Annotated in this window: 53 protein-coding genes (2 of these 53 running past the window's edge); 11 read left to right on the forward strand and 42 right to left on the reverse strand. The window is 69.7% G+C overall.

The annotated features are described in order from the left end of the window. The 5 genes from ACWGSM_RS02660 to truB form a co-directional block, all read right to left on the reverse strand. A protein-coding gene (locus tag ACWGSM_RS02660) for a hypothetical protein (RefSeq protein ID WP_452321422.1) crosses the window boundary here: on the reverse strand, positions 1–207 show its beginning. It extends 444 nt beyond the left edge of the window; only the first 207 of its 651 coding nucleotides appear in the window; the start codon lies at positions 205–207; its stop codon lies beyond the left edge, outside the window. 64 nt (positions 208–271) lie between these two features. Then, complete coding sequence (locus tag ACWGSM_RS02665; RefSeq protein WP_452321423.1) at positions 272–1,222, reverse strand: bifunctional riboflavin kinase/FAD synthetase; 951 nt, start codon at positions 1,220–1,222, stop codon at positions 272–274. Further along, positions 1,219–1,638, reverse strand: coding sequence for a hypothetical protein (locus ACWGSM_RS02670; RefSeq protein ID WP_452321424.1), 420 nt, complete (start codon positions 1,636–1,638; stop codon positions 1,219–1,221). The genes ACWGSM_RS02665 and ACWGSM_RS02670 overlap by 4 nt, the downstream gene beginning before the upstream one ends. A 44-nt stretch (positions 1,639–1,682) precedes the next feature. Further along, positions 1,683–2,051: a hypothetical protein gene (locus tag ACWGSM_RS02675; protein WP_452321425.1), complete on the reverse strand. Its 369-nt coding sequence runs from the start codon at positions 2,049–2,051 to the stop codon at positions 1,683–1,685. Then, the gene (gene truB / locus ACWGSM_RS02680; RefSeq protein ID WP_452321426.1) at positions 2,048–2,941 is read right to left on the reverse strand and encodes a tRNA pseudouridine(55) synthase TruB; all 894 of its coding nucleotides are present in this window, start codon (positions 2,939–2,941) and stop codon (positions 2,048–2,050) included. Before truB ends, ACWGSM_RS02675 begins: the two co-directional genes overlap by 4 nt. Positions 2,942–3,014: 73 nt before the next feature. Between truB and ACWGSM_RS02685 the strand changes: the two genes are divergently transcribed. Next, a complete protein-coding gene (locus tag ACWGSM_RS02685; RefSeq protein ID WP_452321427.1) occupies positions 3,015–3,917 on the forward strand; it encodes an A/G-specific adenine glycosylase in 903 nt (300 codons plus the stop codon). Positions 3,918–3,929: 12 nt separating this feature from the next. Here ACWGSM_RS02685 and rbfA read toward each other — a convergent pair whose 3' ends face one another. The 4 genes from rbfA to nusA all read right to left on the reverse strand — a co-directional run bounded on the left by rbfA (position 3,930) and on the right by nusA (position 8,610). Beyond that, a complete protein-coding gene (gene rbfA, locus ACWGSM_RS02690) occupies positions 3,930–4,358 on the reverse strand; it encodes a 30S ribosome-binding factor RbfA (protein ID WP_313358252.1) in 429 nt (142 codons plus the stop codon). A 66-nt stretch (positions 4,359–4,424) separates the two neighbouring features. Continuing rightward, on the reverse strand, positions 4,425–7,199 hold the full coding sequence (gene infB / locus ACWGSM_RS02695) for a translation initiation factor IF-2 (protein WP_452321428.1): 2,775 nt from the start codon (positions 7,197–7,199) through the stop codon (positions 4,425–4,427). A gap of 94 nt (positions 7,200–7,293) precedes the next feature. Then, positions 7,294–7,566, reverse strand: a complete 273-nt coding sequence (locus tag ACWGSM_RS02700) for a YlxR family protein (protein WP_452321429.1) — start codon at positions 7,564–7,566, stop codon at positions 7,294–7,296. Positions 7,567–7,626: 60 nt separating this feature from the next. Further along, on the reverse strand, positions 7,627–8,610 hold the full coding sequence (nusA, locus tag ACWGSM_RS02705) for a transcription termination factor NusA (RefSeq protein WP_313356635.1): 984 nt from the start codon (positions 8,608–8,610) through the stop codon (positions 7,627–7,629). 136 nt (positions 8,611–8,746) lie between these two features. On the opposite strand from nusA, the gene ACWGSM_RS02710 reads away from it, so the two are divergent. Further along, positions 8,747–10,102: a flavin monoamine oxidase family protein gene (locus tag ACWGSM_RS02710; RefSeq protein ID WP_452321430.1), complete on the forward strand. Its 1,356-nt coding sequence runs from the start codon at positions 8,747–8,749 to the stop codon at positions 10,100–10,102. Between the two features lie 67 nt (positions 10,103–10,169). Here ACWGSM_RS02710 and ACWGSM_RS02715 read toward each other — a convergent pair whose 3' ends face one another. The 3 genes from ACWGSM_RS02715 to ACWGSM_RS02725 form a co-directional block, all read right to left on the reverse strand. Further along, on the reverse strand, positions 10,170–11,204 hold the full coding sequence (locus ACWGSM_RS02715) for an LOG family protein (protein WP_452321431.1): 1,035 nt from the start codon (positions 11,202–11,204) through the stop codon (positions 10,170–10,172). Between the two features lie 64 nt (positions 11,205–11,268). Further along, entirely contained in the window at positions 11,269–13,023 is a 1,755-nt protein-coding gene (locus tag ACWGSM_RS02720; protein WP_452321432.1) for a proline--tRNA ligase, read from the reverse strand. A gap of 40 nt (positions 13,024–13,063) precedes the next feature. Next, positions 13,064–13,834, reverse strand: a complete 771-nt coding sequence (locus tag ACWGSM_RS02725) for an isocitrate lyase/PEP mutase family protein (protein WP_452321433.1) — start codon at positions 13,832–13,834, stop codon at positions 13,064–13,066. 78 nt (positions 13,835–13,912) lie between these two features. Here ACWGSM_RS02725 and ACWGSM_RS02730 point away from each other — a divergent pair, with 78 nt between their 5' ends. Beyond that, entirely contained in the window at positions 13,913–15,337 is a 1,425-nt protein-coding gene (locus ACWGSM_RS02730) for an RNB domain-containing ribonuclease (protein ID WP_452321434.1), read from the forward strand. A 143-nt stretch (positions 15,338–15,480) separates the two neighbouring features. Here the strand turns inward: ACWGSM_RS02730 and ACWGSM_RS02735 are convergent, their stop codons facing one another. Then, positions 15,481–16,335, reverse strand: a complete 855-nt coding sequence (locus ACWGSM_RS02735; RefSeq protein ID WP_452321435.1) for a hypothetical protein — start codon at positions 16,333–16,335, stop codon at positions 15,481–15,483. Positions 16,336–16,352: 17 nt separating this feature from the next. Next, the gene (gene ispG / locus ACWGSM_RS02740; protein WP_313356625.1) at positions 16,353–17,504 is read right to left on the reverse strand and encodes a flavodoxin-dependent (E)-4-hydroxy-3-methylbut-2-enyl-diphosphate synthase; all 1,152 of its coding nucleotides are present in this window, start codon (positions 17,502–17,504) and stop codon (positions 16,353–16,355) included. A 206-nt stretch (positions 17,505–17,710) separates the two neighbouring features. Here ispG and ACWGSM_RS02745 point away from each other — a divergent pair, with 206 nt between their 5' ends. Beyond that, positions 17,711–18,868, forward strand: coding sequence for a DUF222 domain-containing protein (locus ACWGSM_RS02745; protein WP_452321436.1), 1,158 nt, complete (start codon positions 17,711–17,713; stop codon positions 18,866–18,868). A 233-nt stretch (positions 18,869–19,101) separates the two neighbouring features. Next, a complete protein-coding gene (locus tag ACWGSM_RS02750) occupies positions 19,102–20,982 on the forward strand; it encodes a chorismate-binding protein (RefSeq protein WP_452321437.1) in 1,881 nt (626 codons plus the stop codon). A 63-nt stretch (positions 20,983–21,045) separates the two neighbouring features. Here ACWGSM_RS02750 and ACWGSM_RS02755 read toward each other — a convergent pair whose 3' ends face one another. Next, positions 21,046–22,359, reverse strand: a complete 1,314-nt coding sequence (locus ACWGSM_RS02755; RefSeq protein WP_452321438.1) for a M50 family metallopeptidase — start codon at positions 22,357–22,359, stop codon at positions 21,046–21,048. A gap of 86 nt (positions 22,360–22,445) precedes the next feature. Between ACWGSM_RS02755 and ACWGSM_RS02760 the strand changes: the two genes are divergently transcribed. After that, positions 22,446–24,056, forward strand: a complete 1,611-nt coding sequence (locus tag ACWGSM_RS02760; RefSeq protein WP_452321439.1) for a Mur ligase family protein — start codon at positions 22,446–22,448, stop codon at positions 24,054–24,056. Positions 24,057–24,086: 30 nt separating this feature from the next. On the opposite strand, the gene dxr is transcribed toward ACWGSM_RS02760, so the two are convergent. Beyond that, positions 24,087–25,169 (reverse strand): 1-deoxy-D-xylulose-5-phosphate reductoisomerase, encoded by a 1,083-nt coding sequence (gene dxr / locus ACWGSM_RS02765; protein WP_452321440.1) that lies wholly within the window; start codon positions 25,167–25,169, stop codon positions 24,087–24,089. A 61-nt stretch (positions 25,170–25,230) separates the two neighbouring features. Further along, positions 25,231–26,178 carry an FKBP-type peptidyl-prolyl cis-trans isomerase gene (locus ACWGSM_RS02770; RefSeq protein WP_452321441.1) on the reverse strand — a complete coding sequence of 316 codons (948 nt, stop codon included), beginning with the start codon at positions 26,176–26,178 and terminating at the stop codon, positions 25,231–25,233. A 128-nt stretch (positions 26,179–26,306) separates the two neighbouring features. Between ACWGSM_RS02770 and ACWGSM_RS02775 the strand changes: the two genes are divergently transcribed. Then, entirely contained in the window at positions 26,307–27,095 is a 789-nt protein-coding gene (locus tag ACWGSM_RS02775; RefSeq protein WP_452321442.1) for a lysophospholipid acyltransferase family protein, read from the forward strand. 2 nt (positions 27,096–27,097) lie between these two features. On the opposite strand, the gene ACWGSM_RS02780 is transcribed toward ACWGSM_RS02775, so the two are convergent. Further along, entirely contained in the window at positions 27,098–27,586 is a 489-nt protein-coding gene (locus tag ACWGSM_RS02780) for an OsmC family protein (RefSeq protein ID WP_452321443.1), read from the reverse strand. Between the two features lie 40 nt (positions 27,587–27,626). Between ACWGSM_RS02780 and ACWGSM_RS02785 the strand changes: the two genes are divergently transcribed. Continuing rightward, positions 27,627–28,622 (forward strand): asparaginase, encoded by a 996-nt coding sequence (locus ACWGSM_RS02785; protein ID WP_452321444.1) that lies wholly within the window; start codon positions 27,627–27,629, stop codon positions 28,620–28,622. Positions 28,623–28,628: 6 nt separating this feature from the next. Here ACWGSM_RS02785 and ACWGSM_RS02790 read toward each other — a convergent pair whose 3' ends face one another. The 17 genes from ACWGSM_RS02790 to prmC all read right to left on the reverse strand — a co-directional run bounded on the left by ACWGSM_RS02790 (position 28,629) and on the right by prmC (position 45,438). Continuing rightward, positions 28,629–31,394, reverse strand: a complete 2,766-nt coding sequence (locus ACWGSM_RS02790) for an FtsK/SpoIIIE domain-containing protein (protein ID WP_452321445.1) — start codon at positions 31,392–31,394, stop codon at positions 28,629–28,631. Between the two features lie 58 nt (positions 31,395–31,452). Beyond that, a complete protein-coding gene (locus tag ACWGSM_RS02795) occupies positions 31,453–32,277 on the reverse strand; it encodes a PP2C family protein-serine/threonine phosphatase (protein ID WP_452321446.1) in 825 nt (274 codons plus the stop codon). A 68-nt stretch (positions 32,278–32,345) separates the two neighbouring features. After that, positions 32,346–33,329 carry an aldo/keto reductase gene (locus ACWGSM_RS02800; RefSeq protein ID WP_452321447.1) on the reverse strand — a complete coding sequence of 328 codons (984 nt, stop codon included), beginning with the start codon at positions 33,327–33,329 and terminating at the stop codon, positions 32,346–32,348. Positions 33,330–33,442: 113 nt separating this feature from the next. After that, positions 33,443–34,237: a large exoprotein gene (locus ACWGSM_RS02805; protein ID WP_452321448.1), complete on the reverse strand. Its 795-nt coding sequence runs from the start codon at positions 34,235–34,237 to the stop codon at positions 33,443–33,445. 122 nt (positions 34,238–34,359) lie between these two features. Further along, complete coding sequence (locus ACWGSM_RS02810; RefSeq protein ID WP_452321449.1) at positions 34,360–35,100, reverse strand: YaaA family protein; 741 nt, start codon at positions 35,098–35,100, stop codon at positions 34,360–34,362. 76 nt (positions 35,101–35,176) lie between these two features. Next, positions 35,177–35,437, reverse strand: coding sequence for a F0F1 ATP synthase subunit epsilon (locus ACWGSM_RS02815; protein ID WP_452321450.1), 261 nt, complete (start codon positions 35,435–35,437; stop codon positions 35,177–35,179). Positions 35,438–35,439: 2 nt separating this feature from the next. Further along, on the reverse strand, positions 35,440–36,894 hold the full coding sequence (gene atpD, locus ACWGSM_RS02820) for a F0F1 ATP synthase subunit beta (RefSeq protein ID WP_452321451.1): 1,455 nt from the start codon (positions 36,892–36,894) through the stop codon (positions 35,440–35,442). A 25-nt stretch (positions 36,895–36,919) separates the two neighbouring features. After that, positions 36,920–37,813, reverse strand: a complete 894-nt coding sequence (locus tag ACWGSM_RS02825) for a F0F1 ATP synthase subunit gamma (RefSeq protein WP_452321452.1) — start codon at positions 37,811–37,813, stop codon at positions 36,920–36,922. 19 nt (positions 37,814–37,832) lie between these two features. Beyond that, positions 37,833–39,473: a F0F1 ATP synthase subunit alpha gene (gene atpA / locus ACWGSM_RS02830; protein WP_452321453.1), complete on the reverse strand. Its 1,641-nt coding sequence runs from the start codon at positions 39,471–39,473 to the stop codon at positions 37,833–37,835. 50 nt (positions 39,474–39,523) lie between these two features. Further along, complete coding sequence (locus ACWGSM_RS02835) at positions 39,524–40,312, reverse strand: F0F1 ATP synthase subunit delta (RefSeq protein ID WP_452321454.1); 789 nt, start codon at positions 40,310–40,312, stop codon at positions 39,524–39,526. Continuing rightward, entirely contained in the window at positions 40,312–40,854 is a 543-nt protein-coding gene (locus ACWGSM_RS02840; protein WP_452321455.1) for a F0F1 ATP synthase subunit B, read from the reverse strand. The genes ACWGSM_RS02835 and ACWGSM_RS02840 overlap by 1 nt, the downstream gene beginning before the upstream one ends. A 27-nt stretch (positions 40,855–40,881) precedes the next feature. After that, positions 40,882–41,118: an ATP synthase F0 subunit C gene (gene atpE / locus ACWGSM_RS02845; RefSeq protein ID WP_071642243.1), complete on the reverse strand. Its 237-nt coding sequence runs from the start codon at positions 41,116–41,118 to the stop codon at positions 40,882–40,884. Between the two features lie 43 nt (positions 41,119–41,161). After that, a complete protein-coding gene (gene atpB / locus ACWGSM_RS02850) occupies positions 41,162–41,902 on the reverse strand; it encodes a F0F1 ATP synthase subunit A (RefSeq protein WP_452321587.1) in 741 nt (246 codons plus the stop codon). 179 nt (positions 41,903–42,081) lie between these two features. After that, a complete protein-coding gene (locus tag ACWGSM_RS02855) occupies positions 42,082–42,591 on the reverse strand; it encodes a hypothetical protein (protein WP_452321456.1) in 510 nt (169 codons plus the stop codon). After that, positions 42,588–43,772, reverse strand: a complete 1,185-nt coding sequence (locus tag ACWGSM_RS02860) for an MraY family glycosyltransferase (RefSeq protein WP_452321457.1) — start codon at positions 43,770–43,772, stop codon at positions 42,588–42,590. The genes ACWGSM_RS02855 and ACWGSM_RS02860 overlap by 4 nt, the downstream gene beginning before the upstream one ends. After that, entirely contained in the window at positions 43,769–44,515 is a 747-nt protein-coding gene (locus ACWGSM_RS02865; protein ID WP_452321458.1) for an L-threonylcarbamoyladenylate synthase, read from the reverse strand. Before ACWGSM_RS02865 ends, ACWGSM_RS02860 begins: the two co-directional genes overlap by 4 nt. 65 nt (positions 44,516–44,580) lie before the next feature. After that, the gene (gene prmC / locus ACWGSM_RS02870; protein ID WP_452321459.1) at positions 44,581–45,438 is read right to left on the reverse strand and encodes a peptide chain release factor N(5)-glutamine methyltransferase; all 858 of its coding nucleotides are present in this window, start codon (positions 45,436–45,438) and stop codon (positions 44,581–44,583) included. A 116-nt stretch (positions 45,439–45,554) separates the two neighbouring features. Here prmC and cysK point away from each other — a divergent pair, with 116 nt between their 5' ends. Then, the gene (gene cysK, locus ACWGSM_RS02875) at positions 45,555–46,493 is read left to right on the forward strand and encodes a cysteine synthase A (RefSeq protein ID WP_452321460.1); all 939 of its coding nucleotides are present in this window, start codon (positions 45,555–45,557) and stop codon (positions 46,491–46,493) included. Positions 46,494–46,507: 14 nt separating this feature from the next. Beyond that, entirely contained in the window at positions 46,508–47,071 is a 564-nt protein-coding gene (epsC, locus tag ACWGSM_RS02880; RefSeq protein ID WP_452321461.1) for a serine O-acetyltransferase EpsC, read from the forward strand. Positions 47,072–47,080: 9 nt separating this feature from the next. Here epsC and prfA read toward each other — a convergent pair whose 3' ends face one another. The 5 genes from prfA to lysA form a co-directional block, all read right to left on the reverse strand. Then, positions 47,081–48,157, reverse strand: a complete 1,077-nt coding sequence (gene prfA / locus ACWGSM_RS02885) for a peptide chain release factor 1 (RefSeq protein ID WP_452321462.1) — start codon at positions 48,155–48,157, stop codon at positions 47,081–47,083. Positions 48,158–48,181: 24 nt separating this feature from the next. Further along, complete coding sequence (gene rho / locus ACWGSM_RS02890; protein ID WP_452321463.1) at positions 48,182–50,329, reverse strand: transcription termination factor Rho; 2,148 nt, start codon at positions 50,327–50,329, stop codon at positions 48,182–48,184. A 167-nt stretch (positions 50,330–50,496) separates the two neighbouring features. Beyond that, positions 50,497–51,405: a homoserine kinase gene (thrB, locus tag ACWGSM_RS02895; protein WP_452321588.1), complete on the reverse strand. Its 909-nt coding sequence runs from the start codon at positions 51,403–51,405 to the stop codon at positions 50,497–50,499. A gap of 77 nt (positions 51,406–51,482) precedes the next feature. Continuing rightward, the gene (locus ACWGSM_RS02900) at positions 51,483–52,799 is read right to left on the reverse strand and encodes a homoserine dehydrogenase (RefSeq protein WP_452321464.1); all 1,317 of its coding nucleotides are present in this window, start codon (positions 52,797–52,799) and stop codon (positions 51,483–51,485) included. Between the two features lie 58 nt (positions 52,800–52,857). After that, positions 52,858–54,249: a diaminopimelate decarboxylase gene (gene lysA / locus ACWGSM_RS02905; RefSeq protein WP_452321465.1), complete on the reverse strand. Its 1,392-nt coding sequence runs from the start codon at positions 54,247–54,249 to the stop codon at positions 52,858–52,860. A gap of 151 nt (positions 54,250–54,400) precedes the next feature. Between lysA and ACWGSM_RS02910 the strand changes: the two genes are divergently transcribed. Beyond that, positions 54,401–55,399: a YhjD/YihY/BrkB family envelope integrity protein gene (locus tag ACWGSM_RS02910; RefSeq protein WP_452321466.1), complete on the forward strand. Its 999-nt coding sequence runs from the start codon at positions 54,401–54,403 to the stop codon at positions 55,397–55,399. Between the two features lie 42 nt (positions 55,400–55,441). Here the strand turns inward: ACWGSM_RS02910 and ACWGSM_RS02915 are convergent, their stop codons facing one another. Together ACWGSM_RS02915 and argS are read right to left on the reverse strand one after the other, a co-directional pair. Next, a complete protein-coding gene (locus ACWGSM_RS02915) occupies positions 55,442–56,209 on the reverse strand; it encodes an LmeA family phospholipid-binding protein (protein ID WP_452321467.1) in 768 nt (255 codons plus the stop codon). 5 nt (positions 56,210–56,214) lie between these two features. Beyond that, on the reverse strand, positions 56,215–56,700 hold the 3' end of the coding sequence (argS, locus tag ACWGSM_RS02920; protein ID WP_452321468.1) for an arginine--tRNA ligase. Its footprint extends 1,179 nt past the window's final position; 486 of the gene's 1,665 nt are visible here — the last part of the coding sequence; its start codon lies off the right edge, out of view; the stop codon is at positions 56,215–56,217.

The raw sequence follows: 56,700 nt of genomic DNA on the forward strand, positions 1-56,700 counted from the left end.
GTCGCATGCCGCGGGAAGTGCTATCGATTCGTCGGCGGGTGCGCCCGTCGGCGAGGGCGGAGCCGCAGGTGTGCTCGTGCTCGCAGCACCGGGGCGGTCCGACGGCACGGCGGTCGGCGTGGGATCCGGCACGCCCGGGGCGCAGGCGGTGACCGCGACGGCGATGATCGCAGCGCCGACGATCGCGAGAGGCACACGGCGTGTCATGGCTCGATCGTACGCCGCGGGCTTCCCGCACCGCGAGAGCCGGCGGGCGCACCCTCGTAACGATTCAGCCCTGGTTCGAGAGGCGATTCCGGGCGACTGTCACGTCGTCAGCCATCTGCGCGATGAGGGCGTCCATCCCCTCGAAGGCCATCATGCCGCGCAGGTGGTCGGTGAACTCGACGGTCACGCGATGGCCGTACAGATCGAGTCCGGTCTCGTCGAGCACGTGCGCCTCCACCTGGCGACGCTCGACGTCGTCGAACGTCGGGTTGGTGCCCACCGAGATCGCAGCGGGATGCCGGATGCCCGTCACGTGGTCGTCCAGCCAGCCGGCGTACACCCCGTCGGCGGGCGCGAGGGCGTCGATCGTCTCCGACAGGTTGGCGGTGGGGAACCCCAGCTCACGGCCGCGCTTGAGCCCGTGCACGACCTCGCCGCTCACCGTGACGGGTCGACCGAGCACGGTGGCCGCCTGGGCTACGTCACCGGCGGCGAGCAGCTCGCGCACCCATGTCGACGACACCCTGCGGCCGCCGCCCTCGGGTGTGACGTCGTCGATGACGTCGACGGTGAAGCCGTGCTGCGGTCCCAGCCTGCGCAGCAGCTCGGCGTCTCCTGCACCTCCGCGGCCGAAGCGGAAGTCCCGCCCGACGAGGATCATGGCCGCGTGCAGCGAATCGACGAGGATGCCGCGCACGAAGTCCTCGGCGGACAGGGATGCCAGTGCGCGGTCGAACGTGAGCACCAGAGTGGCGTCCAGGTCGAGCTGGCCGAGGAGCTCGATCTTGCGCTCGGTGGCGACGACGTTCTCGGGGCACAGTTCGGGGCGCAGCACCTCGAGGGGGTTGCGGTCGAAGGTGACGGCGACGGTGCGCGCCCCGATCGCACGGGCATCCGCACGCATCCGCTCGATCACCGCTCGGTGTCCGACGTGCACGCCGTCGAACTTGCCGATCGCGACGACAGACCGGCCGAAGTCGGCCGGCACCTCAGCGGGATCGCGGAAGACGATCATGCCGCCTCTCCCATCGGGCGGTGGGTGCGCAGCCACCACAGGCCGAACACGGGCAGCACGAGCGGGATGAAGACGTACCCCATGCCGAAGTACGACCAGACGCTGTCGTGGCCGAAAAGCGCCGGAGCGAGCAGGCTGAGTGCGCCGACCACGATCACCCCGGTCAGCTCGAAGACGATCGCGACCCACGCGACCGTGTACCAGCCGCGACGGTGCGCGAGCACGAGCGCCAGCGTGGCGAGGATGTACACGGCGGCGGCGAGCACCGAGAGGCTGTACGCCAGCGGCGCCTCGTCGAAGCGGCGGACCACCTGGACGAAGCTGCGGCCGGCGGCCGCCAGTGCCATCACGGCGTAGACGATGACGAGAACTCGGCCGATGCCCGTCATCCGGGTGCGCGAAACGGTGTGGGACATTGCGTCGTCCATCTTACGCGCGTCGGTGACACGGCCCGACGGCGTCACGCGACCTGGAGCGTCCAGATCGCGTGCATCCGCCACAGCATGATCGCCAGCGACAGGCCGATGACACCCAGGATGACCGTGCTCCACCGCGTGCGGTCGATCAGCGCCCACGCCGCACCGCCGACGGGCAGCAGAACCGCCGAGACGAGGTAGACCCAGAACTCGAGCAGGTCCCCCGTGGGCGGGTTGCCTGCCAGTGGCGCGACGATCGCGATGACCACCTGGGCGATCAGCAGCACCTCGACGAGCAGCAGGCTCCCGACGGTCCAGTCGCTCGGTCGCCGTCCGGCGAGTCCGGCGATGATGCAGAACAGCCCGGCGATGCATGCGACGGCGATCTGCGTCAGGGTGAACCACAGGATCATCGCTGCACCTCCGGCATGTTCATGGCGCTCTTGATGTCCTTCCCTCGGGCCTCGACGACGCCCACGAGCAGTCCTTCGGGGTCGACCGCCGCGACCTCGGCTGCCGCCAGCCGCCCGGCGCCGCCCTGCAGGCGTTTGCCGTGGCGCAGATCCTTCGCCTCGCCTGCTGTCACCTGCAGCACCGGCATGGTGCGCTCGGCCGCCTGAGCGGGTGTCAGCAGCGTCGCGGCGGCGAGCTCGTCGATGACGACGGCGTCGGCGATGTCGAAGCCGCCCACACGGATGCGCCGGAGGGCGGTGAGATGACCGCCGACGCGGAGGGCCGCGCCCAGGTCCCGGGCGAGGGCTCGGATGTAGGTTCCGGACGAGCAGTCCACCACGACGTCCACGTCGATGACGCCGTCCGCGCGCCGAGTGCCCAGCACGTCGAACCGCGTGACGATGACCTGCCGGGCCGCGAGCTCGACCTCCTCGCCCGCTCGCACGCGGTCGTAGGCGCGCCGTCCGTCGACCTTGATCGCCGAGACCGAGCTCGGCACCTGGGATATCGCGCCGGTGAGAGCGGCGACGCCCGCGGCGATGCCGTCGTCGGTCACGGCGTCGACGGCACCGGACCCGGCCCTCTCGACGGTCTCCCCCTCGGCATCGTCCGTGGTGGTTCGCATCCCGAGCCGGATCGTCGCGGTGTAGGTCTTGTCGGCGCCGACGATGTAGGTGAGCAGCCGGGTCGCCCCCTCGACGCCGATCACCAGCAGCCCGGTCGCCATGGGGTCGAGGGTTCCGGCGTGCCCGACCTTGCGTGTTCCGAGAGCACGTCTGGTACGGGCGACGACGTCGTGGCTGGTCAGCCCGCCGGGTTTGTCGACGAGCAGGATGCCGGGTGAGACCATCCCTCAAGCCTAGAGCGTGCGCGTCGGGCCGCCGGTGCGGGCGACTGGGATTCCGCCCGCTTAGGCTGGTCGGATGTCCGCGCCCTCATCGACGCCCGCCGCTGCGTGGCGCGGTGATCTGCTCGACTGGTACGGCGCGACGGCGCGCGACCTGCCCTGGCGTCGCGCGGAGTTCGCGGCGGACTACGGCGCCTGGGGCACCCTCGTCAGCGAGTTCATGCTGCAGCAGACACCGGTCAATCGGGTCATTCCCCACCTGGACGCGTGGCTCCGCCGCTGGCCCACGCCGTCCGCGATGTCGAATGCCACTCCGGCCGAGGTGGTGCATCAGTGGGCGAACCTCGGCTATCCGCGACGCGCTCTGTGGCTGCACCGGGCGGCGATCGAGATCGTCGATCGGCACGACGGCATCGTGCCGCGCGACGTGCCCGCCCTGCTCGCCCTCTCCGGGATCGGCGAGTACACCGCACGCGCGGTCGCGGTCTTCCACTACGGCGACCGGCATCCCGTCGTCGACACGAACACGCGGCGCGTGATCGCCAGGGCCGTCGACGGCCGGTCGCAGCCCGACCCGCCGGCGAAGCGGGATCTCACGCGGATGGCCGAGCTGCTCCCCGACGATGTCGCGGAATCGGCGATCTTCAACGCCGCCATGATGGAGCTCGGCGCCCTCGTCTGCACGGCGCGCGCGCCGAGGTGCGAGGCGTGCCCTCTGGCATCCGGATGCGCATGGTTGAGGGCAGGCCGACCCGACACGGGCGACACGCGTCGCCGGCAGGCGCGCTACGAGGGCTCGGACCGTCAGGCACGCGGAGCCGTGCTCCGCGCGCTGCGCGTCGCCGCCGACCACCGGCTGGCGGCGAAGACGGTCGTCGCCGACTGGCCGGACGCCGCTCAGCGCGACCGCGCCATCGACTCGCTCATCGCCGACGGACTCGTCGAGGCGGCAGACGGAGCACTCCGGCTGCCCCGCTGAGCGGGATCGGCGTCAGTCCTCGTCGTCGTCGTCGCGGTGATACGGGTCGGCGTCGCCGGCGTGCGTCGCCGAAGCCGCCAGCTTCGCCACCTCGGCGTCGCGCTCGCGCGCCTCGCGCAGAAGATCGGCGATGTGACCGGCGCTCTCGGGCAGTGCATCCGGGATGAACTCGAGCGTGGGCACGAGGCGCACGTTGAGCTGACGACCGACCTCCTTGCGCAGGAGTCCGGTGGCCGAGGTGAGTGCGGCGCCGCTGGCGACGCGCTCCTCATCCGTGCCGAGCACGGTGTAGAACACCGAGGCGTGCTGCAGGTCGCCCGTGACACGCACCTCCGTGATGGTCACGAACCCGAGCCGCGGATCGCGCAGCCCCTTCTCGAGGCGCTCGGCGAGGATGACGCGGATGCGATCCGCGAGTCGTGCCTGTCGTTCTCCAGCCATGTTCCCATTCCCTCTGAGGACGAATGAGGGGCGCCTTGCGGCGCCCCTCACATCGTTTGGACTCGATCAGCCGCGAGGCTTCTCGACGAGCTCGGTCGTCTCGATCTCGTCGCCGATCTGGATGTCGTTGTACTTGCCCAGGCCGATACCCGCCTCGAAGTCCGTGCGGACCTCGGTGACGTCGTCCTTGAAGCGGCGCAACGACTCGATGGCCAGGCCATCGGCGATGACGACGCCGTCGCGGATGACGCGCGCCTTGGCGTTGCGCGTGATCGTTCCGGAGCGGACGATGACACCGGCGATGTTGCCGAACTTCGAGGAGCGGAACACCTCGCGGATCTCAGCCACACCCGACTTGACCTCTTCGTACTCCGGCTTGAGCATGCCCTTGAGCGAGCTCTCGATCTCGTCGATCGCGGAGTAGATGACCGAGTAGAACCGCACGTCGACGCCCTCGCGGGCGGCGGCCTCGCGGGCCTTCGGGTCGGGGCGGACGTTGAAGCCCACGATGATCGCGTTGTCGATCGTCGCCAGGTTCACATCCGACTCCGTGACCGCACCGACACCGCGGTGGATGATGCGCAGCTGCACCGAGTCGTCGACCTCGATCTTGAGCAGCGACTCCTCCAGCGCCTCGACGGCACCGGACACGTCGCCCTTGATGATGAGGTTGAGCGTCTCGACCTTGCCCTCTTCGAGTGCTCGGGTGAAGTCCTCGAGGGAGATGCGCTTGCGGGCCTTGGCGAGCAGGGCGTTGCGCTGCACGGCTTCACGCTTCTCAGCGATCTGGCGCGCCATCCGGTCTTCCTCGGTGACGATGAACACGTCGCCGGCGCGCGGCACCGAGTTCAGACCCTGCACCTGCACCGGACGCGACGGGGCGGCGTACTCCACCGCATCGCCGTTCTCGTCGAGCATGGCGCGCACGCGTCCGTAGGCGGTGCCGGCGACGATCGAGTCGCCGACGCGCAGGGTTCCGGACTGGATCAGCACGGTGGCGACCGAACCGCGGCCCTTGTCGAGCTTGGCCTCGATGGCGACACCACGGGCGTCCTTGTTCGGGTTGGCCGTGAGGTCCAGACCCGCGTCGGCCGTCAGCAGGACGGCGTCGATGAGCTCCTGGATGCCCGTGCCCTGGCGTGCCGAGACGTCGACGAACATGACTTCGCCGCCGTACTCCTCGGCGACCAGTCCGTACTCGGTGAGCTGCTGGCGCACCTTGCCCGGGTTGGCCTCGGGCTTGTCGACCTTGTTGACCGCGACCACGATCGGCACGCCAGCGGCCTGCGCGTGGTTCAGCGCCTCCACCGTCTGCGGCATGATGCCGTCGTCGGCGGCGACCACGAGGATCGCGATGTCGGTGACCTGCGCACCACGGGCACGCATGGCGGTGAACGCCTCGTGACCCGGGGTGTCGATGAAGGTCACCGCGCGGTCGATGCCGTCGTGCTCCGTCCAGATCTGGTACGCACCGATGTGCTGGGTGATGCCGCCGGCCTCGCCCTCGATGACGTTGGACTGGCGGATCGCGTCGAGCAGACGGGTCTTACCGTGATCGACGTGACCCATGACGGTGACCACCGGCGGCCGGATCTCGAGATCCTCGCCGCTTTCGGCGTCGAGCTCGCCCTCCAGGTCGAGACCGAAGCCCTCGAGGAGCTCCTTGTCCTCGTCCTCGGGCGACACCATCTGGATCTTGTAGCCCAGCTCCTCGCCGAGCACCTCGAAGGTGGCCTCATCGAGCGACTCGGTGGCCGTGGCCATCTCGCCCAGGTTGAAGAGGATGGTGACCAGCGTGCCGGGCTGGACGGTGTAGCCGTTCAGAGCCTCGAGCTTGTCTGCGAAGTCCGCGATGGATGCACCGCGACGCAGACGGATGGTCTCGCCGTTGCCCTTCGAGACGTTGATGCCGCCGACGACCGGCGCCGACCGCATCTCGAACTCTTGACGCTTCGCCCGACGCGACTTGCGCTGCTTGCTCTTGCCGCCGCCCTTGCCGAAGGCACCTGCGGTGCCGCCACCGGGACCACGACCGCGGCCGCCGCCACCACCGGGACGGCCGGCGAAGCCGCCGCCCGGACGCTGGAAGCCGCCGCCCGCACCGGCACCGGCACCGCCGGGACGGCCGGGAGCACCGGGACGCTGCTGGAACGGTGCGCCGGGACGACCGCCCGCACCGCCGCGCGCGCCGGGACCACCGGGACGACCCGGACGCGGAGCGCCGACACGGGGCGAACCCGGACGCGGCGCCTGCGGACGCGGGATGTTGCCCGGGGTGGGGCGCTGGCCCATTCCCTGCTGGGAGGCGAACGGGTTGTTGCCCGGGCGGGGACCGGCAGGACGCTGTCCCATGCCCTGAGCGGACGAGAACGGGTTGTTGCCGGGGCGTGGGGCACCGGGCTTGGGGGCGCCACCGGGCTTCGGCGCGCCGTCGCTCGCAGCGGGAGCGCTGCCGCCGGGCTTCGGAGCCTCAGCCTTGGCGGGGCCGGGCGTGGGCGCGCCGGCCGTCGCTGCGGGAGCGGTGGGCTCAGCGGAGGCGGGCGCCTCTTCGGCGGCCTCGACCGGTGCGGCCTTCTTGGCGGGCCCCGGCTTGGGACCGGGGGTCGGCGCCTTGGACGATGAGGTGGCGGACTTGGCCGCCGGCTTCGCCTCGGTCTTCTCGGCCGGCTTCGCGTTGGGGTCGGCCTCGATCGCCGCGCGCAGCTTGCGCGCCACGGGGGGCTCCACCGTCGAAGACGGGCTCTTCACGAACTCGCCGAGCTCCTTGAGCTTCGCGAGCGCGAACTTGCTGTCGACGCCGAGTTCAGCGGCGATCTCATGCACACGTGGTTTGGCAGCCACAATTCTCCTGTCTGGGTCGGTCCGCCCAGGCAGGGCAGACCACTAGTCGCGGACGGGTCTCATTTCGAGCCGTTCACTTTGTTTCCATAGCCGTTCAGCCTTTGTTCCGGTGGAAGTGCCGTTGGATGGTCTGCGCGTCCTCCGCCTCGGGGAATCCGATGGACGGCGGCACGCGGAGTGCTCGTGCGAAGGCCCGTCGCCGCAGAGCGGTGTCAAGGCACTCGGGCGAGGGATGCAGCCACGCGCCCCTCCCCGGCAGAGCAGCCCGCTCGTCGATGACGAGCCGGTCGTTCTGCACGACCACCCTGATCAGGGCGGATCGAGAGGCACGACCGCGGCAGCCTACGCACGTTCGTACAGGATCCATCTTACACCTCGGCGCCTCGACCGATGCCCGCCGCACCGCGAGCGGGCCGGTCGGCGCGGTTCACTCCATCACGCTGTCGGGCTGGATGTCGATCTTCGCGCCGGTGAGCTTGGCGGCCAGACGGGCGTTCTGCCCCTCCTTGCCGATGGCGAGCGACAGCTGGTAGTCGGGCACGAGCGCGCGGACGGCCTTGGTGGTGGCGTCGAGCACGAACGCCGACGTGACCTTCGCGGGCGACAGCGCATGCGCGACGAAGGTCGCGAGGTCGGGGTGGTGGTCGACGATGTCGATCTTCTCCCCGGCGAGCTCTTCGGTGACCGCGCGGACGCGACGGCCCATCTCGCCGATGCACGATCCCTTGGCGTTCACCGACGGGTCGTTCGCCTTCACGGCGATCTTGGTGCGGTGCCCGGCCTCCCGGGCCAGCGACACGATCTCGACGAGGCCGCCGGCGATCTCGGGCACCTCGAGGGCGAACAGCTTTCGGACGAGGCCCGGGTGGGTGCGCGAGACGGTGATCTGCGGGCCCTTGGCTCCCTTGGCGACGCTGGTGACGTAGACGCGCAGGCGACGCCCGTGCGTGTACTCCTCACCCGGCACCTGCTCCTCGGGCGGGAGGATCGCCTCGACGCTGCCGAGGTCGACGTGGATCATGCGCGGGTTGGGCCCCTGCTGGATGACGCCGGCGACGATGTCGCCCTCCTTGCCCCGGAACTCTCCGAGCACGGCATCGTCGGCGATGTCGCGAAGACGCTGGCTGATGACCTGCTTGGCGGCGTACGCGGCGATGCGTCCGAAGTCCTCGGGAGTGGTCTCCTCCTCACCGATGACTGCTCCCTCGTCGTCCTGCACGGGCTGCAGCACCGCGACGTGACCGGTCTTGCGGTCGAGCTCGACGCGCACGCCGGGCGGAACGGATCCGTCTTCCGAGACGTGCTTTCCGTAGGCGGTGAGGATGGCCTGCTCGATGATGGACACGAGTTCGTCGAAGGGAATCGCCTTCTCCTTCTCGATTCCGCGCAGCAGTGCGAGTTCGATATCCATCAGCGGTCTCCTCTATTCAGCTCTCACCGCGGACAGATGCTCCGCGGGCATCAGACAAGAATAGCCGATCCGCCATTGTCCGGCGAAGGGCCGGGAGCACGCCGGCGTGGCCGCGGCGCACGCGATACTGGGAGCCATGGAGCGATTCGACACGGTCGTCGTCGGCGCCGGCATGGCCGGTCTCACCTGCGCGCGGATGCTGGCGGATGCCGGCCGCGACGTCGTCGTGCTCGAGGCCCGTGACCGGGTCGGAGGCCGGATGCTCACAGACCGCACGGCCGGGTTCCCGGTCGACCTCGGCGCCTCCTGGATCCACGGCATCCGCGCGTCGCCGCTGTGGGACCTCGTGCAGGCGCTCGACCTTCCGACCAAGGAGTTCACGGTGGGCAGCTTCCAGGTCGGCGGGCGCCCCATGGAGCACTTCGACGGGGAGGGCCGACGGATGGACGCCGAGGCGTCGGCTCAGTGGACGAGCGATGTGCAGGCGGTCGACCGGGATCTGGTCGCAGTGATCGCCCGCTCCTCCCCTGGTGACAGCTACCTCGACGTCACCGAGCGCGCGTTGGATGCGTCTGGCCTGTCGCCGGAGCGGATCGACGAGATCCGCGAATTCTTCCGGCACCGTGTCGAGGAGCAGTGCGGTGCGTGGATCGGCGACCTGGACGCGCACGGACTGGACGAGGACGCCATCGACGGAGAAGAGGTCATCTTCCTCCGCGGGTACGACGAACTCCCCGCGCGGATCGCGGCCGGGCTCGACATCCGACTCGGCACGACCGTCACGCGCGTGCGCCGTTCGAGCCATGGCCTCGTCGTCAGCGCCGACGACGCCGAGTACACGGCGAACACCATCGTCGTGACGGTTCCGCTCGGCGTGCTCAAGTCCGGGGCGATCGAGTTCGATCCGCCTCTGCCCGACCAGGTCGCCGGTCCGATCGCAAGACTCGGAATGGGCGTCTTCAACAAGATCTTCCTGCAGTTCCCCGAGCGGTTCTGGCAGGACGACAGCTACGTGATCCGGGCGCTCGGCGAGGCGGGCGAGCGCTGGCACTCCTGGTACGACGTGTCCGCGATCAGCGGCATCCCGACGCTGTTGACGTTCGCTGCAGGTCCCCTGGGTCGGCACCTGCAGGACCTCGCCGACCACGAGATCGTCACGGGCGTGCTGACGGCGCTGCGCGCCCTGTACGGGGATGCCGTGGATGAGCCGATCGCGCAGTGGGTGACACGCTGGGGCCAGGACCCGCTCGCGGCAGGATCGTACTCGTACATCGCCACCGGCTCGTCCCACCACGACCATGACGCGCTCGCCGGCCCTGTCGACGACAATCTGCACTTCGCGGGCGAGGCGACCTGGGGTGACGAGCCGGCGACCGTCGGAGCCGCTTTCTACTCGGGGGGACGTGCGGCTGAGCGCATCCTCGGTCACCCGGTGGATCTCACCGCGTTCGCGGAGGGTGTCACCACTCGCGAGGATGCTGACCCGCGCTGACTCGGGCTGACAGGCCGTCGCGCCGCGACGACGACGCCTCATTCCCGATCGACCGAGCTGACGATGCTCAGTTCGCGGAGGGCAGCTCGTTGATCGCGCGGATCAGCGCGTAGAGCTGACCGACGCTGCGCTGCTCGAGGTGCAATGCCAGGCGGGGCAGCTCGACCACGTCACCGGCCGTGCGCTCGACGTCGAGCGGTTCGGTGCGCTCGATGCGCCCGTACTCGCACATGTGGCCGAAGCGCTCGTTGAGGCTCTCGATCTCGGCATCCGACGGGGTGTGCACCAGCCGCAGCACCAGCAGATCCCCGACCCAGCGCAGCGAGTCGTAGTTGTGCCAGAATCCGGTGACGTGAGCCGTGGCCTCGTGCACCGAGTCGGTGATCAGCACGCGGTCGAGATCGTGCGGCGAGATCACTCCCGCAGGTGCGAGGTGCTCGTCGACGAAGCGCTTCAAGCCGTTCCAGAAGGCGCCGTTCGGTGCGTCGAGAAGCACGATCGGCATCGGCTCGGCCTTGCCGGTCTGCTGCAGGGTGAGCAGCTCGAACATCTCGTCCATGGTGCCGAAACCGCCGGGCAGGCAGATGAACCCGCGCGATTCCTTGATGAGCATGAGCTTGCGCGTGAAGAAGTACTTCATCGACACGACCTGCGTGCTCTCGGCGATGATCGTGTTCGCGCGCTCCTCGAACGGCAGGCGGATCGAGACGCCGAGAGACATCTTCGATCCCGCGCCCTCGGCCGCCGCCTGCATGATGCCGGGTCCGGCGCCGGTGACCACCATCCAGCCGTCGTCGGCGAGGGCCGACGCCACGTCGCGGGCCTGCACGTACAGCGGGTCGTCCTCACCCGTGCGGGCGGAGCCGAACACCGTGACCTTGGGCACGTGGTGGAAAGGCTGGAACAGGCGGAATGCATCGTGCATCTCCTGCAGTGCGGCCGACGCGATCTTCAGATCGAGCCGGTCGGTGCTCTCCTGCCCCAGCGACAGCGAGGTCTGCAGCAGTCGGGCGATGAGACCCCGCTCGGTGCGGATGCCGGCCTCGTCGAGAAGCGCGGTGATCTGCTGGCGCAGGTCTTCGTCAAGCGTGGCGTCGGTCATGCGTCCACCCTTGCACACCGCACCGTGGCACCACGGAGAACCGCCTGGCGGATGAGCGCGTGACTCAGCGGGTGAGTCGGGCGACGGCTTCGTCGGCCGACAGCGACTCCCGCTCGCCGGTGGCGCGGTCCCACAGCTCGACCTGTCCGTCGGCGGCACCGCGACCGACGATCACGATCTTCGGCACGCCCACGAGCTCCGCGTCGCCGAACTTCACACCGGGCGACACCTTGACGCGGTCGTCATAGAGCACGTCAAGGCGAGCGGCCTCGAGCCGCGTCGCGATGCCCTCGGCCACGTCGAAGGCGACCTGATCGCGGCCGGCGGCGACCACCTGCACGTCGAACGGTGCGACGGAGGCCGGCCAGATCAGGCCCTTCTCGTCATTGTTCAGCTCGGCGATGATCGCAAGGATGCGGGTGACCCCGATGCCGTACGAGCCCATCGTGACGGTGACGAGCTTGCCGTTCTGGTCGAGCACCTTCAGGCCGAGCGACTCGGCGTACTTCCGACCGAGCTGGAAGACGTGGCCGATCTCCATACCGCGTGCAAGCGACACGGGGCCTGACCCGTCGGGCGCGGGGTCGCCGTCTCGCACGTTCGCGATCTCGACGGTGCCGTCGGCCGTGAAGTCGCGGCCGGCGACGACGGTGTGCGCGTGCTTCTCGTGGATGTTCGCACCGGTGATCCAGCGGGTGCCGTCGGCGACGCGGGGATCGACCAGGTACCGGATGCCTGTGGCCGACTCCTCACCGAGCACGGGCCCGGTCTCGGACCACGGACCGATGTACCCGCGCACGAGCAGCGGGTGCCGCTCGAAGTCGGCGTCCGACGCCGCTTCGACTTCGGCGGGTGCGAAGGCGACCTCGGCGCGCTTGAGATCAACGTCCCGGTCACCGGGGATTCCGACGATCACGAGCTCTCGGGAGCCGTCGAGATGCGTCAACGCGAGCACGACGTTCTTCAGGGTGTCCGCCGCGGTGTACTCGCCCTCGAGCACGGCGTTGCTGTGGGCGACGAGCGTGTCGATGGTGGGGGTGCCGGGCGAATCGAAGATCGCCGCCGCTTCCACGCCGTCCCAGCCGACGGCATCCGGAGCGGTGGTCGTGTAGGCCTCGACGTTGGCGGCGTAGCCGCCCTCGCTGCGCACGAAGGTGTCTTCGCCGACGGGCGTCGGGTGCAGGAACTCCTCGCTTCGCGAGCCGCCCATCGCGCCGGCATCCGCCTGCACGATCGCGTACTCGAGGCCGAGTCGCTGGAAGATGCGCTCGTAGGCGTCGCGCTGCGCCATGTAGCTGGCGTCGAGGCCCTCGTCGGAGGCGTCGAAGGAGTAGGCGTCCTTCATCGTGAACTCGCGGCCACGCAGCAGGCCCGCGCGGGGACGTGCCTCGTCTCGGTACTTGTCCTGGATCTGGTAGAGCGTCAGCGGCAGGTCCTTGTACGACGAGTACAAGTCCTTCACGAGCAGGGTGAACGCCTCTTCGTGGGTGGGCGCGAGCAGGTAGTCGCCGCCCTTGCGGTCGTGCAGCCGGAACAGCAGGTCGCCGTACTCGTCCCACCGTCCGGTGGCCTCGTACGCCTCGCGGGGCATCAGCGCCGGGAAGTGCACCTCCTGAGCGCCCGCCGCCGCCATCTCCTCACGGATCACCGTCTCGATCTTCGCCTTCACCCGCAGTCCCAGCGGCAGCCAGGCGAAGATACCCGCCGCCTGCGGGCGGATGTAACCGGCCCGGATCAGCAGCTTGTGGCTGGCGACCTCGGCGCCGGCAGGGTCTTCGCGGAGCGTGCGGAGGAAGAAGTTCGAGAGACGAGTGACCACGGGGCAAGTCTAGTGACCCGCGATCGCTCGTCTCGTCGGCTCAGTTGAGTGCTCGGGTGCCCTCCGGGATCACGCCGTTCGCGTACAGGTCGGTGGCGAGGTCCTGCAGCGCCGTGAGCGCGACGCGCTGCGTCGTCGGGCCGTAGGAGATGCGTGAGACTCCGAGCGCCTCGTACTCGGCCGCGGTGAGCGCCCCCGGCAGGCCGATGACACTGACCTTGTTGTGGCCGATGCCATCGACGAGGGTTCGAGTGGCATCCGCGTCGAGGACGCCGGGCACGAACACGGCGGTGGCCCCTGCGTCGATGAACGCGCGTCCACGCTCGACCGCATCAGCCAGCTTGTCGGCGAGCGGCTTGTCGCCGCCGCGCACGATCGCATCCGTGCGGGCGTTGAGCGCGAACGGCACGCCCTCCGCCTGTGCGGCCTTGACGATCGCCTCGACCTTTGCGACGGACTCGACGAACGGCGCCAGCCGATCTTCGATGTTCGCACCGACCACGCCGACGCCGATCGCCAGTCGCGTGGTCTCGCCGGCGTCGCCGTATCCGTCGTCGAGGTCGGCGGTCACCGGCAGATCGACGCCGGCGGTGATGCGTCCGACGAAGTCGATCATGAGGTCGCGCGGGATCTGACCGTCGGCGTAGCCGAAGGTCGCCGCGATCGAGTGACCGGCGGTGGCGAGGGCTTTCGTCCCGGGCAGCGCGGCGACGGCCCTGGCCGAGACGACGTCCCAGATGTTGACGACGCGCAGGATCTCCGGTGCGTCGTAGAGGTCGATGAGAGTGCGGGCCTTGTCAGCGTTCGTCATGTCCTCACGGTAGTGCGCGCGGCGTGGCGCGGGGCCGCCGTCACCCGAGACCTCCGGGGCTCTGCATAGGGTGGACGCATGCCTCAGCGTCGATCACATGTTTCGCCTTCCGCCGCGCAGAGCGAGCTCGCTGAGGCACTGACAGCGCTGCGCGAGGGGACCGAAGCGCCCGTCGAGTTCCCGCCGGAAGCGGTCGCCGAGGCTGAGGCGGCGAGCGCGCCGACCCCCGAGCTGGATCTGCGCGACGTGCCCTTCGCCACGCTCGACCCGCTGGGCTCGAAGGATCTCGACCAGGCGTTCCACCTGGAGCGCGCCGGCTCGGGTTACCAGGTGCGGTACGCGATCGCCGATGTGCCCGGCTTCGTCACGCCCGGTGGTGCCGTCGATGCGCAGGCCCGCCTGCGCGGGCAGACCCTCTATCTCGCCGACGGGAACATTCCGCTGCATCCGCGGGTGCTGTCCGAGGATCGCGCGTCGCTGCTTCCGGATGCCGAGCGGCCGGCGCTCGTGTGGACGTTCATCCTCGACGCCGAGGGGTCGAAGACGGACTTCCGGCTCGAGCGCGCCCGCATCCGCTCGCGGGCGCAGCTCGACTACGCCTCGGCGCAGGCATCCGTCGACCGGGGTGGAGACGACCACCTCGCTCTGCTGCAGGAGATCGGCGAGCTGCGCCGTGCGCAGGAGGCCGAGCGCGGTGGTGCGAGCCTGAACCTGCCCGATGAGGAGGTCGTGCAGCGCGACGACGGCCGCTACGACATCGAGCGCCGCCACCCACTGCCCATTGAGGACTGGAACGCACAGCTGTCGCTTCTGACGGGGATGGCAGCGGCCGAGTTGATGATCGACGCGAAGGTGGGTGTGCTGCGAACGATGCCGCAGCCGGAAGACGGCGCGTTCGAGCGCTTCCGGCGTCAGACCGAGGCTCTCGGTCGCCCGTGGACCACCGGTCGGTACGGCGAGTATCTGCGCCAGCTCGACAAGCGGGATCCGCTGACCCTTCCTGTACTGGAGGCCGCGGCGTCGCTTTTCCGCGGCGCGGGATACGTCGCCTTCGACGGGCGACTGCCCGAGGGCGATCTGAGCCAGGCCGCGATCGGTGCGCCCTACGCCCACGCTACCGCTCCGCTGCGCCGCCTGGTGGACCGGTGGTCGCTGGCGATCTGCGTCGCCGCGGCGGAGGGCCGCCCTGCACCGGAGTGGGCGCGGGATTCACTGGCGGAGCTGCCGGCGCTGATGCAGCAGTCAGCGCAGCGGGCATCCACGCTGAACGCCGAGACGATCAACCGTGTCGAGGCCGCACTGCTTCGACCGCTGGCCGGGCAGGTGATCGAGGCGACCGTCATCGAGATGCGCGGCGAGGGGCGTGCGACCGTGCAGATCGCCGAACCTGCCGTGACCGCCACCGCACCGGTGCCCGTCGGAACCTCACCCGGATCGCGCGTGCGTCTTCGCGTCAGCGGGGTGGACGTCTCGCTGGGGACCGTCGACCTCAGCGCGATCTGAGTCGCTTCGAGTGCCGCGGGACATCGATCCCGCGGGACGTGGTGCGTGACGCTCGCTCGTTCGCGGTGACGGCCAGGCGCGCGGGACTCGGTCACGAGGATGCCGAGCGGATCCTCGAGGCGGTGTGGATCAACGACGGGTGATCAGGCGGGCACTGCGGTCGTCGTCATCACGAGCAGCTGCGGATCGCCGAGGTCGAGTGACACCGTGATCGACGCGAACTCGGCGAGGGACTGCACGTGCGTGCCACCGCAGAGGAATCCGACCTCGCCCTCGGGCAGCGTGCAGCGCCAGGTGCGACGGTCGATGATGCTCGGCCCGTCGACATCGATGCGACTCCGACCCGCCGAGGCGATCCAGCCGGCGAGGGTCTCGTTGATCCGCGTCTCACGCTCGGCCAGCGAGGCCGCGAACCCCTCGGAGTCGAAGCCTGCCTTGCGCAGGCTCTTGCCCAGGCGATACTCGTCGACGCTGCCGTCGGCGTGGATGCGGCTGGACTGGTTCGCCTTCCCCTCGAAGTCGGGATTGCCGAGCGGGTCGGTGCCGATCTCCTTGCGCCACAGGTCGGCCACCGCCGCGTCGAGGGCGAGGGACGCCAGGTGGCACGCGGTGTGCCCTCGGCTCAGTGAGGCCCGGTGATCGGCATCCACCGTCAGCGTGACCCGCGCACCGATAGCGATGTCGGCGGGGATCGCCCCCTCGGTGCGGTGGCCGACCATCCACGTCCAGCCCTCGCCACCGCGCTTGACGGGGATGTCGGAGCCGACAGCCAGCGCTCCCTCGTCGCTGATCGCGGCCATCACGGCCTCGGTCACGCGCACCCGCACGTCGCCGATGGTGATCGCGCCGGAATCTCCGGGCTGGTCGGGCCAGGTGTGGTCGACGGGATGGAACGGGGTCGCGTCGACCACGACGATCGAGGCGGCCTGATCTACGAGAAGCACCTCGCCTTCGCCGGCCAGTGCGCCATCGGGGAACGAGACGAGCGTCGACTGCATGGATTCCTCCTGACGCGTCAGCCGGTGATGACCTGGGCGGTGCCGAGCGGGGCGTCGGAGCCCATCTCAGCGGCGATGCGGTTCGCCTCTTCGATGAGCGTGGCGACGATGTCGGCCTCGGGCACGGTCTTGATGACCTCTCCCTTGACGAAGATCTGCCCCTTGCCGTTGCCCGATGCGACGCCGAGGTCCGCCTCGCGCGCTTCGCCGGGGCCGTTCACGACGCAGCCCATCACGGCGACGCGCAGCGGGACCGTCATGTCCTTGAGCCCTTCGGTGACGTCATCGGCGAGCGAGTAGACGTCGACCTGCGCACGACCGCACGAGGGGCAAGACACGATCTCGAGCTTGCGCTCGCGAAGGTTCAGCGACTGCAGGATCTGGTGGCCGACCTTCACCTCTTCAGCCGGGGGCGCCGAGAGCGAGACACGGATGGTGTCGCCGATGCCCTCGCCCAGCAGGATGCCGAACGCGGTGGCGCTCTTGATCGTGCCCTGGAACGCCGGACCGGCCTCGGTCACGCCGAGGTGCAGCGGCCAGTCACCGCGCTCGGCCAGCTGGCGGTACGCCTTGACCATCACGACGGGGTCGTTGTGCTTGACCGAGATCTTGAAGTCGTGGAAGTCGTGCTCCTCGAAGAGCGACGCCTCCCACACCGCGCTCTCGACGAGCGCCTCGGGGGTCGCCTTGCCGTACTTCTCGAGCAGTCGCGGGTCGAGCGAGCCGGCGTTCACGCCGATGCGCAGCGACACGCCCGCATCCTGCGCGGCCTTGGCTATGGCGCCCACCTGATCGTCGAACTTGCGGATGTTGCCCGGGTTGACGCGCACCGCCGCACAGCCGGCGTCGATCGCCTGGAACACGTACTTCGGCTGGAAGTGGATGTCGGCGATCACCGGGATCTGGCTCTTCTTCGCGATGATGTGCAGCACATCGGCGTCGTCCTGCGACGGCACCGCGACGCGGACGATCTCGCAGCCGGATGCCGTGAGCTCGGCGATCTGCTGCAGTGTGCCGTTGATGTCGGTGGTCTTCGTCGTCGTCATCGACTGGACGCTGACGGGGGCGTCGCCGCCGACCAGGACCTTGCCGACCCGGATCTGACGGGACTTGCGACGTGGGGCGAGGACTTCGGGGATGCGCGGCATCCCAAGATTCACTGCAGGCACGCATCCAGGCTACCGCCGCCCGATCGGCGTCGGCTGGAAGTCGACCGCTTCGTGTCCGGGGCAAGATCTGCCGCGATACAGGTGTAGACATATTCGAATCTTTGTTCTATACTGGTGTGGTGATCATCGATGAGGAGTTCGGCTCGATCCCGCGGTCTGCGGGTGATGTGCTAGGTGTTCTTCTTGATGATGTGACGTGTTCTGAGGTGGATGCGAACCGTTATGCGGCTCGTCAGGCGCAGCGCGTGGTGGAAGCGGTCGAGTTCGCTCGTCAGCATCCGGAGATCTACACGATCGACGCCGACGCGCAGATGGCCGAGCGGGCTGTCGTGCTGGAGCTGTCGCTGCGGTTGCGGATCTCGCAGGAGCGGGTGCGGGAGCTGTGCTCTGTCGCTGAGACGGCGGCGCGGGATCTGCCGCTGCTGTGGCAGCGCGCCCGTGACGGGTTCGCGTCGATGCACAACGTCGGGGTGATCGTCACCGCCGCCGGCCCGCTCGCCTCCCCGCTCGGCGCGCCGCAGGAGGTTCGGGATGCCGAGGCCGCCGCGCTCGCCCGGCTGGATCAGGCCGCGCACGAGTGGGTGCTGACCTGCTCATCAGCGGTGCTGCGGCAGCGGGCGAAGAAGCTCGTCGACCGGATCACCGGCGACACCGCCGCCCGCCGGCACACCCGCGCGATGGCCGACCGGCATGTCGGCCGCTCCCCCGCCGGCGACGGAATGTCGTGGGTCACCGCCCTGGTCCCCACCCACGAGGCGGTCGCGATGATGCGCCGCCTGACGGCGACGGCGAAGCACACCCAGAAGTTTGAGCGCGACGGGCGCACGCGGGATCAGATCCGCGCCGACCTGTTCAGCGCATGGCTGCGCGGCATCGGCACCCCCACTGCGGTGAAGACGAAGGTCTTCGTCACCGTGCCCGTGCAGCTGCTCGCCGGCGAACCAGTCCCCGTCGAATCCGCGTCCATCGTGGGCGGCGACACGATCGACCCGCTCACCGCGAAGCAGCTCTTCCTCGACGCCCGCGGATTCCACCGGCTGATCACCGACCCCGTCAAAGGCGTGATCATCGACATGGACCGGCGCACCTACCGCCCCACCCGCGCTCAGCGCGACTGGCTGACCCTGCACCACGGGACCTGCTCCCGCGACGGATGCACCCACCTCGCCGTCGACGCCGACCTCGACCACGACCGGCCCTGGGCGAAGGGCGGAACCACCGACCTCACCCAGCTGCGACCACTCTGCCCCCGCGACCACACCATGCGACATCGCACCCGCATCCGATACCGCACCCGACCCGACCACACGGCGCAGGTCATCTCCCCCACCGGTTTCCGCAGCGCTGCTCCGCCGCCCTTCTGACGATCGAGTGCGGCATGGGGTTCGAAAGAGGCTGTCTCCGCGAGCGAAAGCGGCTGCGCGCGGCGTCACGCGCCCGATCGCCCGCACCGCGATGTGCTACTTTCACGGTATGTCCGCGACCCGCACCTGGTGGCCCGCCTTCTAGGCGGTGATTCGCGTACCCACGAGATCAGACCGCCTTCCGGGGCGGTCTTTTTCTTGCCCGCACCGGATCCCCGACCGAGGAGACCCCGATGACCGCAGTTCCGCTCGCCCGACTGGCAGAGCTCACGGCCGATCGTGACGCACCGTTCGTGCTGATCGCACGTGAGGGCGGCATCGACCTGCTCACCGGCGACATCGTCGACGTCGACCGTCTGGCCGACATTCCGCTCGACGGTCCCGACGGCGCCCGCGAGGTGTTCGCCATGGTCCCCTACCGCCAGGTGCGCGAGCGCGGATTCGAGGCGCACGACGACGGCACCCCGCTGCGCTGCCTGCTCGTCACCGAGCACCTCCGGCTCGACCGCGCCGAGCTGATGGGTGTGCTCCCCCAGGCCGCGATCGCGCTGAACGACGGCGGGTTCGACATCTCCGACGACGACTACGCCGAGATAGTCGAGCGCGTCATCGCCGACGAGATCGGCCACGGCGAGGGGGCGAACTTCGTGATCCGGCGCGACTATCGCGCGAGATTCGAGGCCGACGACCGCACGGCTGCCCTCACCTGGTTCCGCGCGCTGCTCGCGCACGAGCGCGGGGCGTACTGGACGTTCGCGGTCGTCACCCCCGATCAGATCGCCGTCGGCGCCAGCCCGGAGGCGCACGTCGTCGCACGCGAGGGCGTCGTGACCATGAATCCGATCTCGGGCACGTTCCGTCACCCGGCGGGCGGCGCGACCCGCGAGTCTCTGGCCGAGTTCCTCTCGTCCACCAAAGAGACCGAGGAGCTGTTCATGGTCGTCGACGAAGAGCTCAAGATGATGAGCCAGGTCTGCTCGGACGGCGGCCGGATCACCGGCCCGCATCTCAAGGAGATGTCGCGACTCACCCACACCGAGTACATGCTGCGCGGGCGCAGTCGCCTCGACCCGCGCGACATCCTGCGCGAGACGATGTTCGCCCCCACCGTCACCGGCTCGCCGATGCAGAACGCGTGCGCGGTGATCCGCAGGCACGAGCGGTCCCCCCGCGGGTACTACTCGGGCGTCGCCGCGCTCTTCACCCCGAACGGCGAGGGCGGACACGATCTGGATGCCCCGATCCTCATCCGCACGGTGTATCTCTCCGACGGACAGCTGCGCGTGCCGGTCGGCGCCACGCTCGTACGCCACTCCGACCCGCACGGCGAGGTCAGCGAGACGCACGGCAAGGCGGCGGGTGTGCTGGGCGCGATCGGCGCCATCGAGCGCGACCGCGCGGCCGAGGCGCGAGGCGACGATGCGCCGGGTGAGGTGCGGCTCGCCGACGATCCCGAGATCGCCGCTCTGCTGGCATCGCGCAACACCCGCCTCGCGGACTTCTGGATGCAGCCGCAGGATGCCCATCCCGGCGGCCGCTTCGCGGGCCGCCGCGCACTCGTCGTCGACGCCGAGGACCGTTTCACCACCATGCTCGCCCACCAGCTGCGTCACCTGGGGCTCGAGGTCGAGATCGCCTCGTGGGACACCGTGACCGACAACGCGATCGACACCGCAGATCTGGTCGTCGCCGGTCCCGGGCCCGGCGACCCCCGCGACACCGCCTCCCCGCGCATCGCGCGCATGCAGCAGGTCGTGGCCCGACGCTGCGACGCGGGAGCGCCACTGCTCGCCGTGTGCCTGAGCCATCAGATCCTCGCCGACCGGCTCGGCATCGACCTGGTTCCGCTCGACACACCGCACCAGGGCGTGCAGAAGACGGTTCCGGTCTTCGGGCAGGACGCGTCGGTCGGCTTCTACAACACCTACACCGCCCGGGTCGCGCCCGGCACGACGGCCGTGACGGATGCGGAGGTGTCGGCGGATGCCTCCACAGGCGACGTCTACGCGCTGCGCGGAGACCGCTTCGCGTCGGTGCAGGGACACCTCGAATCGATCCTGTCGCGCGACGGCCTGGAGACGCTGGAGCGGCTCGCCGCCCACGCCCTCATCTGACGTGGGAAGGCCAGCCGGGAAGGCCAGCCGGGAAGGCCGCCCGGGAAGGCCGGCCGAGCAGCGTCAGCCGAGCAGGCTCATCGGCTTGACGAGGTCGGCCACGATCAGCAGCGCACCCATGCCGATCAGCAGCACCGCGACGACGACGGTCACCGGAACCAGCCGGGTCGCGTCGACGGGCTTCGGGGCGGCACGCCCCGTGATCTTCGCCCACGTGCGCTTCAGACCCTCCCAGAGCGCGACGACGACGTGGCCGCCGTCGAGCGGCAGCAGCGGGATGAGGTTGAACACGAACAAGGCGATGTTCAGCGCCGCGAGCAGGTTCATCAGCACGACGAGGCGGTTCAGCACCGGGGCATCCGTGGCCGCCACCTCACCGGCCAGGCGACCCACCCCGACCACGCTGAGCGGGCCGTTCGGGTCGCGCTCGGCTCCCGTCACGAGCGAGACGCCGACGTTCCACAGCTTCTCGGGCAGGTTGATCACGAGGGAGGCGACAGCTCCGGTCTGCTGCATCGCGAGTTCGGGGCCCGTGCCGATCGGCTGCGGCGCGTACTCGCTCTGCGCGAAGATGCCCGCGTATCCCACTGTGTGGGTCACCGGCTCGCCCTGATCATCGAGCACCGGGCGGCCCTCGGCATCCACTTCTCCGCGCTGCGCCGCGACCGGGGTGAGCGACAGATCGACCCGCTGGCCGTCGCGCTCGACGACCACGTCCAGCCGCTCGTCCGGCGAGCGCTGGATGATCGCGGAGACCTCGGCGAAGGTCTGCACTTTCTCACCGCCGACGCTGACGAGCACGTCGCCGGGCTCGAAACCCGCCTCGGCCGCGGGAGCGGCGGGATCGTCACTCGCGCAGCTCTGCTGCGTCGTGCCGGCGGGCAGAACGCACTCGGTCACCGAGGCGACGGTCGTGCTCGCCTGCTGGATGCCGATCCCGGATGCCATGATCGTGAAGATCGCGATGGCGAGGATGAAGTTCATCGCCGGCCCGCCCAGCATGATGATCACGCGCTTCCAGACCGGCAGCCGGTAGAAGACCCGGCTCTCGTCGCCGTTCGCGATCGTCTCGTCGTTGGCGGTACGGGCATCCTGCACGAGAGAGGCGAACAGACCCCGGGCGGGGGTGCTCTTCGCCGACGGCGGGTACATGCCCGACATCGAGATGAAGCCGCCGAGCGGCAGCGCCTTGAACCCGTACTCGGTCTCGCCGATCCGCTTCGACCACAGCCGCGGCCCGAAGCCGATCATGTACTGTCCGACGCGCACGCCGAACAGCTTCGCGGGCAGCAGGTGCCCGACCTCGTGCAGCCCGATCGACAGGCCGAGGCCGATCAGCATGAACACGATGCCGCCCAGGTACAGCAGGATCTCCACCCGTCCACGCTAGTGCCAGCGCTGAGGAATCCCCTGGATCCCCGCACGCCGGCAGCCTCCGGGCCGCGTGAGATCATGGACGGGATATGACCACGACATCGTTGCCCCCTGTGCTCCGTCCGGCCGACCCACCACGTCGTGCGCTGACAGAGCTGGCCGAACGCTTCGCTCGAGACGTCCGCGGTGACATCGCCGGCGTGCAGCTGAGCGGCATCACCCTCGCCACCGCCGACCTCCGTGCGGGCGAGGCCTTCGTCGCCATCCAGGGCGTGAACCGGCATGGCGCGGAGTTCGCGCAGACGGCGGCCGAGAAGGGCGCGGTCGCGGTGATCACCGACGAGGCGGGCGCAGAGATCGCCACCTCTGCAGGACTGCCGGTCATCGTCGTGAATGACCCGCGCGCGGTGCTCGGCGCGCTGAGCGCCTGGGTGTACGGCACCGGCGCGGGCGACCCGCTGCCGCTGCTGTTCGGCACCACCGGCACCAACGGCAAGACGAGCGTGTCGCACCTGCTGCAGGGTCTGCTGGATCAGATCGGGGTCGTGTCGGGTCTGTCGTCGACCGCAGAACGCCACATCGCCGGTGAGGTGATCGTCTCGCGCCTGACCACCCCCGAGGCATCCGAGATGCACGCGCTGCTCGCCCTCATGCGCGAGCGCGAGGTCGAGGCCGTCGCCGTCGAGGTCAGCGCGCAGGCGCTGTCGCGGCACCGCGTCGACGGCATCATGTTCGACGTCGCCGGGTTCACCAACCTCTCGCACGACCACCTCGACGACTACGCCGACATGGAGGAGTACTTCGAGGCGAAGCTGCCGCTGTTCACCCCCGAGCGCTCGCGCCGCGCCGTGGTGAGTGTGGATTCGGCATCCGGATCGATCGTCGTCGAGCGCGCGACCGTGCCGGTCGTCACCGTCGGCACGCCCGCGATCGCCGCCGATCCGGATGCGGCCGCCCGTGCCGACTGGGTCGTCTCGGTCGACGAGGAGCGTCCCAGCGGCACCGGGTTCACCCTCACCGGCCCTGAGGGGCGCACCCTGTCGACCGTCGTGCCCGTCATCGGACCGCACATGGCGGCCAACGCGGGGCTCGCGATCGTCATGCTGCTGGAGGGCGGATACGACTGGGAGCGCATCGTCGACGCGCTCGACCGCGACGGACGCATCCTCGCGCATCTGCCCGGGCGCACCCAGTTCATCTCGGGCGAGACCGGTCCCGCGGTGTACGTCGACTTCGCGCACTCTCCTGACGCCTTCGAGAAGACCCTCGCCGCCGTGCGGCGCGTCACCCCGGGCAAGGTACTCATGCTGTTCGGCGCCGACGGCGACCGCGACGCCACGAAGCGCTTCGACATGGCCCGCACCGCCGTCGAGGGCAGCGACATCCTGGTGATCACAGACCACCATCCGCGGTTCGAGGACGCGGCATCGATCCGGGCGACCCTCGTCGAAGGCGCCCGTCACGCGCGACCGGATGCCGAGATCCACGAGGTATCACCTCCGGAGGACGCGATCGTGACCGCCGTGGGGCTGGTCGGCGAAGGGGATGCCATACTCTGGGCGGGACCGGGGCACCAGGACTACCGCGACATCCGCGGCGTGCGCACGCCCTACTCGGCCCGCGAGCTGGCCCGTCGTGCGCTCATCGCGGCGGGGTGGCCGGCACCCGACTCGCACTGGCCGGTCCCCTACGCCGACTGAGCCGTCGGGCGTGCTCGGCACGCAGAGAGATCAGGACGCGGCGATCAGGGCATCCGCCGTGGCGCGCGCCCAGGACTCGGCGTCGTCGAGCGCCTCGATCGTCAGCTTCTCCGGGGCATCGTGCGCGTCGACGACCCGCCGCACGGTGTCGACGATGCCGAGGAACGTCAGCCGACCCTCGTGGAACGCCTGCACCGCCTGCTCGTTCGCGGCGTTGTACACCGCGGGGAACGTGCTGCCGGCGCGGCCGACCGCCTTGGCGAGGGCGACGGCGGGGAACGCCTCGTCGTCGAGCGGCTCGAAGGTCCAGCTGGTCGCCGTGCTCCAGTCGAGCGGCCGTCCGACCCCGCCGACGCGATGCGGCCAGTCCAGCCCGAGTGAGATCGGCAGACGCATGTCCGGTGGAGAAGCCTGCGCGATCGTCGAACCGTCGACGAACTCGACCATCGAGTGCACGATCGACTGCGGATGCACGACCACCTCGATGTCGTCGTACGGCACGTCGAACAGCAGATGCGCCTCGATGACCTCGAGCCCCTTGTTGATGAGCGTTGCGGAGTTCGTGGTGACCATCCGTCCCATGTCCCAGGTGGGGTGTGCGAGGGCCTGAGCAGGGGTGACGTCGGCCAGCTCGGCGCGGGAGCGGCCGCGGAACGGCCCGCCGGATGCCGTGACGACGAGCCTTCTGACCTCGGCGCGCGTGCCGGAGCGCAGCGCTTGCGCCAGCGCCGAATGCTCCGAGTCGACCGGCACGATCTGGTCGGGAGCCGCTGCCGCGCGCACCAGCTCGCCGCCCACGATCAAGGACTCCTTGTTGGCCAGGGCCAGCGTGCGTCCCGCCTCGAGGGCAGCGAGCGTCGAGCCGAGCCCGATCGAGCCGGTGATGGCGTTGAGCACCACATCCGCCTCGACGTCGCGCACCATCTGCTCTGCCTCGGCCGCGCCGAGAGCGGTGTGCTCGACCTGGAACTGCGCAGCCTGCTCGGCGACCAGTTCGGCGTTGCTGCCCGCCGCGATGCCGACGAGTTCGAAGCGGCGGGGGTTTCCCCTGATCACATCCAGCGCCTGGGTGCCGATGGAGCCTGTGGAGCCGAGGACGATGACGCGACGCATGCCGTCAGCCTATGTGAGAGGGCGGCGACCCTGCCGGATCACCGCCCTCTCGTTCAGCGCATCACTGCGCGGCGGGCGCGTGCTGCGTCGCGAGGACGTCGATGACGAAGACGAGCGTCTTGCCTCCGAGCTCATGGCCCTCGGGGTCCTCGCCGTAGGCGAGCGCCGGCGGGATGACCACGAGCACCTGCGAGCCGACCTTCTGGCCGGCGAGCGCCTGCACGAAGCCGGGCACATAGGTGTTGCCCGGTGCGGCGTACGGCGCACCCCGCGACCACGATGAGTCGAAGCTCTCGCCGCTCTCCCAGTCGACGCCGTAGTACTGCAGCAGGGTGGTGTCGCCGTCGGCGACCTCGGGTCCGTCGCCCTGCTTCAGCACCGAGATCGTGAGTTCGTCGGGGGCGTCGCCGGTGGGCACGTCGACGTCGGGCTCGCCGTCCTTGGCGAGCGTGACGATGGGCATCCCGTCGACAGGGTCCTGCTTCTCGCCCCATGCCGCGGTGGGCACGGTGTCCAGCACGTCGATGATGTACAGCTGGGAATCCGCGCCCTCGGAGGCAGGCAGCGCGAAGGCGACGCGGGTGCCGACCGGAGCGCAGCCGACCGCCTCGGCGAGCGCCTGGTTCGCCAGCGCGTCCTGCGGAAGCAGCTCGCCCTCGGCATACCCGATGTCTCCGAGGTGGTCACCGCTCTTGGAGTCGAAGGCGCTCATCGCGTACGCGATGTAGTCGCCCGCCTTGACCTTCTCGCCCTTGCCCTCGGAGATGACGGTGCGCTGCACGTCGTCGACCTTCTGGTCCTTCTCCACCGTGATCTTGGCGGGCTGACCGAACTCGCCGCTGACGTCGACGCTGTCGGTGAGCGCGCCGGGAGAAGCGACCTGCGCGCACGCGTCGGCGTTGCCCTTCGAGTCGGGCGACGTCGACGGATCCTTCGCGCCGGAGCATCCGGTGAGCAGAAGTGCGGTGACGGCCACAGTGGACGCAAGGGTGAGGGGGCGCAGACGCAAGATGAGACCTCAAGTTCGCGGAACGGGAAGACCCCATCCTGTCGCACCCGTCTTTGCTGATGCTGAACGCGCGATCAGGACACAGCGTCATTCCGCGACCGGCATGCGCCGGAGGATAGGCTCTCCCGGTGAGTTCTGAGCAGTCGGTCACCCCCGCGGATTTCGAATCGGAGACGCCGGCGCACCCGTCGCCCCGCCGTGCGGGGTTCAAGTACAAGGTCGGGCGGATGATCGCCGGAACCGTGGCGCGAGTGGTCTACCGGCCCCGCATCGAGGGCCGCGAGAACGTCCCGCTGACCGGCGCGGTGATCCTCGCCAGCAACCACCTGTCGTTCATCGATTCGATGGCGATCCCGATCGCCGCTCCCCGACCGGTGCACTTCCTCGCCAAGTCGAGCTACTTCGAGGGCACCGGACTCAAGGGCGCGATCTCGCGCGACTTCTTCACCTCGGTCGGTGCGATCCCGGTGCGCCGCGGTGCGGGGCAGGCAGCTCTCGACGCGCTGGATCAGCAGCGCCAGCTTCTCGACGACGGCCTGGCCGTCGCGCTCTACCCGGAGGGCACGCGCTCGACGGACGGCCGGCTGTACAAGGGACGCACCGGCGTGGCCTTCCTCGCCCTGCAGACCGGCGCTCCGGTCGTCCCCGTGGGCCTCATCGGCACGGACAGGGTGATGCCCAGAGGGGCGAAGATGCCCGTGCTCAGCGAGCGCGTGACGGTGCGCTTCGGCACGCCGATCGATGTGTCCAGGCACGGCCCGGCGACGAGCGGACGAGCTCGCCGCCTGGCCACCGACGAGATCATGGCCGCCATCCACGCGCTGAGCGAGCAGGAGCTCGCCGGCGTGTACAACGAGCCGCCCGCGCAGACGCCGATCGAGAAGCTCAAGCAGGCGCTCCCTCACGAGCGCCGCTGAGCTCAGGCGGATTCGGACGCCACCACCACGGTCGCCTCGTGGCGCACCGGGAAGTTCACCGAGTTGGCGATGAAGCACCACTCGTGAGCGGTGTGGTGCGCATGCTGTGCTGCCTCGAGCATCGACTCCTCGGCGACGCTCACCCGCGGTCGCAGCGTCACCTCGGCGAAGGCGCCTCCGCCTCGACCGTCCTCGCACATGACTCCCGTGGCTTCGTCGTGGTACTCGGTCACAACGACCCCGGCCGTGACGCAGGCGTGCAGATACGACAGCAGGTGGCATTCCGACAGGGCCGCCAGAAGCAGATCCTCCGGATTCCATCGGGCCGGGTCACCGCGGAACGGCTTGTCGGCCGATGCCAGCAGGTCGGGTTTGCCCTGGACGCCGATCGTGACGTCGCGCGCGTAGTCGCGGTATCCGCTCGTGCCGGTGCCGCGGTTGCCCGTCCAGGTGGCCGTGAGCGCGTAGTGGTGTTCGCCGAGGGGTGCCATCGCGCCAGTCTGCCACCGTGCAGCGCATTAGGCTTGTCTGGTGCTCGAGACTCTCACCATCGCTGATGCCGTCGAACTCGCGATCGTGGAGCGCAACGGCTTCGTGGAATCCCGCCATGCGGGCGCCGCGGTCGTGCTCTCCCCCGAGGGAGACGTCGTCGCTCAGCACGGCAACGCCGATGCGCTGATCCTGCCGCGCTCCAGCCTGAAGCCGCTGCAGGCGATCGCCAGCGTGACCGCCGGCGCGGCGCTGGAGGGCGAGCAGCTCGCGCTCGGCACGGCCAGCCACAGCGGCACCGACCGGCACGTCGAGATCGTGCGCGAGATGCTCTCCGCGGGCGGGCTCAACGAGGACGACCTGGGGTGCCCCGCGGCGTGGCCCTCCGACGCGACGGCACGTCGCGACATGATCCGCGACCACGCCGACAAGGCCCGCGTGCGGATGAACTGCTCCGGCAAGCATGCGCTGATGCTCCGCGCCTGTGTGGCGACGGGATGGCCGACCGAGGGGTACCTAGACACCGCGCATCCGCTGCAGGTGCACATCCGGGACGTCGTCGAGCGCCTCGCCGGCGAGAAGATCGCGCACACGGCGATCGACGGCTGCGGCGCACCGGTGCACGCGATCACCCTGCTGGGCCTGGCCCGGGCGATCCACCGGATCGGCTCGGCGTCTGAGCGCTCCCCCTTCGCCCTGCACCGGGTGGCCGGCGCCCTCGTGCGCGCGGTGCGCGAGAATCCGTGGACGATCGCCGGCCCCGGCGAGCCGGACACCATCGCCATCGAGACGCTCGGCGTGTTCGCAAAGCACGGCGCCGAAGGTGTCATGGTCATGGTCGCGCCCGACAACACGACCGTGGCGCTGAAGACCCTCGACGGCAGCAGCCGCGCGTCGGCTATCGTCGCCGCGACTCTGCTCGCGCGCGCCGGTGCACTCACCGAAGCGGACGTCAGTGCGCTGGCGACGGCTCTCCCGCTCGACGTGCTCGGCGGCGGTCACCCGGTCGGCATGATCCGCCCGGGTTCCGGCATCTGACACCGCTCACATCAACCGCACCCGCCGCGGCCTGCCACCGGACGCCACGACCCACGCCCGACCCTCATGGAGACGTGCGAACGGCGGGGTGTCGCGCACTCCGGCGAGCTGGCGCAGCTCGGTCGCGCATTCGGCCGCGACGACGAGTTCGCCGCCGCTGCGAATGCCCTGAAGCAGAGACCACTGAGCACGCCACTGCTCGGGATCACCGACGATCACCTGCGGCGCACCATCGGCATCCGGATCGATCCCCGCCGAGCCGCTCTCGGCGAGTATCGTCACCCGGCGTCCCGGGTGTGCGAGCGCGAGTGCCCTCCGGGTCTCCTCGACCGCCGACGTCACCACACCGGCGGTGGCGCGCTGGGGCCGCCAGCCCTCCGAGCCACGCCGGCGTGCGCTCTCCCGTGGCCCGCTGCCGGTCCGTCCGCCGCCCGTCGATCCGAGACCCGCCGCTTCGCCGCCCGCCGCGACCGGATCGGTCCAGCAGAGCTGCACGTCGCGGCCGTCGAGTGAGCCGCGCCCGGGCGGCCGATGCGGATCGAACGCGGCGGACTCTCCTCCCGCGGCGATGTGCTCCACCCTGCTGCTCAGCCGCAGCAGCGCACGGCGTGGCAGCCCGTCGAGCAGCCGGCCCACCGGGCCTGACGCGCGCGAGGCGGTGATCACCGCGCCGGCCCGGGCGCGCACGATGCGCTCCCAGCGGCTCATGAAGAGCTGCGCGTGCTCGGCAGGGTACTGCGCGAGCAGAACGTCGAGACCGTCGCACAGCACCATGCCGTGGCGGCCGGTCGACAGCTCTGCCACGGCATCCCAGGCCTCCTCGGCGTCGCTGGGGATGACGACGGCATCCGGGTCCTGGGACTGCACCGTGCGGATCAGGGTGCTCTTACCAGAGGCCGGGCCGCCGATCACGCCGAGTCCGTCGCCCGGTGCGAGGTGCACCCACGGCTGCCTCTGCTTCTCGGGCTCGTCCGCGCGGCCGAGCACCAGGCCGGACGCGCAGGCGCCGCCGTCCGCGGGCACGTCGATCACGCGCGGCAGCGGCGGCAGCCACGGGCTGGCCGGCGAATCGACTCCCGCCCACCGGCTCGCCACCGCATCGAGGTCGTGCGGCGCGGTGAGAGCGACGCGCATGGCGCGCGGCTCGTCGTCCTCGGGCCGTCGCACATACACCAGGCCGCGCGACGCGGGTCCGCCGGGCAGGGCGGCGGCAGCATCCGATCCGATCACGAGACGGCTGTCGGCCGGCTCCGCCACGCGCAGGCTCAGCCGCAGGGGGCAGTTCGCCGCCAGGGCATCCCGGATCACGCCGCCGGCACGCTGCGTACCGAGGACGAGGTGCATCCCCAGCGCGCGGCCGCGCGCGGCGACGTCCGTGAAGATCTGCGCCAGGTCGGGATGCTCCTGCACGAGTGCGGCGAACTCGTCGACGACGATGACGAGTCGTGCGAGCGCGGGGAACTCGCCCACGTCGCGCGCACCCGCCGACGCCAGGGCCGCCTCCCGGCGCCGCAGCTCGGCGCTGAGGCTTCCCACGCCGCGCCGGGCACCGGCCGCGTCGAGGTCGGTCACGACGGCGACGACGTGCGGCAGTGCGCGCAGCGGGTCGAACGCCGTGCCCCCCTTGAAGTCGATCAGCACGAACGTCACCTCCCGGGGTGCGTGCGCTGCGGCGATCGCGGCGACCCAGCTGGTCAGCAGCTCGCTCTTGCCCGTGCCGGTCATGCCGGTGACGATGGCGTGCGGCCCGTCGTCGACGAGGTCGACGAGCACATCGCCCTGTTCCCCTCGCCCGAACCGTGCGACGAGTCTGCCGTCGCCGCCGGCGGCCGCCTGGAGCTCGCCCAGCGCCACGGCATCCGGAACCTGAGCGTCGGCCCCCGATCTGCTCGCCGCGCCGGCCGCGATCAGGCCGATCTGCTGCAGCGACACCGCCTCCAGGGCGAGATCCCGCAGCCCCTCCACCATGCGCGCCACCGCTCGTGACGGCGCGACGCACTCCAGCACGGTCGTGACCCCCTCCGGCGGCTCCTCCCCCGGCATCCGCACGCAGATCACCGCATCCGCCGGCTCGGCTCCGTCGCCGACCCTCAGCCGGAGTCGTGCGCCGCGGCGGCCGGCGTGCGGAAAGCCTTCGAGACCCCAGTCGGCGACGCCGCAACCGTGCAGACTCAGCTCCGACGGCCCGAACCGCAGACACAGCTGCGCCACGAGTGCTCTCACGACAGCACTCGCGATCGGGCCCGGGGCGCGGACGCACACCCCGCCGCCGAGTTCGACGACGATCGGAGCGTCGGCCAGCTGCTCGGCACGTTCCCGGAAGGCGCGCGATCTCTCGTCGTCGCCGCCCGATGCGCGCACCCGACTGCCGACGCGCCCCCGCCCGATCACCAGCTCGGTAGCCGAGCTCAGCGGCGTGCGGCCACGCAGCGGCGGGTCGAGCAGACAGCCCGCCGCATCGGGTGTGCGATGCCAGCGCATCAGGTGCTCCTGATCATGCAGGCGACCGAGCTCGTCTTCGGCACGCTGCCAGGCCGCGTCGGATTCCCCCTCCGCCCGCTGGCGAGCTCTGCGCCGCGACCGCATGCCGTCCGCGAACGAGGCGAGCAGCATGAGCGGGCCGAGGGCGGCGAAGCACAGCGCGAACAGCGATCCCGTGATCAGCCACAGCACGACTCCCGCGATGACGGGGACGATCGCGGCGAGCAGCGGGAGCGGTGGTCGCCCCGACTGCGCGGGAGCGGCGGGCAGGACGATGGTCGAGGCATCCATCCGCCCATCCCAGCTCATCGCCGTGGCGGGATCCGGCCTCTCCACAGGCCGGCGAGGCTCAATCCTCGATCGCGGGATCTGTGGAGGAGGACTCGTCGGCGACGGCCGGCCGTTGCGTGGCGCCACCGCTGAAGCGCACATTGAGGACGATGAGCGTCACGTTGTCGCGCCCGCCGTTCTCCAGCGCGGCATCGACCATCGCGTTCACCGCATCGGCGGGCTCGGCGTTCTCGCGCAGGAAGTGCAGGATGCCGTAGTCGGTGAGCTCCTTGGTGAGACCGTCGGAGCAGATGATGAAGCGGTCGCCGTCGACGACGTCGATCGCGACGTAGTCCGGCGAGACGAGCTCGTTCGCCCCGACCGCACGCGTGATCACGTTGCTGTAGGGGTGCGCATCGGCCTCCTCCGGGCTGATCTTGCCCGATGCGATGAGCTCCTGCACGACGGAGTGGTCGGTGGTGACCTGGATCAGACGGCCGTCGCGTTCCAGGTAGACGCGGGAATCGCCGATGTTCAGCGAGATCCAGCGCCAGCCGTCCTCACCGCGGTCGAGGTACACGCCGGTCAGGGTCGTGCCGGTTCCCTCGTCGGTCGTCTCGGGATGGCTGTGGATGTCGTCGACGGCCAGCTGCAGCGCCGCGACGATGCGCTCGTCGTCGATCTGCCCCGAGTCGACCATGTCGGAGAGGCGGTCGACGGTCGCCTGGCTGGCGATCTCGCCGCCGGCGTGCCCGCCCATGCCATCGGCGACGATGAACAGCGGGTACTTCGCGAGGAAGGAGTCCTGATTGTTCTCGCGGCGTCGGCCCCGGTCGGTCACGCCCGCCCAGCTGAGCTCGAGGTCGTCGCTGACGCGGAAAGTCTGCGTCGTGGTCTCAGGCACGTGGGCACTCCATCGGGCGGCTGGGCGGCTGAACAGCCGCGGGATTCATCATCATCGTAGTGGCGCCGTCACATCCGGTCGGCGGGATCGTCGATCAGCGGGAACAGCGCGTCGATCTCGTCCAGGTCGGCTGCCGACGGGGTCCAGGCGTCGGCGGCCGCCGCGTTCGCCTCGACCTGCTCGGGCGTGGTCGCGCCCGCGATCACGCTCGAGACACCCGGCTGCGCCAGCAGCCAGCCGAATGTGGCCTGCAGCATGGTGATGTCGCGCTGGTCGCAGAAGGCCTGGTAATGCTCGAGCGCGTCCCAAGGCGCATCCGCCCAGATGTGCTGACGCGTGCCCATGATCCGGCTGTCCGCCGGCCCGCCCTCGCGGGTGAACTTGCCGGTGAGCAGTCCGTTCTTCAGCGGGAAGAACGGGAAGAAGCCGAGGTCGTAACGGTTCACCGCCGGCAGCACCTCCCGTTCGGATGCCCGCGCCAGCAGCGAGTAGTGGTTCTGCGCCGAGATGAACCGACCCGTCGAGCGCGCCCGGGCCGTGAACTCCGCCTCGGCGATCTGCCATCCGGTGAGGTTCGAATGCCCGTAGTAGCGGATCTTCCCCTCGTCGACGAGTTCGTCGAGCGCGTCGATGGTCTCGGCGATCGGCGTCTGCGGGTCGGGCAGGTGCAGCTGGTACAGGTCGATCCAGTCGGTGCGCAGACGACGCAGGGAGTGCTCGACGGCGTGACGCACGTACCGGCGCGACCCGCGGCCGCCGGGGAAGTCGTAGCCCATGTCCCGTTCGTGACCGAACTTGGTCGCCAGCACCACACGATCGCGGCGACCCTCGAGCACCTCGCCGATGAGCTCTTCGCTGCGCCCGGCGTCGGCACCGTACATGTCGGCGGTGTCGAAGAAGAACACCCCGCTCGCGAGGGCCGCGTCGATCACGGCGCGCGTGCCGTCGATCGTCTCGGTCACCGTTCCCGCACGACCGAAGTTGTTGCACCCGAGACCCGCTGCGGAGACGACGAGTCCGGATGCGCCGACGCGACGCTGCGAGGTGACCATGCATCCACACTATCGGGGCGCCGGACGTGCTCGGACCGGCCGGGCGGGTCGACAGCGACGCGAGAAGACGCGAGAAGACCCCCGACGTCGTCGGGGGCCTCCTCGTGTTCAGGTCAGGGATGCGGCTGCGTCGGGTCCTCGGGCGCCGCGGGGGGTGCGGGAGGAACGGGCGGTGCGGCCGGAGGTGCTGCCGGCGGCGCCGGGGGTGCCGGCGGGGTGGCCGGAGGCGGCACGGGCGCGCCCGGTGCCGGCGGAACCGGCGCTGCGGGGTTGTACGGAGCGCCGTAGCCGGGTTGCGTCGGCTGGCCGTAGCCGGGCTGTGCGGGCGGGACATAGCCCTGCGGGGCGGGCGGAGCGTAGCCCTGCGGCGCGCCGTAGCCCGCGGCGGGGGCGACGTTCTGGCCGGGCTGCACGGGGATGCCGTCCCAGACGGTCCGGTCGCCGAAGAAGCCGTTGCCGGCCCACGGAGCGGGAGCGACGTTCGGGTTCCAGCGCGAGCGATCGAACGCGGCGATGCCCATCCACACGATGTTCAGCAGCACGAAGAGGATCACCCAGGCCGCTTCCTTCTGCAGCTTGAGACCGACGCGCCATCCGGCCATCGCGAACAGCGCGGTGAAGACCAGACCGAAGAGCCCGCCGATGCCGATCCACGACAGCAGAATGGTCGCGCCCAGGGTGTACAGCACGAGCCACGGGCTCATGTCGCCGAGCTTGAAGAAGATCATCTCCCGGTAGACGGGAACCCAGGCGCGCCACTTGCCGACGACGCCGGCCTTCTCGAAGATCTTCATCATGAAGATCGATGAGACGACGTACATGATCGGCCCGACGATGAACAGCAGCACCGTCACCAGCCCGATGATCGCAGCGAAGGCGGTGTAATCGCCGTAGTCGTCGTATCCCATGGATGAACCACTTCTCTCGTTGAGAGGAAGCGGTAGTGCTCCCCCGTGCGGATCTCGTGCACGGCACATGCTAGCGAAGCCGCGGGACGACGGGCAACGAGCCACCCCGTGATCCGGGGAGATCATCCGGTGACCACGAGCTCCAGAACACCGGCGTCCGCGGTCTTCCGCAGCCGAATGCCGTGCTCATCCGCCCACTGCACGAGCCCTCGCACGGAGCCGCCCCGCGGGCGTGTCGTGGCGAGGGCGCGCACGAGCTCGCCCTTGGCCTTCTTGTTGAAGTGGTTGAGTGCACGCCCCGTGTCGGTGACCACCCGCACGTACGCCGACGGCACGACCCCGGCGACCGGCCCGAGCGCGACGTACGATTCGCTGCGCAGGTCGAGCACGAAACCGGCATCCGCGAGTGCGGTGGTGGTCGCCTCCGCCCAGTGCCGGCGCAGCGGGCGGATGCCGGGCAGCGACGTGCCGGCGGCCAGCCGGTACACGGGGATCTCGTCGAGCGCGCCGATCGGCCCGAACGGCGCCGAGTGGATCAGCACATGCTCGCCGAGCCAGCGCCGCGCGGCCCTGTCGAGGGAGGCCGCGTCGAGTGCGTCGTAGAGCACGCCCGTGTACCGGTCGATGGCTGCCATCGTGGGTGCTGTGCGCAGCATCCGGTTGTGCTCGACGTCGCCGGACTGCCGCTCGCTGAGCTTCAGCACGCGTCGGGCGGCCGACTCGTCGGCGCAGAGCGCGATGAGAGCTTCGACGAGTTCGGCGCGCTGCGCGGTGAGGGACGGCAGCGCGAGCTCGTCGAGGCGCATCGGGGCGCCGGAGCCACCGGGACGCTTGGTCTCGGACGGGGGCAGAAGGATCTTCATGGTCTCCACACAGACGAAGCGTCCGCTCCGGATCGTGCGGGGCACGATCCGGAGCGGACGCCGGGTGGTTCTGCGTTCAGGCGATCAGTGCGGCGTTGCCGGCCACGATGGTGAGCGTGTCGCCCTCCATCGAGAGGAAGCCGTCCTGCGCGTTGGCGAGAACCTTGCTGCCGTCTTCCTGAGTGATGCGGACCTCGCCCTGGGCGAGGATGGCCAGCACCGGCTCGTGCCCGGACATGATGCCGATCTCGCCCTCGACGGTTCTGGCGACGACGAGCGTCGCCTCTCCCGTCCAGACCTCCGCGTCAGCGGAGACGAGACTCACGTGCAGCGCCATGATCAGGCGTTCTCCTTCTGGATCCTCGCCCATGCCTCTTCGACGTCGGAGATGCCGCCGACGTTGAAGAACGCCTGCTCGGCAACGTGGTCGAAGTCACCGCGGCAGATCGCGTCGAACGACTCGATGGTCTCCTTCAGCGGCACGGTCGAGCCCTCGACGCCGGTGAACTTCTTCGCCATGTAGGTGTTCTGCGAGAGGAACTGCTGGATGCGGCGTGCACGCGACACGACGATCTTGTCCTCTTCGGAGAGCTCGTCGACACCGAGGATGGCGATGATCTCCTGCAGCTCCTTGTTCTTCTGCAGGATCTGCTTCACCGTCGTGGCCACGCGGTAGTGGTCCTCGCCCAGGTAGCGCGGGTCCATGATGCGCGACGTCGAGGTCAGCGGGTCGATGGCCGGGTACAGACCCTTCGACGCGATCTCACGCGAGAGCTCGGTCGTGGCGTCGAGGTGCGCGAACGTGGTCGCGGGGGCCGGGTCGGTGTAGTCGTCGGCCGGCACGTAGATCGCCTGCAGCGAGGTGATCGAGTGGCCGCGCGTCGAGGTGATGCGCTCCTGCAGGAGGCCCATCTCGTCGGCGAGGTTCGGCTGGTAGCCCACGGCCGAGGGCATGCGGCCCAGCAGCGTGGAGACCTCGGAACCGGCCTGCGTGAAGCGGAAGATGTTGTCGATGAAGAGCAGCACGTCCTGCTTCTGCACATCGCGGAAGTACTCCGCCATGGTCAGCGCCGACAGGGCGACGCGCAGACGCGTCCCCGGCGGCTCGTCCATCTGGCCGAAGACGAGGGCGGTCTTGTCGAAGACGCCCGCCTCCTCCATCTCGTGGATGAGGTCGTTGCCCTCACGGGTGCGCTCACCGACACCGGCGAATACCGACACACCACCGTGGTCCTGCGCGACGCGCTGGATCATCTCCTGGATGAGGACGGTCTTGCCGACACCGGCACCACCGAACAGACCGATCTTTCCACCCTGCACGTAGGGGGTCAGGAGGTCGATCGACTTGATGCCGGTCTCGAACATGGTGGTCTTCGACTCGAGCTGGTCGAAGTTCGGCGCCTCGCGGTGGATCGGCCAGCGCTCGGTGACCTCGATGGTCTCGCCGGGCTCGGCGTTGAGGACTTCGCCGATCACGTTGAAGACCTTGCCCTTGGTCACGTCGCCGACGGGAACCGAGATGGCCTCACCGGTGTCGCGGACTTCCTGGCCACGGACGATGCCGTCCGTGGGCTTCAGGGCGATGGCGCGGACGAGGTCGTCGCCGAGGTGCTGTGCGACCTCGAGAGTGATCTCGGTGGAGTCCTCGCCGATCGTGATGGTGGTCTTGAGGGCGTTGTAGATGCCGGGGATCGAGTCGTGCGGGAACTCGATGTCGACAACCGGACCGTTGACGCGTGCGACGCGTCCGACGACCGCGGTCGCCGGCTGCTCAGCCATGGCGGTGGTGGTCATTTCTCGTCTCTTCTCCTGATGTGTGTCAGCTGGACGACAGGGCGTCGGCGCCGCCGACGATCTCTGCGATCTGCTGGGTGATCTCGGCCTGGCGAGCGTTGTTGCGCAGGCGGGTGTAGTCGGTGATCAGCTTGTCGGCGTTGTCGCTGGCCGACTTCATCGCCTTCTGCGTCGCGGCCTGCTTGGCAGCCGACGACTGGAGAAGGGCGTTGAACACGCGGCTCTGGATGTACACCGGCAGGATCGCGTCGAGCACGGTCTCGGCGTCGGGCTCGAACTCGTAGAGCGGGTACACGGCGGCGGTCGCCGTGTCCTCGGCCTCTTCGATCTCGAGCGGCAGCAGACGAAGAGCGGTGGGCTCCTGCGTCATCATGCTCACGAACCGGTTGTAGACCAGCACGATCTCGTCGACGCCCTCGGAGTCGCCGCCGCGCAGGAAGGACTCCTGCAACGTGTGCGCGATCTCCTCGGCGGTGTGGAACGACGGCGTGTCGGTGTCGCCGATCCACTCGGCCGCGGACTCGATCCGGCGGAACTGGAAGTACCCGACGGCCTTGCGACCCACCAGGTAGTACACCGGCTCACGACCGAGCTCGCGTAGACGCTCGCCCTGCTCGAGCCCCTCACGGATCACCTGCGAGTTGAACGCGCCGGCGAGGCCGCGGTCACTCGAGAAGATGACGACCGCCGTACGGCGGATCGTCTCTGCCTCGCGGGTGAGCGGATGGTCGACGCTGGAGTGCGTCGCGACGGCGGACACGGCCCTCGTCACGGCCCGCGCGAAGGGGCTGGACGCCTTGACGCGTGCCATCGCCTTCTGGATGCGCGAAGCCGCGATGAGTTCCATCGCCTTCGTGATCTTCTTGGTCGTCTGAGCAGAAGAGATCTTCTGCTTGTAGACCCTGAGTTGAGCGCCCATGAATCAGTACCTCACGCGGTTACCCGCGACGACCCTTGACGATCTTCTCCTGGCTGACGTCACCGGCGTCGTCGGCAGAGACCTGCTCGTTGCCCGGGGTGCCGATCGACTGGCCCTTACCGCCCTGGAACTCCAGGATGAAGGCGTCGGTCTGCTTGTCGAGCTCTGCGACCGTGGCGTCATCGAGGACGTTGGTCTCGCGCAGCGTGTCGAGGATCGACGTGTTGCGGCGCAGGTAGTCGAGAAGGTCGCGCTCGAAGCGGAGCACGTCCTCGACCTCGAGCGAGTCGAGCTTGCCGTTGGTTCCGGCCCAGATCGAGACGACCTGCTCCTCCACGGGATACGGCGAGTACTGCGGCTGCTTGAGCAGCTCGGTCAGTCGCGCACCGCGGGCGAGCTGACGACGCGATGCCGCGTCGAGGTCGGATGCGAACATCGCGAACGCCTCGAGGGAGCGGTACTGCGCGAGCTCCAGCTTCAGGGTTCCGGAGACCTTCTTGATCGACTTCACCTGAGCGTCACCGCCGACTCGCGAGACCGAGATTCCCACGTCGACCGCAGGACGCTGGTTGGCGTTGAACAGGTCGGACTGCAGGAAGATCTGGCCGTCGGTGATCGAGATCACGTTGGTCGGGATGTACGCCGAGACGTCGTTCGCCTTGGTCTCGATGATCGGCAGACCCGTCATCGAACCCGCGCCGAGCTCGTCGGACAGCTTCGCGCAGCGCTCGAGCAGACGCGAGTGCAGGTAGAAGACGTCACCGGGGTACGCCTCGCGCCCCGGCGGGCGGCGCAGCAGCAGCGACACGGCACGGTAGGCCTCGGCCTGCTTCGACAGGTCGTCGAAGATGATCAGGACGTGCTTGCCGCCGTACATCCAGTGCTGGCCGATGGCCGAACCGGTGTACGGGGCGAGGTACTTGAAGCCGGCCGGGTCGGAAGCAGGAGCCGCGACGATGGTGGTGTACTCCATCGCACCGGCCTCTTCGAGCGCACCGCGGACGCCCGCGATGGTCGAGCCCTTCTGACCGATCGCGACGTAGATGCAGCGCACCTGCTTGCTGACGTCGCCCGACTCCCAGTTGGCCCGCTGGTTGATGATCGTGTCGATGGCCAGCGCGGTCTTGCCGGTCTGGCGGTCGCCGATGATCAGCTGGCGCTGACCGCGGCCGACGGGGATCATGGCGTCGATCGCCTTGACGCCGGTCTGCATCGGCTCGTGCACCGACTTGCGCTGCATGACGCCGGGAGCCTGCAGCTCGAGGGCACGGGAGCCCTCGGTCGCGATGGAGCCGAGGCCGTCGATCGGGTTTCCGAGCGGGTCGACGACGCGACCCAGGTAGCCGTCGCCGACCGGAACCGAGAGCACCTCGCCGGTGCGGGTGACCTCCTGGCCAGCCTCGATGCCGGTGAAGTCGCCGAGGACGACCACGCCGATCTCATGCTCGTCGAGGTTCAGTGCCAGGCCCTTCGTGCCGTCACCGAAGGTGACGAGCTCGTTGGCCATGACGCCCGGCAGTCCTTCGACGTGCGCGATGCCATCGGCTGCGTCGATGACGGTGCCGACCTCGGTCGCCGCGGCGCCGGTGGGCTCGTAGGCGGCGGCGAAGTCCTTCAGCGCGTCACGGATGACGTCGGGGCTGATCGATAGTTCTGCCATTGTCTTCCCTTTGTGTGTCTGGGTGTGCGCGGTTCCCCGCGTCGAGTAGTTCAGCTCGCGAGCTTCTGGCGAAGGTCGGCGAGGCGGGCGGAGATGCTGCCGTCGATGACGTCATCGGCGATCTGCACACGCAGGCCTCCGACGACGGATTCGTCGATCACCTGGTTGATGGAGATCTCGCCGCCGTAGCGACGGGCGAGCGCGTCGCGCAGGCGCGCCTCCTGCGGGGCCGGGAGCGGAGCGGCGGTGTACACCGTCGCGACCGATCGGCCGGCCTGTGCTGCGACGATGCGAACCGCGCGGCTGAGCACCTGGCGGACGCGACGCTCACGCGGACGCGGAACCAGGGACGAGGCGATGAGCATGGTCGCGGGTGACACTGCGCCACCGAGCACCCGCTCGACGAGCGCGAGCTTCGCCGCGTCACCGCCGAGGCGGCCGCCGAGCGCGAGCTCGAGCTCGGGATTCGCCGCGACGACGCGCGAGAAGCCGAACAGCTCCGTCGCGACGTCGTCACCGGGAGCCGCCGCAGCCGCTGCGCGGATGGCGAGCTCCTCGACACCGTCGACGAGATCGGACACCGACGACCAGCGCTGAGCCGCGACCGTGGTCAGCAGCGAGCGCACGGGAGCCGAGACACCCGCGAACACCGCCGAGACGAGCGCGCTGCGCGCCTCGGCCGGGGCTGCGGGATCGGCGAGCGCGCCGCTCAGCTGAGCCGACTCCCCGATGGCGCGGGCTGCAGCGAAGAGCTCGGCCGCGCTTTCGAGGTTCAGGCCCGACGCTGCGGCAAGCGCGTCCGTGGATGCCGCGAGTGCCTGAGTGGTCGCGCTGCCCATTACTTGGCCTTCTCGAGGTCGGCGAGGAAGCGGTCCACGACGGCCGTCGCACGAGCGTCGTCGCTGAGGGTCTCCCCCACGACGTTGCCGGCGAGGTCGATCGCGAGCGTGCCGACCTCGCTGCGCAGCGAGACGAACGCCGCCTGGCGCTCGGCCTCGATCTGCGAGTGAGCGGCTGCGGTGATGCGGCCGGCCTCGGCGACAGCGGTCTCCTTGGCCTCGGTCACGATCTTCTTGCCGTCCTCACGGGCGGCTTCGCGGATCTCACCGGCCTCGGTGCGGGCCTCGGCGAGCTGGCGGGTGTACTCCTCCAGCGCGGCCTCTGCCTGCTTCTGGGCCTCATCGGCCTTGGCGATGTTGCCTTCGATGGCGGCTGAGCGCTCGTCGAGGATCGCGGTCAGGCGAGGAAGGGCGACCTTCCACACCACGATGAGGATGATGAGGAACCACAGGCCCGACCAGATGATGTCGTACCACGCGGGGATGAGCGGGTTCTGCGCCTCGGTCTCCGCCGCGAGGTTCGTGACAAGAGCGTTCAGCATCCTGTCTCCTTCAGAAGTCGGTGCGGATTACGGGAAGGGGATGAAGGCGACGGCGATGCCGACGAATGCGAGAGCCTCGGTGAAGGCGATACCGATCCACATGAGGACCTGGAGACGGCCGGCCAGCTCGGGCTGACGGGCGACACCCTCGATGGTCTTGCCGACGACGATGCCCACGCCGATGGCCGGTCCGATGGCTGCGAGGCCGTAGCCGACCGCACCGATGTGACCGTTGATTTCAGCGAGAACCGTAGTAGCGTCCACGGGTTTTTCCTTTCGTTGGGTGGGGCGGCAGTTGCCGACCCGCTCAGTGCTCTTCTGCGACCGCGAGCTGGATGTAGATCGCGGTGAGGACGGTGAAGACGTAGGACTGCAGGACGACGACGAGGATCTCGAAGAGAGTGAACGCGCCGCCGAAGGCGAGCGTTCCGACGCCGAGCGCCGCCCAGCCGCCACCTGCGGTGAAGAAGAAGAAGTGCGTGGCTGCGAAGCACAGCACGAGGATCATGTGGCCGACGACGAGGTTCATCATCAGACGCAGGGTGAGGGTCACCGGGCGGATGATGAAGGTGGAGATGAACTCCAGCGGGGTCACGATGATGTAGACCGGCCACGGCACGCCCGACGGGAAGAGGGAGTTCTTCCAGAACCCGAGCGGGCTCTTCTTCATGCCGGCATAGATGAAGGTCACGTAGCTGATCACGGCGAGCGTGAGGGGCACGGCGATGATCGCGGTTCCCGGCATGTTCAGGAACGGGACGATGCCGGTGATGTTCATGAACAGGATCATGAAGAACATCGTCACGAGCAGCGGGGCGAACCGCTCGCCGTCCTTGCGGCCGAGCAGGTCGTGTCCGATGCCGGTGCGGACGAAGCCGATTCCCATCTCGACGAGACTCTGGAAGCGACCGGGCACGACGGTCATGCGACGCGTTCCGAGCCACATGATCAGGACGACGGCGATGACCGAGAGCAGCTGGATCAGGTGGATGCGGTGCATCGGAACACCGAACACGGTGAACAGGATGTCCGGGAAGAACTCGCCCATCGATGGGCCGTGGAATTCACCGTCACCGGCGATCGGACGAAGGGTCAGGGTCGCAACGGGATTCAACAGCGCGGGCTCCAGCTTCGGGTCACCGGCGAGAACCGGGGCGACGAGGGACGTTGTGCGTCAGCGCAAGCGCTCGCGAGACGAGCGGCGGGCACGGATAAACACTACCAGATTCAGCGCTCGCCCTCGGTCGCGCCGTGCGCATTCCGGCCATCGGCTTCGGCTTCGTCCTCGGGGTTGACGGTCGGGAGATCGATGTCGCTCACGTGCGGCAGGCGCATGCGGACGAGCACGACGGCGTCGACCACGAGCGAGAGCACCACACCGGCGACGATGGAGAGGAAGAAGACGAGCGGCGAGATCCACGGCTGACCGCTGAGGATGATCATGATCACGAGGAACAGGCCGAGCTTGAGCAGCCAGCCGCCCAGCACGATCGCGAAGAACAGCTGCACGTAGATCGGATCGCCGAACCAGCGGTTGGCGAACAGGATGCTGCCGGCGGTGATGCCGAGGAAGAGGAACGCGAGCAGCACGCCGATCAGGCCGCTCCACAGCCCGCTCGTGCCGTCGACGGCGTACCCGATGCCGGCGGCGACGAGGGCGAGCACCAGCGCGGCTGCGGCCGACCACGTCAGCGTGCGCCGCAGGATGGGTGTGCTTGAGACGGGGCTCGGGGTCATCGGGGCTCCATGGGCTCGGTGTCGGGTGGGGTCGGACCGGAGGTGGCTGCCGCCCTGCGTCGCACGCTGTGCGGCGTGCGCGTGACGATCAGGCAGGCGACGATGCCCACGACGCCGAACGCGACCGCGGCGAGATACCCGCCCGGCCAGTCCTGCCGTCCGGCGATGTACATCAGCAGCACGGTCAACGAGATGATCGCCGTCCAGGCGTAGAAGATGAGCACGGCGTCGCGATGGCGGTGGCCGAGATCCAGCATCCGATGGTGCAGATGCTTGCGATCGGGCGAGAAGGGCGACTTGCCCGCGCGCATCCGGCGCGACACCGCGAGACCGAAGTCGAGCAGCGGAAGCATGACGATCACGAGCGGCAGCACGATGGGGAGGAACGCACCGAGCAGCTGCGAGCGGCCGAAGCGCTCGGGGTCGAACGCGTTGACGTCGCCCTGTGTCGTCAGCGCGATCGTCGAGGTCGCCATCAGCAGGCCGAGCACGAGGGCGCCCGAGTCACCCATGAACAGCTTCGCCGGGCTCCAGTTCAGCGGCAGGAAGCCGAGACACGCGCCGATGAGCACCGCCGCGAGGAAGGTGGCGAGGTTGAAGTAGCTGGTGGCGCCCGAGTCGCGGGTGAGGATGTACGCGTAGACGAAGAACACCCCGTTCGCGATGAGACAGACGCCCGCGACGAGCCCGTCGAGCCCGTCGATGAAGTTGACCGCGTTCATCACGACGACGATCGCGAACATCGTGACCGCGATGCTCACCCAGCTGGAGACGAGGATCATGTCGCCGACCGGCAGCGAGAGGATCTGCAGTCCGCCGCCGACCGTGATGATTCCCGCTGCGAGGAACTGCGCGGCGAGCTTGATCATCCAGTCCAGGTCGATCAGATCGTCGACGACGCCGATGACGGCGATCAGCAGCGCCGCAGCGAGGATCGCCCACAGCGTGTTCGGTGGCGACCACATCCGCTCGAAGAACGGATTGGCTGCGGAGATGAGGACCGCGCTTGCGATGCCGATGAACATGGCGACGCCGCCGAGACGCGGGGTCGGGGTCTTGTGCACATCTCGTTCACGGATGCCGGGATACAGCTTGAACCTCAGGCTCAGCCGCCACACCGCCCACGACAGCGCGAAGGTTATCGCCGCCGTGAGGATGATCGTGAACAGATACTGCTTCACTCTTCGTCGACCGGGCTTTCGTCGACCGGGCTCTCGTCGGCCGGGCCGGCCACGACGTCGCCGGGCTTCTCCTCGGGCTCGAGAAGGTCGCCGAGCACCTCCGACAGCTGCTCCCTGGTCACCGCCCCCTCGCGCAGGATGCGCACCGTCGCGGTCTCGCCCTCGGGGGCTGCGACGAGCGAGGTGGCGTCGACGATCGTCGAGGGCACGCCGGTCTCGCTGTACCCCTCCTCGAGGTACACCGCGACGCTGTCGCCGAGCATCGCCTCGGCGTCGGAGGCGATGATCGCGGCATCCCGACCCGAGAGGTTCGCGCTCGACACGGCGAGCGGTCCGGTCTCGGCCAGCAGCTCGAGCGCGATGCGGCGGTCGGGCATCCGCACGGCGACGGTGCCCTTGGTCTCGCCGAGGTCCCAGGTCAGCGACGGCTGGGCGGGAAGCACGATCGTGAGGCCGCCGGGCCAGAACGTGTCGACGAGGCTCTGCACGGGCGCGGGCACGGTCTCGACGAGGGCTTTGAGCATGTCCTGCCCGGCGACGAGCACGGGCGGCGGCATGTCGCGGCCGCGGCCCTTGGCGTCGAGCAGGCGCTGCACGGCGGCGGGCGAGAAGGCGTCGGCGGCGATGCCGTACACGGTGTCGGTGGGCAGCACAACGAGCTCGCCACGGGCGATCGCCTGGCGGGCGTGGCGCATGCCAGCGAGGATCTGGGAGTCGTCGCGGCAATCGAAGACAGTTGACATGGCCCCTTAGTCTACGACGGCGTTCTCCGTGCCCACGGGTCGGGAGCGCACCCGCGCGGCCCCGTTCAGGCCCGCAGAGCCGTCGTCGCCCGGTCGCGGCGGGTGAGATCCTGATGCGTCGCGGCTGCCCGCCATCCGTCCGTCGTGAGGATCTCCCGGATGGCGGCGCCCTGCAGCTCGCCGTGCTCGAGCACGAGCAGGCCGCCGCTGTGCAGCAGCTGCTGGGCCCGTGAGCTGATCACGCGCACCACGTCGAGGCCGTCCGCCCCGCCGTACAGCGCCTGTGCCGGGTCGTGCAGGCGCACCTCCGGGTCGCGCGGGATCGCGTCGTCGGGCACGTAGGGCGGGTTCGAGATGACCACGTCCACGGTGCCACGCAGCTCATCGAACGCGGTGGCGAGATCGCCGAGCACCAGGGTGAGATTGTCCACGCCGCGCGTGTTGCGCTCGGCCCACGCGTGTGCGTCGGCGGACCGTTCCACGGCGTGCACCCTGGCATGCGGCACCTCTGTGGCCATCGCCAGGGCGATGGCTCCGCTGCCCGTGCCGAGGTCGACGCCGATCGGCGGCGCGGACGCGCTCTCCAGGAGCGCGTCGATCGCGAACTGCACGACCGTCTCCGTCTCTGGGCGCGGCACGAAGACCCCGGGGCCCACAGCCAGCTCGAGGTGGCGGAACGCGGCCCGACCGGTCAGATGCTGCAACGGCTCGCGGGCGGCGCGGCGGCCGACGAGGAGGGCCAATCGCTCGGCATCCGGTTCGGTGATCTCGTCCCCGCGCACCACCGCGGCCTGCAGCTCGCCACGGCCGATCCCGAGGACGTGTCCGATAAGCAGCTCGGCGTCGACGAGCGGGTCGGGAACACCCGCATCGGCGAGCCGCTGCGCGACGGCGCGCAGCTGCGTCGAGATGAGAAGGGGCATCCTCTCAGCGTAGGCGGTGCGCGCAGCCGGTCACATTCCGTCATCACCCAGACCACGCCCCGTAGGCTGGTCTTGCTGAACTCCCTCACGAGAACTCCGCTCACGAAAGGTCTGCCATGACCGGCATCCACAACGACATCACCAGCACTTTCGGCAACACCCCTCTGGTGCGGCTGAACCACCTGACCGAGGGCCTCGACGCCACCGTTCTCGTCAAGCTCGAGTCGTTCAACCCTGCCTCGAGCGTGAAGGACCGCATCGGCATCGCGATCGTCGACGCCGCGGAGGCATCGGGCGAGCTGGGGCCCGGCGGCACCATCGTGGAGGCGACCAGCGGCAACACCGGCATCGCCCTGGCGATGGTCGGCGCGGCGCGCGGCTACAAGGTGATCCTCACCATGCCCGCTTCCATGTCGAAGGAGCGCCGCGTTCTGCTGAAGGCGTTCGGCGCAGAGCTCGTGCTGACCGACCCGACGCTCGGAATGAAGGGTGCGATCGAGAAGCTGCAGGAGATCATCGAGTCCACGCCCGGCGCCGTCTGGGCCCGCCAGTTCGAGAACTCCGCGAACCCGCAGATCCACCGCGAGACCACCGCTCAGGAGATCCTCCGCGACACCGACGGGCAGGTCGACATCTTCGTGGCAGGTGTCGGCACGGGCGGCACCATCACCGGCGTCGGCCAGGCGCTCAAGGCCGTCAAGCCCGAGGTCCACGTCGTCGCCGTCGAGCCGACCGACTCCCCCCTCCTCTCTGAGGGACGCACGGGACCCGCGAAGATCCAGGGCATCGGCCCCAACTTCGTGCCCGCGATCCTCGATCGCGACGTGATCGACGAGATCATCACGGCCGGCTTCGAGGAGTCGCTCGAGACCTCGCGGGCGCTCGCCGCGAAGGAGGGCATCCTCGTCGGCATCTCCGCGGGGGCGGCCGTCGCGCAGGCGCTGAAGATCGCCGCCCGCCCCGAGAGCAAGGGCAAGCAGATCGTGGTCATCGGCTGCGACACCGGAGAGCGCTACCTCTCCACCGCCCTGTTCGAAGACCTGCGCGAGGACTGACCGTCTCTGTGAGCATGCTCTCCCGTGTCCGCGAGGACATCGCAGCTGCCCGCCGGCGCGACCCCGCTGCCCGCAGCGGGGTCGAGGTGGCTCTGCTGTACCCCGGACTGCACGCCGTGTGGGGTCACCGCGTGTGGCATGCGCTGTGGCGGCGCAGGCTGCGCTTCGTCGCCAGGACGGGATCGCAGATCACCCGGTGGTTCACCGGCATCGAGATCCACCCGGGCGCGCGCATCGGACGACGCTTCTTCATCGACCACGGAACAGGCGTCGTGATCGGCGAGACCGCCGAGATCGGGGATGACGTGATGATCTATCACGGCGTCACGCTCGGCGGGCGGACCCGGGATCACGGCAAGCGGCACCCCACGCTCGAGGACGGCGTGTCGGTGGGGGCGGGTGCGAAGATCCTCGGCCCGGTACGCGTGGGAGCGCGGTCGGTCGTCGGCGCGAACGCCGTGGTCACGAAGGACGCGCCGGCCGACAGCATCCTGGTCGGTGTGCCGGCGAAACCGCGGCGGCGTACCGAATCCGACGACTCGCGGGCGCTGCTGACCGCGCCCGACTATGTGATCTGAGCTCGCCGCTCACTCGCCGCCGAGGGCGGCGAGCCTGGCCTCCTCGTCGGCGTGGATCGCCGACTCGATGATCGGCTCGAGCGCGCCGTCCATCACCTGGTCGAGGTTGTACGCCTTGTAGCCCGTGCGGTGGTCGGCGATGCGGTTCTCGGGGAAGTTGTAGGTGCGGATGCGCTCGGAGCGGTCCATGCCGCGGATCTGCGAACGGCGGGCGTCGGATGCCGCGGCGTCCAGCTCCTCCTGCTGCTTCGCGAGCAGCCGGGCGCGCAGCACGCGCATCCCCGCCTCGCGGTTCTGCAGCTGCGACTTCTCGTTCTGCATCGACACGACGATGCCGGTGGGAACGTGGGTGATGCGCACCGCGGAGTCGGTCGTGTTCACCGACTGGCCGCCGGGGCCGGATGAGCGGTAGACGTCGATCTTCAGATCGTTCGCGTCGATCTGGATCTCCTCCGGCTCGTCCACCTCGGGGAAGACGAGCACGCCGGTGGTGGAGGTGTGGATGCGTCCCTGCGACTCGGTGGCGGGCACCCGCTGCACGCGGTGCACGCCGCCCTCGTACTTCAGATGCGCCCAGACCCCCTGCGACGGGTCGGACGATGAGCCCTTGATCGCGACCTGCACGTCCTTGTAGCCGCCCAGGTCGGACTCGTTGCGCTCGAGCAGCTCGGTCTTCCAGCCGCGGTGCGCCGCGTACTGCACGTACATGCGCAGCAGGTCGGCGGCGAACAGCGCCGATTCGGCGCCGCCCTCCCCCGCTTTGATCTCCATGATCACGTCGCGCGCATCGTCGGGATCGCGCGGGATCAGCAGACGCCGCAGCTTCTCCTGCGCGACACGCAGCTGCTCCTCGAGCGCGGGCACCTCTTCGGCGAAGGCGTCATCCTCCCTGGCCAGCTCGCGAGCCGCTGCCAGATCGTCGGATGCCGTCGTCCATGCCTCGTGCGCGGCGACGATGCGGTTCAGCTCGGCGTAGCGCCGGTTGACCCGTTTCGCGCGCGCGGCGTCGGCGTGCACCGCCGGGTCGGAGAGCTCCTCCTGCACCCGGCGATGCTCCTCGATGAGGGCCTGGACCGATTCGAACACGCCTCTGCTCCGCTCAGCGGTGGATCAGCGGATGCTGTTCTCGTGCGCGTGTGACGATCCGGTCGACGTGGGCGCGGGGATCGACTTCTGCATCTGGAAGAGGAACTCGACGTTCGAGCCGGTCTCCTTCAGCTTGCCGAGCACGACCTCGAGCGCCTGCTGCGGGTCGAGGCCGGCTAGGGCACGGCGCAGCTTCCAGGTGATCTTGACCTCGTCGGCCGAGAGCAGCATCTCCTCGCGGCGCGTGCTCGACGCGCTGACGTCGACAGCCGGGAAGATGCGCTTGTCGGCCAGCTGGCGCGACAGGCGCAGCTCGCTGTTGCCGGTGCCCTTGAACTCCTCGAAGATGACCTCGTCCATCTTCGAACCGGTCTCGACGAGCGCGGTCGCGAGGATGGTGAGCGAGCCGCCGTTCTCGATGTTGCGCGCGGCACCGAAGAAGCGCTTCGGCGGGTACAGCGCCGCGGCGTCGACGCCGCCGGTCAGCACACGACCCGACGCGGGCGTCGAGATGTTGTACGCGCGGCCCAGGCGGGTGATCGAGTCGAGCAGCACGACGACGTCGCGACCCAGCTCGACGAGGCGCTTGGCGCGCTCGATGGCGAGCTCGGCGACCGTCGTGTGGTCTTCCGCGGGGCGGTCGAAGGTCGAGGCGATGACCTCGCCCTTGACGGTGCGCTGCATGTCGGTGACCTCTTCGGGGCGCTCGTCGACCAGCACGACCATGAGGTGCACCTCGGGGTTGTTCTGCGCGATCGCATTCGCGATCTGCTGCAGCACGATGGTCTTGCCCGCCTTGGGCGGCGCGACGATCAGGCCGCGCTGGCCCTTGCCGATCGGCGCCACCAGGTCGATGATCCGCTGGGTCAGCTTCTCGGGAGCCGTTTCCAGGCGCAGCCGCTCCTGCGGGTACAGCGGGGTGAGCTTGCCGAACTCGACCCGGTTCGCCGCGTCGTCGGGCGAGAGACCGTTGATCGAGTCGACCTTGACCAGCGCGTTGTACTTCTGGCGACCCTGCTGCTCGCCCTCGCGGGGCTGCTTGATCGCGCCGACGACGGCGTCGCCCTTGCGCAGGTTGTACTTCTTCACCTGGCCCAGCGAGACGTACACGTCGCTCGAGCCGGCGAGGTAGCCGGTGGTGCGCACGAAGGCGTAGTTGTCGAGCACGTCGAGGATGCCGGCGACGGGGATGAGCACGTCGTCCTCGCCGATCTCGGTCTCGAACTCGTCGGCGGTGGTGTTGCCGCTGCGGCGCTTGCTGCCCCGCTGCCGGCCACGGCCCGAGCCGCTCTCGTCGTCGGAGTCGTTCTGACCGCCGCCGGCCTGAGCGGTCCCGTTCTGGCCGCTGCCGTTCTGGCCGCTGCCGTTCTGGCCGCTGCCGTTCTTGTCACCGCGGCCACGGCTGCGGTTGCGGTTGCGGCTGCGGTTGCGGCCGGAGCCCTCGCCGTCGCCGTCGTTCTCGCCGCCGCCCTGCTCGTTGGCACCGGCAGGCTGCTCGCTCGGAGCGGTCTCGGCGGGCACCTCGGCAGGAGTCGCTTCGGTCTCGGCGGTCTTCGCACCACGACGGCCGCGCGCGGGCCGCTTGGCGGAGTCGTCCGCGGCGTTCGCCGCCTGCTCGTCGCCCGTGCCGGCAGTCTGGTCTGCGGGCTCCGACGTCTCGGAGGCGCCGTCGGAAGATGCCGCCTCGGCGGGAGCATCGCTCTTCTTCGCGCGCGACGGACGCTTGCGGGCCGGCTTCGCGGGCGCCTCGGCGCCATCCGTCTTCTCCGCATCGGGGGCGTTCGCCGTCGTGGCATCCGCGGGTGCGGATTCGGCGGGGGCCTCGGCGGCCGGCAGGTCGAGCGGCTCGGCGTCGGCCTTCTTGGCGCGGGTGCGTCGGGGGGCCTTCGCCTTCGGCTGCTCCGCCGGAGCGGCGTCCGCTGCGGGAGCGGAGCCAGCTGCGGGGGCGGAGTCCGCCGCGGGAGCGGACGCGGCCGCCGGGGCGGAGTCGCCTGCCGGGGCGGAGTCGCCTGCCGGGGCGGCCGCTGCGTCGGCGGTGCTCGCCTCGGCTGCCGCGGCCGCGGAGGCGGTCGTCGCGCGACGCGGCGCGCGCTTGCGTGCCGGCGCCGGCGTCTCGGTCGCCACCGACTCGGTGGTCGGGGTGTCGTTCTGGGTCTCGGAGAGGTTCTCCACGAGTACTCCCTCATATGTCGTGGGAAGACGAGCAATCCGAAGTTGCACGCAGCAGATGCTGCGGGCATCACACGCGCCGACGCAGAGCGCCTGCCAGCCAGTACCTGGATGTTCCTGGGGATCGCGTGCGGACTTCGCAGAAGTGCGAAAGGGCGAGAATCACGAAGTTACGTGGTGCCCTCCGCTCGTTCCCTCACTGTACCACCCTGAACGTCGACGGCGAGCATGTGCGCCTGCCACGGAGTGTCCGTCACGACGTCGGCCAGCCGCACGGCGCGCTGCCGCGCTCCGGGCCCGTCCGCCAGCACGAGAACGCTGGGTCCGGCGCCCGAGACGACCGCCGCGAAGCCCTCCGCGCGCAGCGCCTGCACCAATCGCAGCGTCTCCGGCATCGCAGGTCCGCGATAATCCTGATGCAGTCGGTCGTCTGTCGCGTCGAGCAGCAGTTCGGGGCTCTGTGTCAGGGCCGCGATCAGCAGGGCCGAGCGCGAGACGTTGAACACGGCGTCCTCGCGCGAGACCTGCGGCGGCTGCAGGGAACGGGCGAGCGACGTCGACATCGTGAAGCCGGGCACGAACACGAGCGGGGCGACGCCGCGGTGCACGAGCAGCTTCTTGTGCTGTGGGCCGCGCTCCCCCGTCCAGGCGATCGTCAGGCCGCCGAACAGGGCGGGTGCGACGTTGTCGGGATGCCCTTCGAGCTCGGTCGCCAGGCGCAGCAGCGCCTGGTCGTCGAGGTCGACGTCTCCCGCCAGCAGGCCCTTCGCGATCAGGATGCCCGCGGTCACTGCGGCACCGGAGGAACCGAGGCCACGACCGTGCGGCACGCCGTTCTCAGCATGCAGGTGCAGACCGGGCATCCGGCGCCCGGCATCGGCGTAGACGTGGGCGATCGAGCGGACGACGAGGTTGCTCGTGTCGGTGGGGATATCCTCCGCGCCCGACCCGGTCACCTCGATCACGAGACGGTCGTCGTCGAAGGACGACGCTGTGAGCGTGTCGTACACGCTGAGGGCGAGACCGAGCGTGTCGAATCCGGGGCCGAGGTTGGCACTGGTCGCCGGTACGGTGACCATGACGGTGCGGATCGCACCGTCGACCTGCGGCGCCTGGGAGGTGACCGGCTCGGCCGGCACCAGCGTGACTCCCACGCTCACTCCCCTTCGACGCGCAGCACCGACACGACCCGCTCGACGACGTCGCTCGCCGTGAGGCGGTCGACGGCGGCGCTGAGCGCGCTGTCGGTGGCGCGGTGTGTGCCGATGATCAGTCGCGCGGTCTCACCGTCGGTGCCGTCGGATGCCGGGATGACGGTCTGCACGAGCGTCGCGACCGAGACGCCGCCGTCGCTGAGCAGCCCGGCGATGGTGGCGAGGACGCCCGCTTCGTCAGACACCTCGAGGGTGATCTGGTAGCGGGTGAGCACATGGCCGATCGAGACGATCGGAAGGTTGGCACGGGTCGACTCGCCGACACCCGTGCCGCCTGCGATGTGACGGCGCGCGGCCGAGACGACATCGCCGAGCACGGCGGACGCCGTCTGCACGCCGCCGGCACCGGCGCCGTAGAACATCAGCGAGCCGGCGGCCTCGGCCTCGACGAAGACGGCGTTGTTCGCACCGTGCACGGCGCCGAGCGGGTGATCGCGCGGAACGAGAGCCGGGTACACCCGCACCGAGATCGACTCGGATCCGCCATCGTCGAGTCGCTCGCACACGGCGAGCAGCTTGATGACGAACCCGGCCTCACGAGCCTCCTCGATCATGTCGGCGGTGACGCCCGTGATGCCCTCGCGGTGCACGGCCTCGAGCGGCACGGCGGTGTGGAAGGCGAGGGATGCCAGGATCGCCGCCTTCTGCGCGGCGTCGTAGCCCTCCACATCGGCGGTGGGGTCAGCTTCGGCGTAGCCGAGCCGCTGCGCGTCGGCGAGCACATCGCCGAAGTCGGCGCCCTCGCTGTCCATGCGGTCGAGGATGTAGTTGGTCGTGCCGTTGACGATGCCCATGATGCGCACCACGCGGTCGCCGGCCAGCGAGTCGCGCAGCGGCCGGATGATCGGGATCGCACCGGCGGCGGCGGCCTCGTAGTACACCGAGGCGCCCACACGCTCGGCCGCTTCGTAGATCTCGGGTCCGTGGGTCGCGAGCAGCGCCTTGTTGGCCGTCACGACATCCGCGCCGGAGCCCAGGCCCAGCAGGATGTGCGAGCGCGCCGGCTCGATGCCACCCATGAGCTCGATGACGATGTCCGATCCGGTGATCAGCGTCTCGGCGTCGGTGGTGAACAGCTCACGAGGCAGGTCGACGTCGCGCGGGGCGTCGACGTCGCGCACGGCGATGCCGGCCAGCTCCAGGCGGGCTCCCGCGCGGTCGGCGAGCTCGTCGCCGTGGCGCAGCAGCAGAGACGCCACCTGAGAGCCCACGGCTCCGGCTCCCAGCAGCGCCACGCGAAGTCGTCGGTAGTCAGTCATCTGCGCTCCTCAGCACGGTCGGGTCGGGATGTTCGGTCTGGCCGCGGACGGCCATGGCTCACTGCGGGATGCCCGCGTCGCGTGCGAGCAGATCGGCGATCGACTCGCCGCGCACGATCACGCGCGATTCGCCGCCGGAGACCGCGACGATGGGCGGTCGGGGCATGTGGTTGTAGTTGCTCGACAGGGGCGCGCAGTACGCTCCGGTGGCGGGGACGGCGAGCAGGTCGCCTGCCGTCGCATCGCTCGGCAGATATTCGTGGTCGACGACGATGTCGCCCGATTCGCAGTGCTTGCCCACGACGCGCACGAGCACCGGCTCACCCGTCCCCGTCCGTGAGGCGAGGCGAGCGGAGTACTGTGCGCCGTAGAGCGCCGGACGCGCGTTGTCGCTCATGCCCCCGTCGACGCTGATGTAGCGCCGCGTGGTCGTCTCGAGAGCGACGTCCTTGATCGTGCCGATCTCGTACACCGTCACGCCCGCGTTGCCGACGATCGCCCTGCCCGGCTCGAACGAGAGCGCGGGCATCGGGATGCCGCGCGCCGCGCACCCCTCTGCGACAGCCGCGACGATGCCTTCGGCGAGGTCGTCGATGGGCGTCGGATCGTCGACCCGCGTGTAGGCGATGCCGAACCCTCCGCCGAGGTTGAGCTGCGGGATGTCTCCGCCCGCGAGCAGCTCCTGGTGCAGGTCGAGCAGGCGCGAGGCGGACTCGCGGAACCCGGCGACGCCGAAGATCTGCGAGCCGATGTGGCAGTGCAGGCCGGCGAAGACGAGTCCGTCGACCTCGCGGATCCGCGCGACGGCGGCGGGCGCCTGACCGAGCGGGAAGCCGAACTTCTGATCCTCGTGCGCGGTCGCGAGGAAGTCGTGGGTCTCGGCGTGCACGCCGCTGTTGACGCGCAGCATGACTCGCTGGGACGCATCGGTGCGCGAGACGATCGCGGCGAGACGCTCGATCTCGATGACGCTGTCGATGATGATGGTGCCGACACCGGCATCCACCGCCCGCTCGAGCTCCGCGACCGATTTGTTGTTGCCGTGGAAACCCAGCCGCCCGGCATCCGCTCCCCCGGCCAGAGCGACCTCGAGCTCGCCACCGGTGCAGACGTCGACGTTCAGGCCCTCCTCGAGCACCCAGCGCACGATCGACGTGTTCAGCAGTGCCTTGCCCGCGTAGTAGATGCGCGCCGTCGTGCCGTGCGTCGCCGCGGCACGCGCGAAGGCGGAACGCAGCGCCGCAGCCCGGCGCCGCACCTCGGCCTCGTCGATCACCTGCAGGGGCGTGCCGTAGGCGCGGACGAGCTCGCCGACCCCCACACCCGCGAGGCGCAGCGCGCCGTCGGCATCGCGTTCTGCGGAGAGCGGCCAGACCCCCTCGACCAGGTCGTTGGCGTCGTCGGGGACGACCAGCCATCCGGGGGCGGGAGAGGAATCAGGGGAATGCACGCAGCGCCAATCGGGTCACGGGGTTCGACCCCTGATTCTAGGACACCGCCGAGTCAACCCCCGTTCACATTCCGATGCACTCAATAGTCTGGTGCAGATGGAGAGGCCGACGAGTTCCGACCCCGGTTCACCCCCCGAGCAGAAGGGGTGGGTGGCGCGGACGTCCGCGAACGCGATCCGCCGGCTGCTGCGGCTTCGCATCGTGCGCGCCGCGCTGCTCTACACCGGAAGGCGCGGGCCCATGCTCGCCGACGCCGTGACCTACCGGGCACTGTTCAGCGTGTTCGCCGCTGTGCTGCTCGGCTTCTCGACCGCGGCGCTGTGGCTCTCGCAGGATGCCGCTGCCTGGACCGCCGTCGTCTCCGCGGTGGACTCGGCGGTGCCCGGGCTCATCACGACCGGTGACAGCAAGGGCATCGTCGATCTCGACGACATCAGCGCCCCGGGCGGCCTGTCGGTCGCGGGCGTGATCTCGCTGATCGGTCTCGTCGCATCCGCGCTCGGGGCGATCGGCTCGATGCGCAACGCCGTGCGCACGATCGCCGGAACGGATACCGCGGATGTCGTCTGGTATCTGGTGCTGCTGCGCAGCCTGCTGCTCGCGCTGATCATCGGCGGCACGTTCGTGGCCGCTGCGGGGCTCACCTTCGCCGGTGAGCTGATCGTCGGCTGGTTCGCCGGGATGATGGGAGTCGCGAAAGACGCGCCCGCCGTGTTCTGGACGGTGCGTGTGCTGTCACTGGTGATCGTGTTCGCTCTGGACGCGGTGCTGATCGCCGCGGTGTACCGGATGCTCTCCGGCGTGCGCGCATCGCGCGGGGCGCTCTGGGGCGGCGCTGCACTGGGCGGGGTGGGCCTGCTGATCCTTCAGGAGCTGTCGGGGCTGTTCGTCGGCGGCGCGAAGGCGAACCCGCTGCTGGCCACGTTCGCCTCGCTGCTGGCGCTGCTGCTGTGGCTGAACCTGTCGTCGCAGGTCATCCTGCTGTCGAGCGCTCTGATCACGATCTCGCACCGCGAGAAGGGCGATCGGGTGGCGCAGCGCTTCGGCGCCGAGACCCTGCCGGAGTTCGCGCTGCGTCGGGCCGAGGACGACGTGCGAGCAGCCACCGAGAACCTGCGCGCGGCGCAGAAGGCCGCTGCGCCCGAATGAGCCGCGCTCACGGACTCTGAGCCTGCAGGGATCCGGGTGAGTTCAGGGGCGGGGGCAGGTGCCGGGATCGAGGAGCGTCGGGTCGACCGTGATCCGGCCGTCGGCGGAGATGTCGGCCACTGCCCTGCTGCCCTCGATGCGCAGGCCGGTGAGGGTGATGCCTGCGGGGAGACGTTCGGCGATGCAGATGCGCTGGGGCTGGGTGATCGCCGCGCCCGCGGCACCGGCCAGACCGGAGACGGCGTGCAGATCCACCGCCGTCCCGTTGAGCATGATCGCGACGGGAGTCAGCAGCAGATCGCCGTCGTCGGCTTCCGGAGTGACGGTGAGGCCGACGGGAATGCGGCTGCCGAAGAGCTCGACGTCGGCCTCGACCGTCGCGTTGGGCGCCGCCAGCTCGATGCCCGAGATGGGCAGCTGCGATGCGTCGAGCAGCGACGCGAACTCGCCCTGATCGACCCAGACGGTGCCATGCGCTGCTCCCAGCGCGCCTCCTGAGACGGGGACCTCGCTCGCGGTGACGCGGGCGGAGCCGGTGATGCCGCCGATCGTCACCTCATCCGATGCGAGCTTCACCTCGTCGAGGGTGCCTGAGATCAGCTGCGGCAGCAGCATTCCCGGCACCTGCACGTCGAGCTGCTGATCGGCGGGCAGATCGAGGTTCGAGATCACGAGCGAGCGGATCGTCTTCGGCACGACCGCCCGCGCGACGAGCTCACCCGCGACGACGAGCGCTGCCAGCACCACCACGATGACGAGCACGACCCATGGCCAGCGCGGTCGACGTCTGACGGCGGTCGTGTTCGTCATGCCGTTCACATCCTCTCGGGGGCCGAGACTCCGAGCAGGTCGAGGCCGTTGCGCAGCACTTGGCCGGTGGCGTCGTTCAGCCACAGGCGAGTACGGTGCACCGTGTCGATCGGGTCGTCGCCCTTGGGGATGACCCGGCAGCTGTCGTACCAGCGGTGGTAGAGACCGGCGAGCTCCTCGAGGTGGCGCGCGATGCGGTGCGGCTCGCGCACCTCGGCGGCGAACGCGACCAGACGTGGGAACTCCTGCAGCGCGCCGAGCAGTGCGCTCTCGGTCTCGTGGGTCAGCAGCTCGGGAGCGAACTCCGAGCGGTCCACGCCCGAGTCCGCGGCATTGCGAGCCACGTTGTGCGTACGGGCGTGCGCGTACTGCACGTAGAACACCGGGTTGTCGTTGGTGCGCTTCTGCAGCAGATCGGGGTCGAGATCGAGCGGCGAATCGGCCGGCGAGCGCTCGAGTGCGTAGCGCAGCGCGTCGGTTCCGATCCACGC

The sequence above is a fragment of the Microbacterium sp. NPDC055521 genome (assembly GCF_053619695.1).

Excerpts from the sequence above, each read along its gene's own strand:
- ACWGSM_RS02730 (WP_452321434.1), top strand. The coding sequence starts at position 13,913 with ATGCCTCAGCGTCGATCACATGTTTCGCCTTCCGCCGCGCAGAGCGAG.
- dxr (WP_452321440.1), bottom strand. The coding sequence starts at position 25,169 with ATGCGTCGCGTCATCGTCCTCGGCTCCACAGGCTCCATCGGCACCCAG.
- thrB (WP_452321588.1), bottom strand. The coding sequence starts at position 51,405 with ATGGTCACCGTACCGGCGACCAGTGCCAACCTCGGCCCCGGATTCGAC.
- ACWGSM_RS02760 (WP_452321439.1), top strand. The coding sequence starts at position 22,446 with ATGACCACGACATCGTTGCCCCCTGTGCTCCGTCCGGCCGACCCACCA.
- ACWGSM_RS02810 (WP_452321449.1), bottom strand. The coding sequence starts at position 35,100 with ATGAAGATCCTTCTGCCCCCGTCCGAGACCAAGCGTCCCGGTGGCTCC.
- ACWGSM_RS02865 (WP_452321458.1), bottom strand. The coding sequence starts at position 44,515 with ATGTCAACTGTCTTCGATTGCCGCGACGACTCCCAGATCCTCGCTGGC.
- ACWGSM_RS02800 (WP_452321447.1), bottom strand. The coding sequence starts at position 33,329 with ATGGTCACCTCGCAGCGTCGCGTCGGCGCATCCGGACTCGTCGTCTCC.
- ACWGSM_RS02715 (WP_452321431.1), bottom strand. The coding sequence starts at position 11,204 with ATGACCGACGCCACGCTTGACGAAGACCTGCGCCAGCAGATCACCGCG.
- ACWGSM_RS02675 (WP_452321425.1), bottom strand. The coding sequence starts at position 2,051 with ATGATCCTGTGGTTCACCCTGACGCAGATCGCCGTCGCATGCATCGCC.
- ACWGSM_RS02725 (WP_452321433.1), bottom strand. The coding sequence starts at position 13,834 with ATGACGAACGCTGACAAGGCCCGCACTCTCATCGACCTCTACGACGCA.
- ACWGSM_RS02805 (WP_452321448.1), bottom strand. The coding sequence starts at position 34,237 with ATGGGATACGACGACTACGGCGATTACACCGCCTTCGCTGCGATCATC.
- rbfA (WP_313358252.1), bottom strand. The coding sequence starts at position 4,358 with ATGGCTGGAGAACGACAGGCACGACTCGCGGATCGCATCCGCGTCATC.
- ACWGSM_RS02685 (WP_452321427.1), top strand. The coding sequence starts at position 3,015 with ATGTCCGCGCCCTCATCGACGCCCGCCGCTGCGTGGCGCGGTGATCTG.
- ACWGSM_RS02840 (WP_452321455.1), bottom strand. The coding sequence starts at position 40,854 with ATGCTGAACGCTCTTGTCACGAACCTCGCGGCGGAGACCGAGGCGCAG.
- ACWGSM_RS02750 (WP_452321437.1), top strand. The coding sequence starts at position 19,102 with ATGACCGCAGTTCCGCTCGCCCGACTGGCAGAGCTCACGGCCGATCGT.
- epsC (WP_452321461.1), top strand. The coding sequence starts at position 46,508 with ATGCTCTCCCGTGTCCGCGAGGACATCGCAGCTGCCCGCCGGCGCGAC.
- ACWGSM_RS02900 (WP_452321464.1), bottom strand. The coding sequence starts at position 52,799 with ATGACTGACTACCGACGACTTCGCGTGGCGCTGCTGGGAGCCGGAGCC.
- atpD (WP_452321451.1), bottom strand. The coding sequence starts at position 36,894 with ATGACCACCACCGCCATGGCTGAGCAGCCGGCGACCGCGGTCGTCGGA.
- ACWGSM_RS02915 (WP_452321467.1), bottom strand. The coding sequence starts at position 56,209 with ATGACGAACACGACCGCCGTCAGACGTCGACCGCGCTGGCCATGGGTC.
- atpA (WP_452321453.1), bottom strand. The coding sequence starts at position 39,473 with ATGGCAGAACTATCGATCAGCCCCGACGTCATCCGTGACGCGCTGAAG.
- ACWGSM_RS02825 (WP_452321452.1), bottom strand. The coding sequence starts at position 37,813 with ATGGGCGCTCAACTCAGGGTCTACAAGCAGAAGATCTCTTCTGCTCAG.
- ACWGSM_RS02700 (WP_452321429.1), bottom strand. The coding sequence starts at position 7,566 with ATGGATCCTGTACGAACGTGCGTAGGCTGCCGCGGTCGTGCCTCTCGA.
- ACWGSM_RS02735 (WP_452321435.1), bottom strand. The coding sequence starts at position 16,335 with ATGCAGTCGACGCTCGTCTCGTTCCCCGATGGCGCACTGGCCGGCGAA.
- truB (WP_452321426.1), bottom strand. The coding sequence starts at position 2,941 with ATGGTCTCACCCGGCATCCTGCTCGTCGACAAACCCGGCGGGCTGACC.
- ACWGSM_RS02815 (WP_452321450.1), bottom strand. The coding sequence starts at position 35,437 with ATGGCGCTGCACGTGAGTCTCGTCTCCGCTGACGCGGAGGTCTGGACG.
- cysK (WP_452321460.1), top strand. The coding sequence starts at position 45,555 with ATGACCGGCATCCACAACGACATCACCAGCACTTTCGGCAACACCCCT.
- ACWGSM_RS02835 (WP_452321454.1), bottom strand. The coding sequence starts at position 40,312 with ATGGGCAGCGCGACCACTCAGGCACTCGCGGCATCCACGGACGCGCTT.
- ACWGSM_RS02665 (WP_452321423.1), bottom strand. The coding sequence starts at position 1,222 with ATGATCGTCTTCCGCGATCCCGCTGAGGTGCCGGCCGACTTCGGCCGG.
- ACWGSM_RS02670 (WP_452321424.1), bottom strand. The coding sequence starts at position 1,638 with ATGTCCCACACCGTTTCGCGCACCCGGATGACGGGCATCGGCCGAGTT.
- nusA (WP_313356635.1), bottom strand. The coding sequence starts at position 8,610 with ATGGATATCGAACTCGCACTGCTGCGCGGAATCGAGAAGGAGAAGGCG.
- prmC (WP_452321459.1), bottom strand. The coding sequence starts at position 45,438 with ATGCCCCTTCTCATCTCGACGCAGCTGCGCGCCGTCGCGCAGCGGCTC.
- ACWGSM_RS02780 (WP_452321443.1), bottom strand. The coding sequence starts at position 27,586 with ATGGCACCCCTCGGCGAACACCACTACGCGCTCACGGCCACCTGGACG.
- atpB (WP_452321587.1), bottom strand. The coding sequence starts at position 41,902 with ATGGGCGAGTTCTTCCCGGACATCCTGTTCACCGTGTTCGGTGTTCCG.
- ACWGSM_RS02790 (WP_452321445.1), bottom strand. The coding sequence starts at position 31,394 with ATGGATGCCTCGACCATCGTCCTGCCCGCCGCTCCCGCGCAGTCGGGG.
- ACWGSM_RS02710 (WP_452321430.1), top strand. The coding sequence starts at position 8,747 with ATGGAGCGATTCGACACGGTCGTCGTCGGCGCCGGCATGGCCGGTCTC.
- ACWGSM_RS02855 (WP_452321456.1), bottom strand. The coding sequence starts at position 42,591 with ATGACCCCGAGCCCCGTCTCAAGCACACCCATCCTGCGGCGCACGCTG.